48 protein-coding genes, 1 tRNA gene and 1 riboswitch (2 of these 50 only partly in view) are annotated in these 57,671 nt (G+C 66.0%); of the genes, 24 read left to right on the top strand and 25 right to left on the bottom strand.

The window, feature by feature from the left end; genetic code table 11:
• Positions 1–1,027, top strand: the 3' portion of a protein-coding gene (locus DWA33_RS05205; RefSeq protein WP_114357024.1) for an acyl-CoA dehydrogenase family protein. 239 nt of this gene lie to the left of the window's left edge; only the last 1,027 of its 1,266 coding nucleotides appear in the window; its start codon lies beyond the left edge, outside the window; its stop codon occupies positions 1,025–1,027.
• Here DWA33_RS05205 and DWA33_RS05200 read toward each other — a convergent pair whose 3' ends face one another.
• On the bottom strand, positions 1,028–1,222 hold the full coding sequence (locus tag DWA33_RS05200; RefSeq protein WP_114357023.1) for a hypothetical protein: 195 nt from the start codon (positions 1,220–1,222) through the stop codon (positions 1,028–1,030). It abuts the gene before it with no gap.
• Positions 1,223–1,655: 433 nt separating this feature from the next.
• On the opposite strand from DWA33_RS05200, the gene DWA33_RS05195 reads away from it, so the two are divergent.
• The 3 genes from DWA33_RS05195 to DWA33_RS05185 all read left to right on the top strand — a co-directional run bounded on the left by DWA33_RS05195 (position 1,656) and on the right by DWA33_RS05185 (position 6,699).
• On the top strand, positions 1,656–2,057 hold the full coding sequence (locus DWA33_RS05195) for a hypothetical protein (RefSeq protein WP_114357022.1): 402 nt from the start codon (positions 1,656–1,658) through the stop codon (positions 2,055–2,057).
• Positions 2,058–2,276: 219 nt separating this feature from the next.
• The gene (locus DWA33_RS05190) at positions 2,277–4,991 is read left to right on the top strand and encodes a bifunctional diguanylate cyclase/phosphodiesterase (protein WP_114357021.1); all 2,715 of its coding nucleotides are present in this window, start codon (positions 2,277–2,279) and stop codon (positions 4,989–4,991) included.
• Positions 4,992–5,106: 115 nt separating this feature from the next.
• The gene (locus DWA33_RS05185) at positions 5,107–6,699 is read left to right on the top strand and encodes a gamma-glutamyltransferase family protein (protein WP_114357020.1); all 1,593 of its coding nucleotides are present in this window, start codon (positions 5,107–5,109) and stop codon (positions 6,697–6,699) included.
• A gap of 34 nt (positions 6,700–6,733) precedes the next feature.
• Here the strand turns inward: DWA33_RS05185 and DWA33_RS05180 are convergent, their stop codons facing one another.
• The gene (locus DWA33_RS05180) at positions 6,734–7,054 is read right to left on the bottom strand and encodes a hypothetical protein (protein WP_244601202.1); all 321 of its coding nucleotides are present in this window, start codon (positions 7,052–7,054) and stop codon (positions 6,734–6,736) included.
• 289 nt (positions 7,055–7,343) lie between these two features.
• Between DWA33_RS05180 and DWA33_RS05175 the strand changes: the two genes are divergently transcribed.
• Both DWA33_RS05175 and DWA33_RS05170 read left to right on the top strand, forming a co-directional pair.
• Positions 7,344–7,769 carry a YccF domain-containing protein gene (locus tag DWA33_RS05175; RefSeq protein WP_114357019.1) on the top strand — a complete coding sequence of 142 codons (426 nt, stop codon included), beginning with the start codon at positions 7,344–7,346 and terminating at the stop codon, positions 7,767–7,769.
• Between the two features lie 180 nt (positions 7,770–7,949).
• Positions 7,950–8,026, top strand: a tRNA-Arg gene (locus DWA33_RS05170).
• Positions 8,027–8,132: 106 nt separating this feature from the next.
• Here the strand turns inward: DWA33_RS05170 and DWA33_RS05165 are convergent.
• The 5 genes from DWA33_RS05165 to DWA33_RS24880 form a co-directional block, all read right to left on the bottom strand.
• The gene (locus DWA33_RS05165; RefSeq protein WP_181909285.1) at positions 8,133–10,037 is read right to left on the bottom strand and encodes a caspase family protein; all 1,905 of its coding nucleotides are present in this window, start codon (positions 10,035–10,037) and stop codon (positions 8,133–8,135) included.
• Positions 10,031–10,663 carry a hypothetical protein gene (locus DWA33_RS05160; RefSeq protein WP_114357017.1) on the bottom strand — a complete coding sequence of 211 codons (633 nt, stop codon included), beginning with the start codon at positions 10,661–10,663 and terminating at the stop codon, positions 10,031–10,033. The genes DWA33_RS05165 and DWA33_RS05160 overlap by 7 nt, the downstream gene beginning before the upstream one ends.
• 335 nt (positions 10,664–10,998) lie before the next feature.
• Positions 10,999–11,940, bottom strand: a complete 942-nt coding sequence (locus DWA33_RS05155; RefSeq protein ID WP_114357016.1) for a sensor domain-containing diguanylate cyclase — start codon at positions 11,938–11,940, stop codon at positions 10,999–11,001.
• A gap of 261 nt (positions 11,941–12,201) precedes the next feature.
• Positions 12,202–12,906 (bottom strand): Crp/Fnr family transcriptional regulator, encoded by a 705-nt coding sequence (locus tag DWA33_RS05150; protein ID WP_114357015.1) that lies wholly within the window; start codon positions 12,904–12,906, stop codon positions 12,202–12,204.
• Between the two features lie 91 nt (positions 12,907–12,997).
• A complete protein-coding gene (locus tag DWA33_RS24880) occupies positions 12,998–13,282 on the bottom strand; it encodes a hypothetical protein (protein WP_147270221.1) in 285 nt (94 codons plus the stop codon).
• Between the two features lie 20 nt (positions 13,283–13,302).
• Between DWA33_RS24880 and DWA33_RS05145 the strand changes: the two genes are divergently transcribed.
• The gene (locus tag DWA33_RS05145; RefSeq protein WP_114357014.1) at positions 13,303–15,666 is read left to right on the top strand and encodes a TonB-dependent receptor family protein; all 2,364 of its coding nucleotides are present in this window, start codon (positions 13,303–13,305) and stop codon (positions 15,664–15,666) included.
• 20 nt (positions 15,667–15,686) lie between these two features.
• Entirely contained in the window at positions 15,687–16,121 is a 435-nt protein-coding gene (locus DWA33_RS05140) for an EF-hand domain-containing protein (RefSeq protein ID WP_114357013.1), read from the top strand.
• A 202-nt stretch (positions 16,122–16,323) separates the two neighbouring features.
• Here the strand turns inward: DWA33_RS05140 and DWA33_RS05135 are convergent, their stop codons facing one another.
• The gene (locus DWA33_RS05135; RefSeq protein ID WP_114357012.1) at positions 16,324–17,925 is read right to left on the bottom strand and encodes an ABC transporter substrate-binding protein; all 1,602 of its coding nucleotides are present in this window, start codon (positions 17,923–17,925) and stop codon (positions 16,324–16,326) included.
• Positions 17,926–18,124: 199 nt separating this feature from the next.
• On the opposite strand from DWA33_RS05135, the gene DWA33_RS05130 reads away from it, so the two are divergent.
• From DWA33_RS05130 to DWA33_RS05095, 8 genes are all read left to right on the top strand, one after another.
• Complete coding sequence (locus DWA33_RS05130) at positions 18,125–19,786, top strand: ABC transporter substrate-binding protein (protein WP_114357011.1); 1,662 nt, start codon at positions 18,125–18,127, stop codon at positions 19,784–19,786.
• 161 nt (positions 19,787–19,947) lie between these two features.
• Positions 19,948–20,901, top strand: coding sequence for an ABC transporter permease (locus DWA33_RS05125; protein ID WP_114357010.1), 954 nt, complete (start codon positions 19,948–19,950; stop codon positions 20,899–20,901).
• Between the two features lie 19 nt (positions 20,902–20,920).
• The gene (locus tag DWA33_RS05120) at positions 20,921–21,811 is read left to right on the top strand and encodes an ABC transporter permease (protein ID WP_114357009.1); all 891 of its coding nucleotides are present in this window, start codon (positions 20,921–20,923) and stop codon (positions 21,809–21,811) included.
• 4 nt (positions 21,812–21,815) lie between these two features.
• Entirely contained in the window at positions 21,816–22,874 is a 1,059-nt protein-coding gene (locus tag DWA33_RS05115; protein ID WP_114357008.1) for an ABC transporter ATP-binding protein, read from the top strand.
• 13 nt (positions 22,875–22,887) lie between these two features.
• The gene (locus DWA33_RS05110; RefSeq protein WP_114357007.1) at positions 22,888–23,082 is read left to right on the top strand and encodes a hypothetical protein; all 195 of its coding nucleotides are present in this window, start codon (positions 22,888–22,890) and stop codon (positions 23,080–23,082) included.
• Positions 23,079–24,491, top strand: a complete 1,413-nt coding sequence (locus tag DWA33_RS05105; protein WP_114357006.1) for an amidase — start codon at positions 23,079–23,081, stop codon at positions 24,489–24,491. Before DWA33_RS05110 ends, DWA33_RS05105 begins: the two co-directional genes overlap by 4 nt.
• A complete protein-coding gene (locus tag DWA33_RS05100) occupies positions 24,492–25,469 on the top strand; it encodes an ABC transporter ATP-binding protein (protein WP_114357005.1) in 978 nt (325 codons plus the stop codon).
• A gap of 127 nt (positions 25,470–25,596) precedes the next feature.
• The gene (locus tag DWA33_RS05095; RefSeq protein WP_114357004.1) at positions 25,597–26,970 is read left to right on the top strand and encodes a PAS domain S-box protein; all 1,374 of its coding nucleotides are present in this window, start codon (positions 25,597–25,599) and stop codon (positions 26,968–26,970) included.
• Positions 26,971–26,976: 6 nt separating this feature from the next.
• Here DWA33_RS05095 and cysC read toward each other — a convergent pair whose 3' ends face one another.
• Both cysC and cysD read right to left on the bottom strand, forming a co-directional pair.
• Positions 26,977–28,887, bottom strand: coding sequence for an adenylyl-sulfate kinase (gene cysC / locus DWA33_RS05090; protein WP_114357003.1), 1,911 nt, complete (start codon positions 28,885–28,887; stop codon positions 26,977–26,979).
• Between the two features lie 21 nt (positions 28,888–28,908).
• Complete coding sequence (cysD, locus tag DWA33_RS05085; RefSeq protein WP_114357002.1) at positions 28,909–29,703, bottom strand: sulfate adenylyltransferase subunit CysD; 795 nt, start codon at positions 29,701–29,703, stop codon at positions 28,909–28,911.
• 373 nt (positions 29,704–30,076) lie between these two features.
• Between cysD and DWA33_RS05075 the strand changes: the two genes are divergently transcribed.
• The 5 genes from DWA33_RS05075 (at position 30,077) to DWA33_RS05055 (ending at position 35,021) form a co-directional block, all read left to right on the top strand.
• Positions 30,077–30,820, top strand: coding sequence for a phosphoadenylyl-sulfate reductase (locus tag DWA33_RS05075; RefSeq protein ID WP_114357000.1), 744 nt, complete (start codon positions 30,077–30,079; stop codon positions 30,818–30,820).
• Between the two features lie 121 nt (positions 30,821–30,941).
• A complete protein-coding gene (locus DWA33_RS05070; protein ID WP_114356999.1) occupies positions 30,942–31,931 on the top strand; it encodes a sulfate ABC transporter substrate-binding protein in 990 nt (329 codons plus the stop codon).
• A gap of 292 nt (positions 31,932–32,223) precedes the next feature.
• A complete protein-coding gene (gene cysT, locus DWA33_RS05065) occupies positions 32,224–33,060 on the top strand; it encodes a sulfate ABC transporter permease subunit CysT (RefSeq protein WP_114356998.1) in 837 nt (278 codons plus the stop codon).
• A 4-nt stretch (positions 33,061–33,064) separates the two neighbouring features.
• Positions 33,065–33,985: a sulfate ABC transporter permease subunit CysW gene (cysW, locus tag DWA33_RS05060; RefSeq protein ID WP_114356997.1), complete on the top strand. Its 921-nt coding sequence runs from the start codon at positions 33,065–33,067 to the stop codon at positions 33,983–33,985.
• Positions 33,975–35,021, top strand: a complete 1,047-nt coding sequence (locus tag DWA33_RS05055) for a sulfate/molybdate ABC transporter ATP-binding protein (RefSeq protein ID WP_114356996.1) — start codon at positions 33,975–33,977, stop codon at positions 35,019–35,021. The genes cysW and DWA33_RS05055 overlap by 11 nt, the downstream gene beginning before the upstream one ends.
• 16 nt (positions 35,022–35,037) lie before the next feature.
• Here DWA33_RS05055 and DWA33_RS05050 read toward each other — a convergent pair whose 3' ends face one another.
• The 15 genes from DWA33_RS05050 to DWA33_RS04980 form a co-directional block, all read right to left on the bottom strand.
• Entirely contained in the window at positions 35,038–36,564 is a 1,527-nt protein-coding gene (locus DWA33_RS05050) for an acyl-CoA synthetase (protein WP_114356995.1), read from the bottom strand.
• 174 nt (positions 36,565–36,738) lie between these two features.
• Positions 36,739–38,130, bottom strand: coding sequence for a vWA domain-containing protein (locus tag DWA33_RS05045; protein ID WP_114356994.1), 1,392 nt, complete (start codon positions 38,128–38,130; stop codon positions 36,739–36,741).
• Positions 38,130–39,077: an AAA family ATPase gene (locus DWA33_RS05040; protein ID WP_114356993.1), complete on the bottom strand. Its 948-nt coding sequence runs from the start codon at positions 39,075–39,077 to the stop codon at positions 38,130–38,132. Before DWA33_RS05040 ends, DWA33_RS05045 begins: the two co-directional genes overlap by 1 nt.
• Entirely contained in the window at positions 39,074–40,195 is a 1,122-nt protein-coding gene (locus DWA33_RS05035) for an acyl-CoA dehydrogenase family protein (RefSeq protein ID WP_114356992.1), read from the bottom strand. Before DWA33_RS05035 ends, DWA33_RS05040 begins: the two co-directional genes overlap by 4 nt.
• A 152-nt stretch (positions 40,196–40,347) precedes the next feature.
• Positions 40,348–42,444: a catalase gene (katE, locus tag DWA33_RS05030; protein ID WP_114357074.1), complete on the bottom strand. Its 2,097-nt coding sequence runs from the start codon at positions 42,442–42,444 to the stop codon at positions 40,348–40,350.
• Between the two features lie 338 nt (positions 42,445–42,782).
• The gene (locus DWA33_RS05025; protein ID WP_114356991.1) at positions 42,783–43,367 is read right to left on the bottom strand and encodes a c-type cytochrome; all 585 of its coding nucleotides are present in this window, start codon (positions 43,365–43,367) and stop codon (positions 42,783–42,785) included.
• 233 nt (positions 43,368–43,600) lie between these two features.
• Positions 43,601–44,854, bottom strand: a complete 1,254-nt coding sequence (locus tag DWA33_RS05020; RefSeq protein WP_114357073.1) for a PQQ-dependent sugar dehydrogenase — start codon at positions 44,852–44,854, stop codon at positions 43,601–43,603.
• Positions 44,855–45,208: 354 nt separating this feature from the next.
• Positions 45,209–46,858 carry an OFA family MFS transporter gene (locus DWA33_RS05015; protein ID WP_114356990.1) on the bottom strand — a complete coding sequence of 550 codons (1,650 nt, stop codon included), beginning with the start codon at positions 46,856–46,858 and terminating at the stop codon, positions 45,209–45,211.
• Positions 46,859–46,921: 63 nt separating this feature from the next.
• Positions 46,922–47,137 carry a formate dehydrogenase subunit delta gene (locus tag DWA33_RS05010; protein WP_167443122.1) on the bottom strand — a complete coding sequence of 72 codons (216 nt, stop codon included), beginning with the start codon at positions 47,135–47,137 and terminating at the stop codon, positions 46,922–46,924.
• On the bottom strand, positions 47,127–47,957 hold the full coding sequence (gene fdhD, locus DWA33_RS05005; RefSeq protein WP_114356988.1) for a formate dehydrogenase accessory sulfurtransferase FdhD: 831 nt from the start codon (positions 47,955–47,957) through the stop codon (positions 47,127–47,129). The genes DWA33_RS05010 and fdhD overlap by 11 nt, the downstream gene beginning before the upstream one ends.
• Positions 47,957–50,803 carry a formate dehydrogenase subunit alpha gene (gene fdhF / locus DWA33_RS05000; RefSeq protein WP_114356987.1) on the bottom strand — a complete coding sequence of 949 codons (2,847 nt, stop codon included), beginning with the start codon at positions 50,801–50,803 and terminating at the stop codon, positions 47,957–47,959. Before fdhF ends, fdhD begins: the two co-directional genes overlap by 1 nt.
• Before the next feature lie 12 nt (positions 50,804–50,815).
• Positions 50,816–52,372: a formate dehydrogenase beta subunit gene (locus DWA33_RS04995; protein WP_114356986.1), complete on the bottom strand. Its 1,557-nt coding sequence runs from the start codon at positions 52,370–52,372 to the stop codon at positions 50,816–50,818.
• Positions 52,369–52,839: a formate dehydrogenase subunit gamma gene (locus DWA33_RS04990; protein WP_114356985.1), complete on the bottom strand. Its 471-nt coding sequence runs from the start codon at positions 52,837–52,839 to the stop codon at positions 52,369–52,371. The genes DWA33_RS04995 and DWA33_RS04990 overlap by 4 nt, the downstream gene beginning before the upstream one ends.
• Positions 52,840–53,131: 292 nt before the next feature.
• Complete coding sequence (locus DWA33_RS04985; protein WP_114356984.1) at positions 53,132–54,025, bottom strand: LysR family transcriptional regulator; 894 nt, start codon at positions 54,023–54,025, stop codon at positions 53,132–53,134.
• A gap of 287 nt (positions 54,026–54,312) precedes the next feature.
• Complete coding sequence (locus tag DWA33_RS04980; protein ID WP_114356983.1) at positions 54,313–55,536, bottom strand: BtaA family protein; 1,224 nt, start codon at positions 55,534–55,536, stop codon at positions 54,313–54,315.
• A gap of 152 nt (positions 55,537–55,688) precedes the next feature.
• On the opposite strand from DWA33_RS04980, the gene DWA33_RS04975 reads away from it, so the two are divergent.
• The 3 genes from DWA33_RS04975 to DWA33_RS04965 all read left to right on the top strand — a co-directional run.
• Positions 55,689–56,426 carry a class I SAM-dependent methyltransferase gene (locus DWA33_RS04975; protein WP_114356982.1) on the top strand — a complete coding sequence of 246 codons (738 nt, stop codon included), beginning with the start codon at positions 55,689–55,691 and terminating at the stop codon, positions 56,424–56,426.
• Positions 56,423–56,746, top strand: a complete 324-nt coding sequence (locus DWA33_RS04970; protein WP_114356981.1) for a DMT family transporter — start codon at positions 56,423–56,425, stop codon at positions 56,744–56,746. Before DWA33_RS04975 ends, DWA33_RS04970 begins: the two co-directional genes overlap by 4 nt.
• Positions 56,747–56,797: 51 nt before the next feature.
• Positions 56,798–57,013, top strand: a riboswitch (cobalamin riboswitch).
• A gap of 73 nt (positions 57,014–57,086) precedes the next feature.
• Positions 57,087–57,671: the 5' portion of a HoxN/HupN/NixA family nickel/cobalt transporter gene (locus tag DWA33_RS04965; protein ID WP_114356980.1), read on the top strand. 474 nt of this gene lie beyond the right edge of the window; only the first 585 of its 1,059 coding nucleotides appear in the window; it begins with the start codon at positions 57,087–57,089; the stop codon falls past the right edge of the window.

Below are 57,671 nucleotides of genomic sequence, written 5' to 3'. Positions count from 1 at the left end.
GCCGCTCGCCGAAATCATGGGCCGGGTGCATTGGGCCCCGGAAGTGTTCAACTGCAATGCGCCGGATACCGGCAACATGGAACTGCTGCACCTCGCGGCGACGCCGGCGCAGCGCAGCCAATGGCTCGATCCGCTGCTGATCGGCGAGATCAGGTCCTGCTTCGCGATGAGCGAGCCCGACGCGGCCTCGTCCGACGCCCGCAACATTCGCACCACGATCACCCGCGACGGCGACGACTACGTGGTCAATGGCCGCAAATGGTTCATCACCGGCCCGGCGCATCCGAACTGCAGGCTGGCGATCGTGATGGGCGTCACCGGCGAGCATCTGCCGGCGACGTCGACCGAACGGCACTCGATGCTGCTGGTGCCGATGAATTCGCCCGGGCTGACGATCGCGCGTAACATCCCGGTGATGCATTATCACGCACCGGAGGGCCATTGCGAACTGGTGTTCCGCAACGTCCGGGTCCCGGTCGCGAACCTGCTCGGCGAGGAAGGCAAGGGCTTCCGGCTGGCGCAGGACCGGCTCGGACCCGGCCGGGTGCATCATTGCATGCGCACCATTGGCCAATGCGAAGTCGCGCTGGAACTGATGGCGGAACGGGCATTGGAGCGCGAGGCGTTCGGCAGACATCTGGCCGATTTCGCCAACGTCCAGGACTGGATCGCGGAATCGCGGCTGGAGATCGATCAGGCCCGCCTGCTCGTGATGCAGGCCGCCCACCGCATGGACCGCGCTGGCAATGCGGCGGCTCGAATCGACGTCTCGGCCATCAAAGTGGTGGCGGCACGGCTGCAGACGCGGATCGTCGATCGCGCCATGCAGGTGTTCGGGGCGATGGGGCTGACGCCCGACACGCCGCTGTCGTACTTATGGACCTGGGGACGGGCGATGCGGTTCCTGGACGGTCCCGACGAAGTGCATCTGCGGGTGGTGGCGCGCGCCGAACTGGCAAAAGCGAAAGCTCAGGCGGGGCGCAATGCCTGCCACTTCGTTCCGCCGTCGCAACTGCTGCAGGAGTGATCAGCGCCGGGCCGGCTGCGCCAGCACGGTGACGATCCACCGCGGCTTCTCGCCGGTCTTGTCTTCCTTCACGGCGCGAACGATGCCGGTCACCGAGGAACCGCCGACCTTGAGGGTCGCGGCGCGGCCGCTGAACTGCGCGATGCGCGATCTTCGCGCTTCTTTCAAATCCGTCGTCTCAAGCGTCTGCAGCATGGGTATTCTCCCCTCGGGTCCGACTATTCGGCGGACGTCGTTACGCAGTGATTAAATCGACCGCTGGTAAGAATACCGGTCCGGGCTGCGACCAAAGACGAAGACGCGCGACCGGGCGCAGCGCAATACCTGCGCGCCGCGCGCGCGGCGGCAACCGGCCGAGCGTCCGCCACGCCATGCCAGCCGTGATCGAACGATCGCTGTCAGCAATTCGCCTGACTGGCGGGCGTTTCTCGTTTGTCCTATTTCAACAAGGCTGGGAATCGGCGCGTGCCGGTTGTTTCGCGCAGGCGATCGTAGATGCAATCGAGGACGACGACCTCCGCAGCAGCGTGCGCGTGCCTGGCCGTCCTTCCACCCCACCCGCGGCGATGCGCGGCGTGGACGAACCTGAAAGGGCACCCGCGACCGCCGGGTGACAATGGGTAAATCAATGCAATACTGGATCGGTGCTTTCGCAGTCGCCCTCGTGGTCGTCATCGGCTACGCAGGCGGCCCCCTCGCCGCCGTCGTCACCATCGCCGCATTTCTGGTCGCGCTGTTCCTGCTGTGGGCACGCGAGCTCGGATTCAAGGGCGCCTGGGAGAAGTTCGGCCTGCAGACCCTCGAGCTGCCGCCGAAGATGGAGAACTGGGATCGCCTCAAGCTGATCTTCGCAGACGAAAACAAGATGGTGAAGGCGTGCACCGTCGCGGTGGCGATGATCGCGCTGGCGATGATCCTGCCCCGCAATCTGGTGGCGCTGGTGTACCTCGCCGCCGTGGCCTGGGGCGTCTTCGAAGTGTACCGCGCCAACAGCGCGGCGGCGCCGCGGCCCGGAACTCCGATCAATTGATCGTCCGCGATGGGCGCGCAGCGCCCGACCCGCGATGCACAGGCCGACGGAGCGATCCGCCGGCCTTTTTGCTGATGCGGAGTCGTGCCCGGCAGTGAGCAAAAACGAACACGCCGGCAGCCCAGACGCGCCCGCCGCAGCGACCGCCGCGCAGGATTCAAGTTTCGCTTACCCTGATTGCTAACCTGCCTTCCATTTGTGGCTGGTAATCGTCCTGGGATGCAGAGTATTCGCGCCCGAGACTCGGCCGACGGCCCCCAATCGGATGTCAGCGAGCGGCTATCGCTCGCCGGGGCGCTGCGTCATCGGCCGATCCTCTGGCTGATCTTGAGCGGCGCGCTCCTGATTGCGGGCATCGCGATCACCACGACGCTGACGGTCAACAACTTTCGCGAACGAGCGCTGCGCAACGGCGAGCGCGAACTGTCCAACACCGCGCTGCTGCTGGCGCTGCATTACGACCGCGAGATCGAGAATTTCCTGGCGATCCAGAACGACGTCGTCGGCATCGTGCGACAGTCGCAGCACTCCTCGGCCGAGGCGTTCAGCGGCCATATGTCGACGCTGACGATGCACGAAACGCTGCGGTCCCGTGCCCGGGGCGCCACCGAAATCACCGCGCTGCGGGTCTTCGGCGCCGACGGCCGGCTGATCAACGCCTCCGACGTCTGGCCGGTCCCCGAGATTTCGATCGCCGACCGGCAGTATTTCGCCGAGCACAAATCCGGGACGGCGCCACGGATCACCGTCGCGCTCGAGCACAACACGCTGGCCGGCGGCTGGACCACCGTGCTGGCGCAGCGGCTCAGCAACCCGCGCGGTGAATTTCTCGGGGTCGTCACCCGCGCGATCACCCCGGCGCATTTCGAGCACTTCCTGTCGCAGGTGTCGTTGATCGGCGATTCCGCGATCGCGGTGCACCACAGCGACGGCACCCTGCTGACCCGGCATCCCCACGTCGAGGGCATGATCGGCCGCAATTTCCGCGACGGGCCGACGCTGCAGCAGGCGGTGTTCGACAGCGACACCACCGCGCGGCTGACCAGTCCGGTGGACGGCCAGCAACGCCTGGTCGCCTCGCACGCGCTGAGCGAGCTTCCGATCGTGATGGTCGCCACCATGACGGCCGAAGACGCTCTGGCGAGCTGGCACAGTCAGACCAGGCTGCTGGTGTCGGTGGCGGTGGTGTCGGCGCTGGTCGTGACGGTGATCCTGCTCCTGATCATCCATCAGATCTTCAAGCACTATCGGACCACGCAACAGAAGCTGCGGCTGGACAAGCAGCGCCTGGATACGGCGATCAACAACATGTCGCAGGGCCTCCTGCTGTTCGACGCGCAGGCGCGGCTGGTAGTGTGCAACCAGCGCTATCTCGACATGTATGGACTGTCGTCCGCCATCGTGAAGCCGGGCTGCTGCCTGCGCGACGTCCTCGAGCACCGCAAGGCCACCGGCTCGCTTCACGGCAACGTCGACAAGATCGCCACCGACCTGATCGACAGGCTGTCCAGCCAAAGGGTCTCCGAAGTCCACAATATTCACGACCGGTCGATCGAGTTCTCCAGCGTGCCGGTGCCCGGCGGCGGCTGGGTCATCACCCACGAGGACGTCACCGAGCGCACGCGCTACGACGAGAAGATTTCCTATCTGGCGCATTTCGACAGCCTCACCGATCTGCCGAACCGCAGCATGTTCCGGCAGCGGCTGGAGAGCGAACTGCAGCGCGCTCTTCGCGGCCTGCCATTCGCCCTGCTGTACATCGACATCGACGAGTTCAAGAGTATCAACGACACCCTCGGCCATCCGGTCGGCGACGAACTTCTGAAGCAGGTCGCGGTGCGGCTGCGCCACTGCGTGCGCGATACCGATTTCGTCGCCCGCCTCGGCGGGGACGAATTCGCCGTCATCCAGATCGCAGCCAGCGGCGCCGAGGACGTCACCGCGCTGATCGATCGGATCTACGAGGCGATCCGCATGCCGTATCAATGTCTCGGCCATCATTTGTCCACCGACGCCTCGATCGGGATCGCGGTCGCGCCGCGCGACGGCGTCGATCTCGATCAACTGGTGAAGAACGCCGATCTGGCGATGTACAGCGCCAAGGCCGAGGGCCGCCGCACCTTCCGGTTCTTCGAGCCAGAGATGGATGCCGTCGCCAAGGCCCGGCGCCAGCTCGAATTCGACCTGCGCAGCGCGGTCGCCGACCACGCCTTCGAGATCCACTACCAGCCGCTGGTCGATCTCGGCAGCGGCGCGATCACCGGCTGCGAAGCGCTGCTTCGCTGGCGGCATCCGACCCGCGGCATGATCTCGCCGGCCGAGTTCATTCCGATCGCCGAGGATACCGGCCTGATCAACGAGATCGGCGCCTGGACGCTGGCGACCGCCTGCTCCGAGGCGGCCACCTGGGACGCCGACATCACGCTCGCCGTCAACATCTCGCCGGTGCAGTTCCGGCAACCGTCGCTGGCGCTGCTGGTCGCCTCGGTGCTCGGCGCTTCGCGCCTGCCGGCGAACCGGCTCGAGCTCGAAATCACCGAGGCGGTGCTGATCCACGACGACGACGCGGCGTTGTCGACTCTCACGCAGCTTCGCGCGCTCGGGGTGCGAATCTCGCTCGACGATTTCGGCACCGGCTATTCGTCGCTGAGCTATCTGCAGCGCTTCCCGTTCGACAAGATCAAGATCGACCGCAGCTTCGTCGGCGACATCGGCACCGCGGAAGGCTCCAGCGCGATCGTGCAGGCGGTGGTCAACATCGCGGCGGCGCGGCGCATGACCACCACCGCCGAGGGCGTCGAGACCGACCAGCAGCGCCAGATTCTGAGCTCGCTCGGCTGCACCCAGATGCAGGGATGGCTGTTCAGCCCGGCGATCCCCGCCGCCGCCTTCCGCAAGTTGCTGGCCTCGCATTCCGCCACCTGCGCAGCCTGAACAGCATGGCTGCTTCTGCGTCGTAGCAGCCGCTCGCAGCACGCCCTACACTGTGCGGCACCGGCGCGTCCCGCCGGCCCCGCCGCGTGTTGCCCCTTGCAAACGAAAGCCCCGCATGACCGACCAGTTCAGCCATCTGCAGCAATTCCGGAAACCGGCGATCACCGCCACGGGCGGCATCGTGGCGGCGCAGTCGCGCCGGGCCGCCGAGATCGGCGCCGACGTGCTGGCGGCAGGCGGCGACTGCATCGATGCGGTGATCGCCACCACCTTTGCGCTCGGCGTGCTGGAGCCGTGGATGAGCGGCATCGGCGGCGGCGGCGCGATGGTGCTGTATCGCGCCAAGGAAGACCGCACCGAGGTGATCGATTACGGCATGCGGGCGCCGCAGAGCCTGCGGGTCGAGGACTATCCGCTGACCGGCGCCGGCGCGGCCTCCGATCTGTTTCCGTGGCCGCGGGTCAAGGACGACCGCAACATTCACGGCCCGGCCGCGGTCGCGGTGCCGGGCGTCGTCGCCGGCATGGAGGAGGCGCACCGCCGCTACGCGAGGCTGCCGTGGCGCGATCTGGTGGCGCCGAGCGTCGCGCTCGCCGGCGAGGGCCTGGCGATCGACTGGTGGACCACGCTGATGATCGGCAGCGTCGCGGCGGATCTGCGGCGTTACCAGGCCAGCGCCGCGTCTTATCTGATCGACGGGCTGCCGCCGCACGCGCCGTGGGGCATCAAGTCGAACGTCGTCCTGCCGCAGGACCGGCTGCAGGCGACGCTGGCGCAGCTCGCCGAACAGGGGCCGCGCGATTTCTACGAGGGCGACCTGGCGCGCAGCCTCGCGGCCGAGATCCAGGCCAGCGGCGGCACGCTGTCGGCCGAGGATCTGGCCGGCTTCCGGGCGCATCTGCGGCAGCCGCTGACGATCCCGTATCGCGGCGGAAGCGTCTTCGCGACGCCGGAGCTGACCGCCGGGCCGACGCTGGCGCACACCTTGCGGGTGCTCGGCGACAGCCTGAATCCGAGCAGCAACGAACCGAGCCCCGATGCCTACGCTGCCTATGCGCGCGCGCTGCAATCGGCCTATGCGGAGCGGCTGCGCGACATGGGCGATTCCGACGGCCGCCGCGCCCTCGGCGCCGAGCATCTGGCGCCGGCCTGCACCACGCACTTCTCGGTGGTCGACCGCGACGGCAACATGGCGGCGGTGACGCAGACGCTGCTGTCGACCTTCGGCTCGAAATTCGAAACGCCGCACACCGGCATCATGATGAACAACGGCATCATGTGGTTCGATCCGGAGCCGGATCGGCCGAACTCGCTGGCGCCGGGCAAGCGCTGCCTGACCAACTACACGCCGGTGCTGGCGCAGGCGCCCGACGGCCGCAGGCTGGCGCTCGGCGCCTCCGGCGGCCGCCGCATCCTGCCGGCGGTGGCGCAGATCCTGTCGTTCGTGATCGACTACGGCATGGACCTCGACGCCGCGATCCACCAGCCGCGGATCGACGCCAGCGAAGGCGAGGTGGTGATCGGCGACGTGCGGCTGCCCGCCGCGACGCGCGACGCGCTCCGCAATCAATTCGATTACGAAGAAGCTCGGGTGCAGACCTTCCCGATGAAATTCGCCTGCCCGAGCGTGGTGCTGCGGCACGGCACCGTCAACAGCGGCGCGACCGAAATCGCCCAGCCGTGGGGCGATGCAGTGGCGGAAAGCTGAGGCGCGCTGCGGGGCAGCTTCGCCGGCGGCCGGCTCAGGCCGGCGCCGCCTCCCGGGCCGACCGGCCGCGCGAGGACGGCGCGGCCCGATCGCCGAATTTCAGTGCCGCCCCGGGCATCAGCCTGGGTCCGATCAGATCGTCGTCGAGGGCGGCCTCTGCCGCATCCAGCGCGCGATACGCCGCCACATGGGCATCGAGCTGCGCCGGACCGAGGCTGCGGCCGCCGTCGTCGGCGACCACCACCTCCCAGCCTTCGCTCTCCCAGATCCGCGCCTTGGCCAGCGCGATCAGCGCGCTGTCGCGCTGGCAGCGCATCTTCTCGTCTCGTCGAACGGCGGTGATGGTGTAGGGCAAGCGTCGATTCCTCGTGAACGAGGACTGCCGATAGCCCGCCGCTTTGACCGCAATTCGCCGCCAAGATGGCGATTTCGGGCTGCGGGAACCGGATGTGGACATCTCTCCCGTTCGACGCGAACGATCGTCGTCGCGATGCACGATCGGCCGGCGCGCATCTTTCAGTCGAACGACGCAGAGGTCCGATGCGGCTTTTCTCCAGCGCCGCCCCCCTCTAAATTCGCCCCTGACTTCGAGCGGCTGAAGCGACGATTTCCGAGTACGCATCCTGAAGTCCAAGGAGTTCACAATGTCTCCCGTCTCGCTCCTGCTCAATATCCTCTGGATCGCACTCGGCGGCTTCTGGATGGCGGTCGGCTGGGCGGTCGCCGCGGTGATCATGGCGATCACCATCATCGGATTGCCGTGGGCGCGCGCGGCCTTCAGCATCGGCGTCTACACGCTGTTTCCGTTCGGCCAGACCGCGGTGCCCCGGGAAGCCGTCACCGGGCGCGAAGACATCGGCACCGGGCCGCTCGGTGTGATCGGCAACGTGATCTGGCTGGTGTTCGCCGGCTGGTGGCTCGCGATCGGGCACGTCGTCACCGCCGTGCTGCTCGCGGTGACGATCATCGGCATTCCGTTCGCCTGGGCTCACCTGAAGCTGGCCGGCATCGCGCTGTGGCCGATCGGCAAGGTCATCGTTCCGATCGACGACCTCGGCCACAGAAGGTGACGCGGGCGTCGCCGCCGTCACACCCGTGGCACACCGCCACCGCCTCGACCTCTCCCCGCGCCCGCCTCCGCCACACGATTCGATGCCTGACGCCGCGACGTCAGGCTTACCCCTTTGAGAGAATTTCGCTTTTCTCCCCCGTTGCCGATCCGACTGCGATCGGCTACAGGAACGGGGCACGCACCCGTAGCTCAGCTGGATAGAGCGTTGCCCTCCGAAGGCAAAGGTCACACGTTCGAATCGTGTCGGGTGCGCCAAAGAGCTCATAAATCAAACGGTGCGCTAGGCGAATTAGTGGGCGCGCTCAGGTGGACCTGGGAGCCCGGGTCTTGCAGTTTCCCGCGATAGAATGACCGTGACCGATCAGGACGTCTTGGCGGATTGTCCGGCGACGAGAAACCATGCGACGCGATCCGGACGAAGCAGGGAAGCGAGCACACTGGAAATCCGGACCGCGGGAGATGCCAGTATCGCGTCGGCGCTCAGATGCTCTTCGATTTTCGACCATTCGGCCACGAGATCACTGACGCTGAACACGGTGTGGCCTATGTTTAGCGAGAAGTTCGTCCCCTCCTCGATAAGGCTTGCTCCGAATGTGCTGAAGTCGTTGGGGACGAAGATATTGATGTTCGTGTGGTCGAAGCCCTTCATCGCACCGTCGGCGATATCAGCGAGTCCGCTTCGGTCCATGACCAAAAGCACTGCTGGCAAGAGGCTCGTCGGATTGGCCAGAATGTTCCGGAAGTCATCACAACGTCCCTCGGTCACGGCAGTCAAAAACCGTAGCGCGTCCTCACCACTCAGCCCCGGCTCGGCGATCCACCCACCCTGTTGATGAAGAATCCTGAGCAGTAGGCCAGAAATCGACTCTAGCTCCTCCTCGCAGCCCAGGACATTGGCGGCAGCCGCGAATGACACGTAGAACGGGGTCATCTCGTCAGACACCGGCACGACCGAATTGCTGTAATGCGCCATTATCAGGCGCACGAGGTCGGCCGCCTTGGGAGCGATCATCGCTGTGCTTTCGCCGGAGATGGTCTGGATGTGGACCGCAGCACCGAGCCAACCCAGGATGCTCATCAGCCGCAGCGGGAGGAAATAGAAGTCGGCGATGCCGCCGTCCTTCGAGAGCAACGCATAGGTGTCTTCGGTAAAGTCAGCCAAAAGCTGATCGGTCCCCTCGTCGATCCACGCGACACCCTCTTTCGATAATTGCATGATGGCATCGGCGCAGTGCGTGCTGGATGCCGCCATTGGCAGAAGCGCGACCGCGCATGCAGACTGGAGTCTAGCAACGTTGAAATAATCGCCCGTTGCGGCAATGCGGGGGCCAAAGGTCGCGGCCAGCCCCTTTATGAAGGCGGCAGCGACCGCTGGCTCTCCCTCCAGGTTTGCGCAGACTGGCTGGATGACGTCCAGAAACCGCTCGGCGTCAAACTCTCTGGTGAGCGAGAGATACTGCTCCCAGATTGCATCCGAAGCCGCGCGGATATGCTCGTTGCCTACGCCGTCCGGTGCCAGACCCGGGAACGTCTCGCTGATGTGTCCACCACCTCCTGAGAAGCGCGGATTTTTCGCAAGTTGAGAAATGCCAAAGAGATTGATGCCCCAGCAGACCGGGGACTGGCCTGTGCCCTGCATCACCCTTGACACAACTTGTCCGACCTCAACTAGATCAAGCGACGGTCGGGTTGTCTGAACGGATGTTTCTCCTTTCAGGCATGACATAAGCGCGCTCGTGCAGTGCCCGGCTCCATTCGTCTCTCCTGCATATTCGTCGGAACCCGCCGCCGCCAGGATCGAGATGGCCAATGATCCGACCTTTCCAATGACATTGGGGTTGAGGAGGACACCGATGTCATGGACGACGCCGCCTGCGTGGCAGGCGTCGACAATCAGGTTGGTGTGACGGATCTTCGCCTCGGTTATCCAGCCGAAGAGCTGCGTCATCGACAGGGCGTTCAGCGACATCCGGTCGACGTCGGAATCCCTCAGGCATAGAAAGTAGCTGTTGTCCTTCACGCCGCCGTGTCCGGCAAAGAAGAACGTCAGTTCCTCGATGGGCGTCCCGGAGAAGAGTGCGGCATCGACGGTCGATCGCAACATCGCCATCGTCGGCGAACGCAACAGCTTCGACTGCGTTTGATCGTACCCACCCCAGTTCTTCGCCACGAGGTGCTCGAAGATTGTCGCGGCGTCGTTTTCCGCGCCCGCAAGAGGCTGGAGGGGCGGATTGTCATAGGCGTCGCACCCGATGGCGATCAGCACTCGCAAAGCGAGTCTCCCTCCCAGGCCGGTGGGAATTTCGCGAGTCGCTCGCTTTCCCGCTGTCTTGCGAGTTTGGACTTCTCGGCCTTCACCTGTTCGACGCGCTCACTAAACTCCGGTCCTTGCGCTTCGAGATTGGCGATGAGCTTCTTGATGCCTACTCGTCCCATGTGAAATTGCGGCAGACTAACCTCGCCATACTCATCAACGCCAAATTCGATCATCTCAAGGGCGGCCAGGAAAGCCTCGGCAGGAGACTGCCCCGGGCCGACGACAACTGTATTTCCCGATTTCTCGGTGGACTGGCTGATCGTCTGGTAGAGGGTAGCTTGGAACTGCGCCATCAACCCCTCGACCAAACATTTTCTAGCCTCAACGAACTTGGCAAGGTCGTGGTTGAGGACATCGTCGAAGCGGGACAAGACCTCGAAGGAATGCGCCTGCATTTCGGCAGTGTCGTCGCCATGCCCCGTAGGCTTTGTCATCCACCTTCGGCCATGCGAGAATTTCTGCGCATTCCGGGGGGAGATGAGTTCGTCGCACCGCTTCTGCAGCTCGGCCGCAACTTGTTTGGCGAACGCCTCGCTGAATTCCTTGGTGCGGCTGCGGTATCTGAATGGCGTCACTTAGCCGACTCGTGGTTGCGGTGGTGTTCTAAGCGATATAATTGTGGAGCTATCTTCGCACAACGCTGCGGACTTGACGGTCTTAGGGTGGTCAGCACACCTATCGCATGTTGACCACGACCTCTTCGAGAGGCACTGCAAGCCGCGTTTCTTTCAAGAAGAGCGTTTAAAGCGCTATGGAGTACACAAGATTGTCTTCTTCACCCGGTGCGGTCGTCAGCTTCTGCAAATTGAAAAGTTTGATGCTCCGGCTGAGCTTCTGACCAACGCTGCTGCAGGTTTGGTCGCGCGGGCTTCGGATCAGAACCATCCGGCTTGTACGTCCCACTCCCCGCCTAAGCCGCCCGGCTCTGCGCCTGATGCCCGATCAGGTGCACGCGATTCCGTCCCGCAGCCTTGGCCTGATACAGCGCGAGGTCGGCTTCTTCGAACAGGTCGGCGATCCGCCTGCGATGCGGGCGGCCGATCAGGGCGGCGCCGATCGAGGCGCTGATTTCGATGCGTCGGCCGTTCCAGAACAGCGCGCGGTTCAGCATCACGATGGTCCGCTGCAGCACCTCTTCGATCCGCGCCGGATCGGTCGGCGCCCGCAGGATGATGGCGAATTCGTCGCCGCCGAGCCGGCTGATCAGGCCCGCACGGTGGAACGCCCGCCGCAGCCGCTGCCCGACCTCGCACAGGCAGGCGTCACCGGCCAGATGGCCGAGCGTATCGTTGAGTTCCTTGAAGCCGTCGAGATCGATCAGCACCAGCGCCGACGCGAAACCATGATTGAGGCTGTCGCCCACCACCTCGCGATAGCGCGCCTGAAACATCGCGCGATTGGCAAGGCCGGTGAGCGGATCGGTTTCCGCCTGCCGCCGGAGTTGTTCGATCGACAGCCGGTCGGCGGTGACGTCCTGCTTGCAGCCGAAAATGCGCACCGGCCGGTCGTCCTCCCGCAAGACGTCGATCGACAGCCGCATCCAGCGGCTTTCGCCGTGCCAGGTTCGGATCTCGGTATCGAGCGTGACCGAACGACCGCTGCGGATCACTTCGGCGCGGGCGAGTTCCATGTGCCGCCTCGATTCGTCGACGTAGAGATCGAGGATGTCGGCGCGCCGCAGCGGGTTGCCCGCCGGATAACCGAAGATCGCGTAGACGCCCGACGTCCAGCTCAAGCGCTCGGTCGCGAGATCGCACTCCCAGACGCCGATCCGCGCCGCCTTCAGCGCGCGATCATAGAGGCGCGGGCGAGCCGCGTCCGACAGAATCGAAGCAGCAGGGTTGTCCCTCATCGGTGATCCGGCAGCATCCCGCGACGTCATCCAGCGACTTTAGGACTAGGGCTGCCGCGTTAACGAACTCTCTACCGGGGCCTCCTCGTCGAACTCCTCTCCGGTCGCTTCCGCACGCTCTCCTCCTCGATGCCGCGTGAGCCGAACTGGCTGAAGGACGTAACAAAAGCACCCGCGGCCTCTCGGCCGCACCAGCCGCGGCATCCCCAGCGAAGTTGCGCGGATATCAACCGTGTTCAGAAGATCGACGCGGTGCCTGGCTCACCCGCGGGCCGGCCGCGGCTCGGCAATCTCGGAGATCCGCGCCATGTCCAGGATCGTCAGACGGTGGCGGCCGCTTCTGACCAGGCCCTGCTTCTGCCAGGCGCTGAGGGTGCGGCTGACCGTGAAATAGGTGAGGCCGGCCATCGAGGCGAGGTCGACCCGGGTCACCGGGGATTCGATATGGATACCGTCCGCGGTCGCGGTGCCGGCCTGGGCCGACAGCCGCAGCAGCGAGGCGGCGATCCGCTGTGCGATGCACTTGCCGGTCATCTCGGTCGCCCGCTGCAGCATCTCGCGGGTGCGATCGCCGGCGATGCAGACGACGTTGTCGGCGATCGCCGGGCTCTGCTGGGTGAGCGCCACGAACGAACCGACGCGCCATGCCAGCACCGTGGTGTCCTCGATCGCGGTCGCGGTCGCCGGATAGCTCGGCTGGCGGAACGCCGCCACGCAGCACAGATCGCCAGGCCGCATGATCCGCAGCGTGATCTGCTCGCCTTCGCTGTTGATCTGGGTGATGCGGACCAGGCCGGCGACGATCTGATACAGATATTCCGACGTGTCGCCCTGATGAAACAACACCTGGCCCGGCTGAAACTGACGCGGCATCGACGCCGCCAGCAGCCGCGACGTCTCGGTCGCCGGCAATTGCGAGAACAGCGCACTCCGCATCGCGGCTGCGCTTAGGACACCCTTTTCCATCGTCGACCCGTGAATGTGCGGCGTTTGTCGTCGGGCGTTTCCTACGCCGCCTTTCCTATCAGCACGCGGACCGGCTGTGTTTTGAAGGCCTCTAATCAGCGCGTGAATAAATGTCACAGTTGCGAGGATTTCCAATCCGGCAGCGCGCATCGTCAGGCGTTGTTTGCTCGAAAGCAAACAGCACCGCCGACGTGCTCGATATGGTCGGCACCGATCGAGAAAGCCGGATCGCCATCGAGATCACATCCGAAGGACCGTGATCGTCGTCGCCCCGCAGCAGCCGTCGCCGGTGGAGGGGGCCGCGGCGGCTGGTCTTTCGCACGCGACAAAGGGCGGACAGATCGCCGCCGCGCGCGTCGACAAGACGGGCGATCATCGAATGGACGGGGCTTGGGAATGAGAACGGATGCACATCGTCACTTGCAGCGGACGACCGCCGAGGTCGAAACGGCGCCGCGCCGCCGATCGGTGTGGACGATCACCGTGGCGGCGCTGCTGACGTCGAGCAGCCAGATGTGCTTCGCGCAATCGGCGACGCCGGGCGCCACCATCACGCTCGACACCATCGTGGTCGAACAGCGGCGCGAACCGGCACGGGCTCCGGCGCGGCCCCGCTCCGTGGTGCGCCGCGCCGCGCCGGCAGCGACGCCGAGCGCTGCGCCGGCCGCCTCGGCGACGCGCACGGTGGATCTGGTGCGCGAGCGTTTCAACGTGCTGGCAGGCGGCGTCGCGCTGGTGTCGCAGCAGGACATGCCGGCCGCCGGCAATCCGACGCTGGCCAATACGCTGTCCGGGGTGCCCGGGCTGATCATCCAGAATTTCCTCGGCGCCAACGACCAGCCGCGGATCCAGATGCGCGGCTCGGCGCAGCAGAACCCGGCCGAGCGCGGCGTGCTGGTGCTGTACAACGGCCTGCCGATCAATCGCGCCGACGGCTCCTACATCGTCGGCTTCGCCAATCCGCGGCAGGCCGAAGCGATCGAAGTATATCGCGGCTACATGGCCAACCGGCTCGGCGCCACGGTGCTGAGCGGCGCGATCAACTTCATCTCGCCGACCGGATCGAGCCAGCCCGGCGTGCAGATGTCGGTGAGCGGCGGCAGCTTCGGCCAAATCAACAGCAGCGCGCAGATCGGCACCAAGAAAGACAATGTCGACGCGTTCCTGCAGTTCGACACCACCCGACGCGACGGCTTCCGCGATTACAATGCGTCGGACCGCACCAGCCTCAACGCCAATGTCGGCATCGCGCTGTCGGAAAACGTCAAGACCCGGTTCTTCCTCGGTTATACCGACCTCGGCTTCGACGTCGCCGGCCCGATCAACAAGGACGCGCTGTTCGCCAATCCGCGGCAGACCGCGACCGGCCCGACCGTGGTCAATGGTGTCGCGATCAATCCGGGGCCGAACGCGGTGCGCGACAAGCCGCGGCGCGACGCCAACCAGTTCATGATCGGCAACCGCACCACCGCGACGTTCGATGCGCATCTGATCGATATCGCGCTCGGCTACACTTCCACCGACGACACCTTCCGGTTTCCGATTTCTTCGGGTGTGCGCGCCACCAAAGGCGGCGACTTCACCGGCCTCGTCCGCTACGCCTACAATCCGGCGGACGCGCTGCTGCCGCTGTTCGAAACCACCGCGCAATACAGCGTCGGCTCGGCGGATCGTGACTACTATCTCAACCAGAGCGGCATGACCGGCGCGCAATTCGGCAGCAACCGGCTGGAGGCACAGACGCTGTCGCTGTACGCCGGCGCCAACGTGCCGGTGTGGCAGCAATGGACGGTGTCGCCGGCGATCTCTTACGCCTATGCGACGCGGGACAACGACGATCGCTACACCGCCGCGACGCGGCCGACCATCGCGTACAATCCGTCCAGGCCGAACGTGCTGCTGCCGAACGGAGCGGTGCCGACCCAGAACAACAGTTACGCGCGATCGTACTCGGGCTGGAATCCGAGTCTGGCGCTGTCGTATCGCCCCGACGCGACTCAGACCTTCTTCATCGCCGGCAGCCACAGCTTCGAGCCGCCGACCCATGACGACTTGATCGCCACCATCAACGGCACGCCGAATTCGAGCCCCGGCCGCCCGACGCCCCCGAGCCCCACTCTGGCGGCCGCGGCGTTCGCGACGCCGAACCTGTCGGCGCAGACCGCGGTGACGGTGGAAGGCGGCTGGCGCGGCCGCGCCGATCGGTTCTCGTGGGACGTCGTCACCTACTACTCGTGGATCGACAACGAACTGCTCAATTTGCGCGACGTCACCGGCGCCTCGCTCGGCGCGATCAATGCCGACCGCACCACGCATTTCGGCATCGAGCTCGGCGCCGGTATGAAGTTCACCGATCGGCTGTCGGGGCGACTCGCCTACACCTATCAGGACTTCCGCTTCGTCGACGATCCGCTGCGCGGCAACAACAAGCTCGGCGGCGCGGTGCCGCATCTGATCTACGCGCAGCTGCAGCTGCAGGCGACCGACGCCTGGATGGTGCAAGGCGCGGTGCGCTGGAGCCCGGCCGAGGTGCCGGTCGACAACATGAATACGCTCTATGCCGATCCCTACGCGGTGGTCGATCTGCGCAGCGAGTACCGAATCAACAAGACGTTCCGGGTGTTCGGCGAGATCACCAACCTGTTCAACAAGACCTATGCGGCGACCACGCTGGTGGTGGATCAGGCGCGGCCCGATCAGGCTGCCTTCCTGCCTGGCGACGGCCGCGGCTTCTACGCCGGCATCAAGGCGTCGTTCTGATCAACCAGCAAGGATACGATATGACCAAACGCCTTCTTCTGGCGGCCATCGCGGCCGCCAGCCTTGTCGCGCCGGCGATCGCCGCGGACTCTGTCAGTCTGTCGCACTTCCTGGAGCAATGGGACGGCAACAATGACGGCGTCGTCACGCTGGCCGAGATCAAGCAGGGACGCGAGCAGCGGTTCTACGCCTTCGACGCCAATGCCGACGGCTATCTCGACCGCGACGAATATGCGCGCTTCGACAAGGTGCGCGATGCCGGCATCGCGCGGTTCTCGCCTGAGGAGCAGACCAAGATCCGGCAGATCGCCGACGGTCTGACGCTGCCGCGTAACGACACTGACGGCGACGGCCGGGTGTCGCGCGCCGAATTCATCGACGGCAGCGCCGCGTGGATGAAGGCGATCGACAAGGACGGCGACGGGCAGCTGACGTCGCGCGACTTCCCGGAGTAACGCTTCGCCGAGTCCGCGCGACCGAATTCGAGATCAAGCCGCGCCGACATTAGGCAGACGCTGCCGCAATGTTGGGCGGGCATCCGGAAGCGATAAGGCCGGCTTTGCACAAGCGATAAGCATCAATATCCAGCGATAAGATAAGGGCTGCGCACCACCATGCGCAGCCCTTATCGTCGTCGAAAGCTTACGGACCGCCGGACTACTGCAGGCCGATCGTGGTCAGGTCCTGGAACCAGTGCTGCGCCTGGACGAAGCTCTTCACCTTCGGCGACAGCGCATGCGGATTGGTGTCGTGCACCACCCACACCAGCGCCGCATCATCGACGATCAGCGAATGCGCCTGCGCCAGCAGCTCATCCTGCTTCTTGGGATCGAATGTAGTCTTGGCCTCGTCGATCAGCGCGTCGACCTTGGGATTCTTGTAGCCGCCCCAATTGACGCCGACCGGCGCCACCTGGCCGGAATGGAAGAACCGCACGATCGCATACAGCGGATCGGAGGTGACGTAGGCGATGTTGTTGGCGGTGATGCCGGCGTTGGATTCGTCGGCCGCGCCCTTGCGCCACGCGGTGTACAACACCTCGAGTTCGACCACCTTGAACTCGACGTCGATGCCGATTTCCTTGAAGCTCTGCTGCAGGAACTCGTTCATCGGCAGCGACAACATCTGGCCGGTGCCGCCGTTGGCGATGATGAAGGTGGTCTTCAGCGGCTTTTCCGGCGAATAGCCGGCTTCCTTCACCAGCTTCTTGGCTTCGGCCAGATCGTATTTGATTTTGAACGACGGATGACCGAACCACGGGCTCGACGGGTCAACCTGACCGACCGCCGGCTTGGCGAGGCCGTTCATCAGCCCGACCACCGCGTCGCGGTCGATCGCGAGATTCAGCGCCTCGCGTAGCCGGACATCCGTCCACGGCGAACCGGGCAGCACGCTGAGATGATAGTTCCAGACGTGCGGCGTGACGTTGTCGACGATTCGCATGCCGGCCGCCTTGAGCTGCGGCACGGCGTCGGGCGCGGGCGTTTCGATCAGATCGACCTGCCCGGCCAGCAGCGCATTAGTGCGGGTTAGCGCCTCCGGCATCGGCACCAGCACCAGCTTGTCGGTCTTCGGCAGCCGCGACTTGTCCCAGTAATCGTTGTTCTTCGTCAGCTCGGCGAGTTCGCGCGGCACCAGCTTGGTGAGCCGGAACGGTCCGGTCCCTGACGGATTAGCGGCGAACTTGTCCCAATCCTTGCCGACCTTCTCGTACTGCGCCGGGCTCGACACCAGGAACCACAGCATCTGATACGGGAAGAACGAATCGACCGTCTTGGTGGTGATCTCGACGGTGGAATCGTCGATCTTCGCCCAGCTCTTCACCGAGGGCAGCCGGGTCTTGACCTGCGCGCTCTGCCGCTTGTCGAATTGCGGCGCCTTGTCGTTGAGAACCTTGTCGAGATTCCAGATCACCGCGTCGGCGTTCAAGTCGCTGCCGTCGTGAAACTTGACGCCCTTCCGCAACGTGAAGCGCCACTTGGTCTTGTCGGTTTCGTCGACCTTCCACTCGGTCGCCAGCCCCGGCACCAGCTTGCCGGGCCGATCACCGACATTCATCTCCCACGCCACCAGCGGATCGTAGATGGTGTAGCCGGTGAACTGATAAGCGCCGGCGCCGCGATCGGGCTGCCCGGTGGTCAGCGGAATGTCCGCCATCGAGATCCCGTAACGCACCACTGTTTCCGCGCGCGCCGCTCCGATCGCGCTCGCCGCGGCAAACAACACGCCCAGCACCCATGAACTCCTAAGCCGCACCATCGCAACTGATCTCCTGATGACGATGGGCGACCCACTTGCAACAGCCGCGCCACGCCGAGCCGGCAGTTTTGCATCGCGGGTCTGCGCGGACCGCCAAGTGCCGGGTTTGTTGCACACGACGGCAGCCTGCCGCTTTGGCTGGCACATGCATTGCATCGACCAGCCTGCCAATTAGTCACTGCAAAGGGACTCTCGTCGAATGCGTAATTCTCGTTTCAACAACCGCCGCGCTGCGCTGCTCGCTCTGTCGATGGCAAGCGTCTTCATGATGCCGTCGCTGGCGTCCGCCGAATCCGTGCTGCGCATCGGCATGACGGCCGCGGACATTCCGCGCACGCTGGGCCAGCCCGATCAGGGCTTCGAAGGTAACCGCTTCACCGGGCTGACGATGTACGACGGCCTGACGATGTGGGACCTGTCGTCGGCAACCAAAGCGAGCGTGGTGATCCCCGGCCTCGCCACCGAGTGGAAGGTCGAAGACGCCGATCACACCAAGTGGATCTTCAAACTGCGGCCGGGCGTGAAGTTTCACGACGGCAGCGACTTCAACGCCGACGCCGTGGTGTGGAACGTCGATAAGGTGCTCAACAAAGAAGCACCGCAGTACGACCCCAGCCAGATCGGCGTGACCGCATCGCGGATGCCGACGCTGGTATCGGCCAAGAAGATCGACGACCTGACGGTCGCGCTGACCACCAAGGAGCCCGACAGCTTCCTGCCGATCAACCTCACCAACCTGTTCATGGCGAGCCCGGCCAAATGGCAGGCGCTGTACGACAAGGCCGAAGGCGCCGACGCCAAGGCGAAGTCGACCGCCGCGTGGGCCGCGTTCGCCAAGGACGCCTCCGGCACCGGCCCGTGGAAGATGGCCAAGTTCACCCCGCGCGAGCGGCTCGAACTGGTCAAGAACGACGGCTACTGGGACAAGAAGCGCGTCCCGCACGTCGACCGCATGGTGCTGCTGCCGATGCCGGAAGCCAACGCCCGCACCGCGGCGCTGCTGTCCGGCCAGGTCGACTGGGTCGAAGCGCCGGCACCGGACGCGGTGAAGGAAATCGAGGCCCGCGGCTTCAAGATCGAGAAGAACGAGCAGCCGCACGTCTGGCCGTGGCAGTTCTCGCGGATCGAAGGCTCGCCCTGGAACGACATTCGCGTTCGCCGCGCCGCCAATCTGTGCATCGATCGTGAAGGCATGCGCGACGGGCTGCTTGCCGGCCTGATGGTGCCGGCCACCGGCACGTTCGAGCCCGGCCACCCGTGGCGCGGCAAACCTTCGTTCCAGATCAAGTACGATCTGCCCGCGGCGCAGAAGCTGATGAAGGAAGCCGGCTACGGCCCGAACAAGAAGCTCACCGTCAAGGTGCAGACCTCGGCGTCGGGCTCCGGCCAGATGCTGCCGCTGCCGATGAACGAATATCTGCAGCAGGCGCTGGCGGAGTGCTACTTCGACGTCAAGCTCGACGTAATCGAATGGAACACGCTGTTCACCAACTGGCGGCGCGGCGTCAAGGATCCGTCGGCGAACGGCTCCGACGCGATCAACGTCACCTACGCGGCGATGGATCCGTTCTTCGCGCTGGTGCGGTTCCTGCAGTCGTCGATGGCGCCCCCGGTGTCGAACAACTGGGGCTACATCAACAACCCGAAGTTCGACGAGCTGGTGAAGAAGGCGCGTACCACCTTCACCGACAAGGAGCGTGACGACGTGCTGGCGGAGCTCAACGCAGCCTCGATCGACGACGCCGCGTTCCTCTACGTCGCCCACGACGTCGGCCCGCGCGCGCTCAGCCCGAAGATCAAGGGCTTCGTGCAGCCGAAGAGCTGGTTCGTCGACTTCTCGCCGGTGTCGATCGCGCCGTAAGAGGCATTCGACACACGGCGGTCGTGCTCGGCACGGCCGCTCCCCAACCGGGACGTCATGGCCGGGCTCGACCCGGCCATCCACGGCAACAAGTGGTTTCGCTGCCGGTCGTGGATGCCCGGGTCAAGCCCGGGCATGACGACAACTCATGAAGGTGCACTGTGCTCGCCTATATCGCCCGCCGCATCGTCTATGTCGTTCCGATCGTCCTCAGCGTCGCGCTGGTGTGTTTCCTGCTGGTGCACATCACGCCCGGCGATCCGCTGGTCGCCGTGCTGCCGGCGGACGCGTCGCAGGAACTCGCGGCGCAGCTCCGCGCCGCCTACGGCTTCGACCGGCCGTTGCCGGTGCAGTTCGGGCTGTGGCTGTGGAAGGCGGTGCACGGCGATCTCGGCACCTCGATCGCCACCGGTCGGCCGGTGCTGGCCGAGGTGATGCGCGCCGTCAGCAACACCGTAATGCTGGCTATCGCCGCGGCGATCATCGGATTCTCGTTCGGCCTGCTGTTCGGCCTGATCGCCGGTTACTTCCGTGACACCTGGATCGACAAGCTCGCCACCGGCATCGCCATCGCCGGCGTCTCGGTGCCGCATTACTGGCTCGGCATGGTGCTGGTGATCGTGTTCTCGGTGCAGCTCAACTGGCTGCCCGCGGTCGGTGCCGGCCCCGGCGGCTCCGGACAATGGGCCTGGGACTGGGCGCATATACGTTTCCTGATCCTGCCGGCGATCACCACCTCGGTCATTCCAATGGGCATCGTCACCCGCACGGTGCGGGCGCTCACCGGCGATATCCTGTCGCAGGATTTCGTCGAGGCACTGCGCGCCAAGGGCCTGCGCGAGACCGGCGTGTTCGGCCACGTCATCAAGAACGCGGCGCCGACCGCGCTCGCCGTGATGGGCCTGCAGCTCGGCTACATGCTCGGCGGCTCGATCCTGGTCGAGACCGTGTTCTCCTGGCCGGGCTCCGGCCTCTTGCTCAACTCGGCGATCTTCCAGCGCGACTTGCCGCTGCTGCAGGGCACGATCCTGGTGCTGGCGCTGTTCTTCGTGCTGCTCAATCTCTCGGTCGACATCGCCCAGGCGCTGATCGACCCGCGGATCAAGCGGGCCTGACGTCATGGGAGCACCGACGATGAGTTTGACCGCTGCCGACGCCGCGCCGCAGACCGCCCCCGCCGGAAAAGCCCGCGGCTATTGGGCCAATGTCGGCCGCCGCCTGATTCGCGACAAGATCGCGATGACCTGCGGCGTCATCCTGCTGCTGATCGTGTTGGCCGCCGTGTTCGCACCTTGGCTGCACCTCGCCGACCCGTATCAGGGCTCGATGATCCGGCGGCTGAAGCCGATCGGCACCGCCAACTATCCGCTCGGAACCGACGAGCTCGGCCGCGACATGCTGGCGCGGCTGATCTATGGCGGCCGGCTGTCGCTGTTCATCGGCGTGCTGCCGGTGATCTTCGCCTTCGTGATCGGCACTTCGCTCGGGCTGGTCGCCGGCTATGTCGGCGGCAAGGTCAACACCGCGATCATGCGCACCATCGATGTGTTCTACGCGTTCCCGTCGGTGCTGCTGGCGATCGCGATCTCCGGCGCGCTCGGCGCCGGCATCACCAACTCGATCGTATCGCTCACCGTGGTGTTCGTGCCGCAGATCACCCGCGTCGCCGAGAGCGTCACCACCAGCGTCCGCAATATGGATTTCGTCGAAGCCGCACGCGCCTCCGGTGCCGGCGCCTTCACCATCATGCGGGTGCACATGCTCGGCAACGTGCTCGGCCCGATCTTCGTCTACGCCACCGGCCTGATCTCGGTGTCGATGATCCTCGCCGCCGGCCTGTCGTTCCTCGGCCTCGGCACCAAGCCGCCGGAGCCGGAATGGGGCCTGATGCTGAACACGCTGCGCACCGCGATCTACGTCAATCCCTGGGTGGCGGCGCTGCCCGGCGTGATGATCTTCGCGGTGTCGATCTGCTTCAACCTGCTGAGCGACTCGATGCGCAGCGCCATGGACATCAGGAACTGAGGCGATGAGCAAAGCCGTTTCCGCGATCGCAGAGGTCGAGAAGTTCGAGCCGATCGAAGACATCGGCGGCGCCGCCCAGCCGCTGCTGCAGGTCAATGGGCTCACCAAGCACTTCCCGGTGCGCGGCACCGGGCTGTTTGGCGGCGCCAAGACGGTGCGGGCGGTCGACGACGTCAGCTTTTCGATCGCCAAGGGCGAGACGCTCGGCATCGTCGGCGAATCCGGCTGCGGCAAGTCGACCACCGCGCGGCTGCTGATGCACCTGATGCCGGTGACGGCCGGCGAGATCATCTTCGACGCCCGCCAGGTCGGGCGCGAGCTCAGCTTGCGCGAACTGCGCCGCGGCATGCAGATGGTGTTTCAGGACAGCTACGCGTCGCTCAACCCGCGGCTGACGATCGAGGACTCGATCGCGTTCGGCCCGAAGGTCCACGGCATGAGCGACGCCAGCGCCCGTGCGCTGGCGCGCGAACTGCTCGGCAAGGTCGGGCTGCGGCCCGAGAACTTCGCGCATCGCTATCCGCACGAGGTGTCCGGCGGCCAGCGCCAGCGCGTCAACATCGCGCGTGCCCTGGCGCTGTCGCCGCGCTTGGTGATTCTGGACGAGTCGGTCTCCGCGCTCGACAAATCGGTCGAGGCGCAGGTGCTGAATCTGCTCGCCGACCTGAAGCGCGAATTCGGCCTGACCTATCTGTTCATCAGCCACGATCTCAACGTGGTGCGCTACATTTCCGACCGCGTGCTGGTGATGTATCTCGGCGAAGTCGTCGAGCTCGGTCCGGTCGATGACGTGTGGGATCAGCCGGCGCATCCCTATACGCGGGCACTGCTCGCAGCGATGCCGTCGTCCGATCCCGACCGCCGCACCGAGGTTCCGCCGATCACCGGCGATCCGCCGAATCCGATCGATCCGCCGGCCGGCTGTCGTTTTCATCCGCGCTGTCCGTTCGCCGAGGCGCTATGCTCGCAGGCCAAGCCGAAGCTGTCGCCGATCGGCGACAGCGGCCATCAGGCCGCTTGCTTCATGTCGATTCCCGGCTCGGGCCACAGCCGCGCCCCATAAGGAGAAATCAGCAATGATCAAACCCGACCCCGCCACGATCAAAGCGATGGCGGCAATCGCGGGACTTCCGGTCGACGACGAGGTGGCGGCGCGGATCGCCAATTCGATCGGCCCGGCGTTCGACGGCTTCGCACCGGTCGCCGGCACGCTGCCGTTCGATCTCGAACCGTCGACCTATGTGATCGCGCAGAACGAGGGCGCGAGATGAGCGCGAGCAATCCGGCGCTGCTGACGCTGACGGAAGTCGCCGAGGCGATCGCGGCCAAGAAACTGTCGTCGCGCGAAGTCACCCAGGCCTGCCTCGATCGCATCGCGCAGGCGCAGCCGAAGCTCAACGCCTTCATGGCGATCGAACCGGAGAGCGCGCTCGCCGCAGCGGATGCCGCCGACGCTGCGCTGGCAAAGCGGGGCGTCAAGGGACCGCTGCACGGCGTGCCGCTGGCGCACAAGGACATGTACTACGAGACCGGCTTCGTGGTGACCTGCGGCTCGAAGATCCGCCGCGACTTCGTCGCGACCACCACCTCGACCGCGCTGCAGCGGCTGAAGGATGCCGGTCAGGTCCGGCTCGGCAGCCTGCAGATGTCGGAGTTCGCCTACGGCCCGACCGGCCACAACGCGCATTACGGCGCCGTGCGCAATCCATGGGGCCTCGACCACATCACCGGCGGCTCGTCGTCGGGCTCCGGCTCGGCAGTCGCGGCGCGGCTGAGCTTCGCGGCGCTCGGCTCCGACACCGGCGGATCGATCCGGATGCCGGCGCATTTCTGCGGCGTCACCGGGCTGAAGACAACCGTCGGCCTGGTCAGCCGCGCCGGCGCGATGCCGCTGTCGCATTCGCTCGACACCGTCGGGCCGCTGGCCCGCACCGCCGAAGACTGCGCCTTGCTCACCGGCTTGATGGCCGGTGCCGATCCGGCCGATCCGACCGCCTCTCACCGCCCGGTGCCGGACTATCTGGCCGCCACCAGGCAATCGCTGCACGGCATCAGCATCGGCATTCCGAAATCGTTCTATGTCGACGATCTCGATCCAGAGGTGGCGCGCGTGCTCGACGACACCAAGTCGGCACTGACGCGCGAAGGCGCCCGCGTCGTCGAGGTCGAGCTGCCGGATCAGCGCCAGCTCAGCGCCGCCGCACAGCTCGTGCTCGCGGTCGAAGCCGCCGGCTTCCACGGCGGGTGGATGCGCGAGCGTCCGCAGGATTACGGCCCGCAGGTGCTGATGCGGCTGCAGAACGCCCTCGCGATCCCGGCCGTTACTTATCTGGAAGCGATGCGCTGGCGCGGCGTCGCGCTCGCCGAATTCGTCGCGGCGGTGGCCGGCGTCGACGCGGTGCTGGCGCCGGTGTCGCCGGTGCCTGCGCCGACGATCGCCGAGAGCGACGTCGGCAACAGCCTGAACGCCGAGGCAGTGATCCAGCGGCTGACCCGCTTCACCCGCCCGATCAACTATCTCGGTCTGCCGTCGCTGGCGCTGCCCTGCGGCTTCTCGAAAGCCGGCCTGCCGATCGGGCTGCAACTGATCGGCCGCCCGTTCGACGAGGCGGTGCTGCTGCGGATCGGCGCAGGCTGGCAGCGCGCCACCGATTTCCATCGGCAATGCCCGGAGCTGTAGATGAGCAATCTGGTCGACATCCGCGATCTCAACGTCCGCTTCACCGGCGAGCGGACGGTCTACGCCATCAATGATCTCAACCTGTCGCTTGGCCAGGGCGAGGTACTCGGCCTGCTCGGCGAATCCGGCTCGGGCAAGAGCGTGACGCTGCGTGCCCTGATGCGGCTGCTGCCGAAGAAACGCACCGCGATCACCGGCAGCATCCGAGTCGCCGGACAGGACGTGCTGGCGCTCGATGACGAGGCGCTGTCGACCTTCCGCGGCCAGACCGTGTCGATGATCTTCCAGGAGCCGGCGCTGGCGCTCGATCCGGTCTACACCGTCGGCCATCAGATCGCCGAGTCGGTGATGCGCCACGAAGGCAAGAGCAAGCGCGAGGCGATGGCCCGCGCGCTCGAAATGCTCGAGGTGGTTCGCATCCCGTCGGCGAAACGCCGGCTCGACGCCTATCCGCACGAGATGAGCGGCGGCATGCGGCAGCGCGCGATGATCGCGCTGGCGCTGGCCTGCAAGCCGAAGATCCTGCTCGCCGACGAGCCGACCACCGCGCTCGACGCCACCGTGCAGATCCAGATCCTGCTGCTGCTACGTGAGTTGCAGCGCGAGTTCGGGATGTCGGTGATCTTCGTCACCCACGACATCGGCGTGGCGATCGAGATCTGCGACCGCGTCGCCGTGATGTATGCCGGCCAGACCATCGAGCAGGGCTCCTTGCGCGATATCGTCCGCGAGCCGCAGCATCCTTACGCGCAGGGCCTGCTCGCCTCGACAGTGCACGGCGCCAAGCGCGGCGCGCGGCTGGAAACCATTCCGGGTGCGCCACCGTCGCTCGACGCCAAGCCGGTCGCCTGTTCGTTCGCACCGCGTTGCGCCCATGCGCAGCCGCGCTGCTCCGCCGGCCTACCGCCCGAAGTCGCGCTCGGCCCGGGCCGGATGGCGCGCTGCGTGCTGGTCGAGCCGGCCGCGGTGGTCGGCTAGTCCGGGAACAAGCGAGGCGAGTTACAAATGAGGTAGCGGGAGACCGCCAACTGGTGTTCATTGCGCGAGGTCCGATTGGCGATTCTAAGCGCCGACCGACTGCGTCAGATGGAACTCCACACCGAGAATGAACCGACCATCCAAGCCTCTCTCGATCGCGCATCGCGACCATCACTTCGCGACCATCGTGCAGCATTCGTTCGACGCGATCGTTTCCAAGGACGTCGATGGAACCGTGCAGAGCTGGAACCCGGCGGCCGAGCGCATCTTCGGCTGGACCGCCGCCGAGATGATCGGGCGATCGATCCGCGTCCTGATTCCCCCGGACCGTCAGCACGAAGAGGACGATATCCTGCGGCGGATCCGCGCCGGCGAGATGGTACCGAAGTTCGAGACCGAGCGACTGCACAAGAGCGGCCGGCGGATTCATGTCGCGGTGACGGTGTCGCCACTACGCGACACCGATGGCCGCATCGTCGGCGCCTCGAAGATCGCGCACGACATCACCGACACCATGGAGATCCGCCGCCGGCTGATCGCCAGCGAGCATCAGTTCCGCACCCTTGCCAATTCGATTCCGCAGCTCGCCTGGATCGCCGACAGCGACGGCACCGTGTTCTGGTACAATGACCGCTGGTTCGACTACACCGGCACGACGCTCGAACAGATGCAGGGCGAGGGCTGGACCAAGGTGCATCATCCCGATCACTTTGAACGTGTCAGCAGCCGCCTGAAGCACAGCTGGGACACCGGCGAAGAGTGGGAAGACACTTTCCCGCTGCGCGGCAAGGACGGCGAGTATCGCTGGTTCCTGTCGCGTGCGATGCCGCTGCGCGACCACACCGGCCAGGTGTGGCGCTGGTTCGGGACCAACACCGACATCACGGTGCAGCGCCAGCACGAGCAGCAAATCCAGATGCTGATGGGCGAGGTCAACCACCGCGCCAAGAACATGCTGGCGGTGGTGCAGGCGATGGTGATGCGCACCGCCGACCGCAGCTTCGCCGAGAGCCTCGGCGCGCGGCTGCAGGCGCTCAGCCGCAACCAGGACCTGCTGATCAAGCGCAACTGGTCCGGAACGCCGATCGGTGAACTGATCGAATCGCAGCTCGCCGCCGTGAACGACCTGATCGGCACCCGCGTGCTGATCGAGGGCGACCGCGGGTTGCTGCTGTCGCCGGTCGCCTCCGAAACGATCGGGCTGGCGATCCACGAGCTGACCACCAACGCGACCAAATATGGCGCGCTTTCGAACGCCGACGGCACCGTGCAGATCGCTTGCAACCTCCGCGAGGCGGTGGATGGCCGCAAGCTCGACCTGGTTTGGCGAGAGCAAGGCGGCCCGCCGGTCGGCGAGCCGAACCGTGCCGGCTTCGGCACTGTGATGATCGACCGCAATCCCCGCGCTACGCTCGGCGCCGACGTCGAAATCAGCTACCCCGAATCCGGGCTGCGCTGGCGTCTGACCGCTCCGCTCGACCGGCTGGTCGCGGAGCCGTAGCCCGCCTCAGATATGCGCCGCGAGGTCGGCGAGGTCTTCGATCAGCACGCCGGTTTGCGCCAGCATGGTTTCGACCTGCGCAACCGCTTCGCCGACAGACAGACCGGCGGTGTCGAGCACCAATTCGCTGGCGGTCGGCGGCTGATAGTCGTTACCGATGCCGGTGAAGTTCGGCAGGCCGCCGGCGCGCGCCTTGGCGTAGTGCCCCTTGGGGTCGCGCTGTTCGCAGACATCCGCCGAGGTCGCGACGTGAATCTCGCGAAAGCGATCACCGGCGATGCGCCGCGCCGCGGCGCGGTCGGCGAGCGCGGGCGATACTGCCGCCACGATCGCAACGTGGCCGTTGGCGGCCAGATGCGCCGCGATCTCGGCGAGGCGGCGGATGTTCTCCGCCCGGTCCGCCGGCGAAAAGCCGAGGTCGCTGTTCAGCCCGGCGCGCAGCGTGTCGCCGTCGAGCAGGATCGGCGAGCCGCCGCGATCGAACAGCCGCCGCTCCAGCGCGCGTGCGATCGTGGTCTTGCCGGAGCCCGGCAGCCCGGTGAACCACAGCACCGCGCCGTTGTGGCGATAGCGCGCGGCGCGTTCGCCCGGCAGCAGCGCGGACTCCACCGGAACGATGTCGGCATTGGCGGCGCGCTGGCCGCTGTCGACGCTGAGCACCAGACCGCCACCGGCGATCCGTCCGCCGATCTCGATCACCAGCCGTCCGGTGCGCGGATTGTCGTTCGTCGGATCGGCCGCGACCGGCTGCGACAGCGACAGGTCGATCTCGCCGACATGATTGCGCCGGATCTCGGTCGTGGCCTCGCTGGCGAGGTCACCCGGATCGACCGCCTTCTCGATCGCCACCACGTTGGCGCGGGTCTCGCGGGTGCCGAGCCGCACCAGCACCGAAGCGCCGGCGGTGAGCGGCTGATCGTGCAGCCAGAAAATCCGGGCGCGCAGCCGGCGGGTATCGCGCGGCGCGGTGCCGGCGTGGCCGATCACGTCGCCGCGTTCGACGAACAGTTCGCGGTCGAGGGTGATGCCGACCGAACGGCCGGCACCGAACGAACCTGCGAGCGGCGTCACCGGCCAGCCTTCGACAGTCTTGACCTTGGCGATCTTGCCGGCCGGCATGATGACGATGTCGTCACCCGCCCGCAAATGCCCGGACTCGATGCGGCCGGCGACGATACGGCGATCGTCGAATTTGTAGATCGCCTGCACGGCGAGCCGCAGCGGCAACGCGTCGAGCGGCTGCGCCGGCGTCAGGCCGTCGAGCGCCTCGACCACGGTCGGGCCGCCATACCAGGCGATGTTGTCGGTGCGGGCGGCGACACCGTCGCCGTCGCGCGCCGAGATCGGAATCACCGCGGTCGGCGTCACGTCGAGCGAGGTCAGATGCGCGGTGATCTCGTCGCTGATGTCGCCGAACCGCGCCGCCGAGAACTCGACGCGGTCCATCTTGTTGACCACCACGGCGACCTGCTTGATGCCGAGCAGTTGCAGCAGATAGCCGTGCCGCCGGGTCTGATCGCGGACGCCTTCGAGTGCGTCGATGATCAGCACCGCGCCATCGGCCTGCGCGGCGCCGGTAATCATGTTGCGCAGGAATTCGGCGTGGCCGGGCGCATCGATCAGCACCACGTCGCGCGACGGCGTGCGGAAGCGGATCTGGGTGGTGTCGATGGTGATGCCCTGGTCGCGCTCGGTCTGCAGCGCGTCGAGCAGGAACGACCATTCGAACGGCATGCCGCGCCGGGCGCTGACCGCCTTCAGCATCTCCAGCTTGCCGTCAGGCAGCGATCCGGTTTCGTGCAGCAGGCGGCCGACCAGGGTCGACTTGCCGTGGTCGACATGGCCGACGATGACGATGCGCACCAGAGGGCGGGCAGCATCGGCGACGACCGAGGTAGGCTGAACGGCGATGGTCATGGCGTCACTCATCGGTGCTGATCACAGATAGCCAGCGACACGAAGCCGCTCGAACGCGTCTTCGGTCTCGTGGTCGAGCGCGCGGCCGGCGCGTTCGGGTACCCGGGTGGTCGCGAGCTCGATCAGGATGTCGTCGATCGACGCGGCGTTCGATGATACCGGGAAGGTGATGTCCTGATCGCCGAGCGAGCGGTAGCGCTTGCCGTCCTGCGCCAGATACAGCGGAATGATCGGGATACCTTCGCGCTTGGTGTAGGCCCAGATGTCGCCCTCGGTCCAATGCAGGATCGGATGAATGCGCAAATGCGCGCCGGGCGGCGGCGAGGCGTTGAACTGATCCCAGAATTCCGCTGGCTGATCACGCACATCCCATCCGCCCTCCAAGCCCCGCGGCGAGAACACCCGCTCCTTAGCCCGCGTCGCTTCCTCATCGCGGCGAATGCCGGCGATCAGTCCGTCGAAGCCGTATTTGGCGAGCGCGAGCTTGAGGCCTTCGGTCTTGCGTGCCGCCGAGCGCGCCGCCGGCGGCAGCGTCGGATCGATGGTCTCGATCGGCGGGCATGGATCGACTCGCAGATCGAGGTCCCACTCTGTCGCGTAGTGTTCGCGGAAGGCGTACATCTCGGGGAACTTCTTGCCGGTGTCGACGTGGAGCGCCGGGAACGGGACCCGGCCGAAGAACGCTTTGCGCGCCAGCCAGATCATTACGTTGGAGTCTTTGCCGAGCGACCACAGCAGCGCCAGCTTCTTCAGCCGCGCGAACGCCTCGCGCAGAATGTAGATGCTCTGCGCCTCCAAGGCGTCGAGGTGATCCATCGCGCGAAGCTGATCGGCGAGCGGTGGCTCAGGGACTGGCGCCCGCTCAGGGACCGAAGCCAGGGAGGCGATTTCTCGCGCAGCGAGCGTCATGACAAGCTCCTGAATGGGCGGCCGATCAGCATCGGACCGGTCGTGGCTGCGCGTTCGAGACTCTCGATGATCGACCAGAGAACCAGCATCTATGGAACGCGCGATTGAGAGGTGGAATTTCCAAGCTGAACGCTATGTCTAGAAAGAATAATTTTCTATCAATAGCGCTTGTCAGATACATAGATAGAAAATATTTCTAGTCAATCCTTCTTCGTCGATCAGCATGATGCTGGCGCCGAGGCGGGTGCGATCGTTACTGTTCAGCAGGACGCGGTGATCGATGACTGGGCTGGCGCAATCTCCCCCCTCTTCCGCTCCCGATCCCGTCGGGGTGGAGCAGCGCGCGCAGACGCTCGATGCCGCGCTACGCACCGCGTCGCCGGCCGAAGTGATCGCGGCGGCGCTGCGCGAGATCGGCCGCGACAAGCTCGCGCTGGTATCGTCGTTCGGCACCGAGTCCGCCGCGCTGTTGAAGGTCATGGCCGACGTCGACCCGGCGATCCCGGTGGTGTTTCTCGATACCGGGTGGCTGTTCGACGAAACCCTCCGCTACCGCGATTCGCTCACCGAACTGCTCGGGCTGAGCGACGTCCGCTCGATCAAGCCGCTCGACGCCGATCTCGACCGCGACGATGCGGCGCGCGAATTGTGGTTCTCTGATCCGGATAGATGCTGCCTGATCCGCAAGGTCGAGCCGCTGAAGCGTGCGCTGGCACCGTTCGACGGCTGGATCAACGGCCGCAAGCGCTTTCAGGGCGGCGCGCGCGCAGACATTCCGGTGGTCGAAGCCGATGGCAAGCGGCTTAAGTTCAATCCGTTCGCCAATGTGACGCCGAACGACATTGCGGCAATCTACGCGACCGCGAAACTTCCGCCGCATCCGCTGCTCGCCGCGGGCTTTCTGTCGGTCGGCTGCATGCCGTGTACCAGTCGCGCCGAGGCCGGTGAAGACGACGCGCGCGCCGGCCGCTGGCGCGGACGCGGTAAAACGGAATGCGGCATTCACACGATCAAGACTTCATAGGAAATTGCGGTCGTAACTAAGCGAACATTGAAATGTCGTTTCGTTGACTCGAACCGTTTTGTTCGTGACCCTTCCTCCACGCCGACGACCCATCATCGCCGCGCACCCTGGAGACCATCCAATGATTCGCCGTGTACTCCCTGTTCTCGCCGGCGTGCTGCTGGCGACCACCGCCCACGCCGCCGACGTATCGCTGCTGAACGTGTCGTACGATCCGACGCGCGAGCTGTATGCCGATTTCAACAAATCGTTCGCCGCCGCCTATCAGAAAGATTCCGGCAGCCGCGTCGCCATCAAGCAGTCGCACGGCGGCTCGGGCGCCCAGGCCCGTTCGGTGATCGACGGACTGCAGGCCGATGTCGTCACCCTGGCGCTCGCCTACGACATCGACGCCATCGCCAGCAGGGGACTGCTCGCCAAGGACTGGCAGAAGCGACTGCCGCAGAACTCGTCGCCCTATACCTCGACCATCGTGTTTCTGGTGCGCAAGGGCAATCCGAAGGCGATCAAAGACTGGGACGATCTGCTCAAGCCCGGCGTCAGCGTGATCACGCCGAATCCGAAGACGTCGGGCGGCGCGCGCTGGAACTACCTCGCAGCGTGGGGCTTTGCGCTGAAGAAGTCCGGCTCGGCCGAGGCGGCCCGCGACTTCGTCGCCAAGCTGTACAAGCAGGTCCCGGTGCTCGACACCGGCGCGCGCGGCTCGACCGTCACCTTCGTCGAGCGCGGCGTCGGCGACGTCCTGCTCGCATGGGAGAACGAGGCGTATCTGGCGGTGAAGGAATTCGGCGCCGACAAGTTCGAGATCGTCGCGCCCTCGGTGTCGATCCTCGCCGAGCCGCCGGTTGCCGTGGTGGATACCGTCGTCGACAAAAAGGGCACCCGCCCGGCCGCCGAAGCCTATCTGAAATACCTCTACTCCAGACAGGGCCAGGAAATCGCCGCACGGCACTTCTATCGTCCGCGCGATCCTGAAGTCGCTAAAGCCCACGCAAGCGACTTCGCCAAAGTCGAACTGTTCTCGATCGACGACGTGTTCGGCGGCTGGACCAAGGCGCAGTCCGAACACTTCGCCGACGGCGGCGTGTTCGATAAGATCTACAAGAACTGAGCGGCGCGAGCGTCGCAGCGCGACCGCTCATTGGGGGTGATATGCTTCACGGCAACGGCAGCGCGCTCCCTCTCCCCGCTCGCGGTGAGAGGGGTGGGGTGAGGGGGCGCTTCACCGAGTCTAAGCCTGCGTGCGCGATCTTCAGTGCTTCTGCCCGTCATTGCGAGCCGAAGGCGAAGCAATCCAGCTCCGTGCAAGATGCTGGATTGCTTCGTCGCTTCGCTCCTCGCAATGACGGCGACGGTGTGTCGACCCGTGTTTATCCACCGGGAAACTTCGCACAGGTGTCGCCATGACCACCGCTGCACGTCGCCGCTCCTTGCCCGGCTTCGGGCTCACCATGGGGCTGACGATCACCTGGCTGTCGCTGCTGATCCTGATTCCGCTCGCCGGCCTGTTCGTCAAAACCGCCGAGCTCAGCCTCGCCGAGTTCTGGGCAATCGTCACGGCGCCGCGGACCCTGCATGCGCTGAAGATCTCGTTCGGCCTCGCCTTCGCGGCGGCCTGCGTCAACCTGGTCGCGGGCCTGCTGATCGTGTGGGCGCTGGTGCGCTACCGTTTTCCCGGCCGTAGGATCTTCGACGCGATCGTCGACATTCCGTTCGCGCTGCCGACCGCGGTCGCCGGCATCGCGCTGACCACCCTGTTTGCGCAGAAGGGCTGGCTCGGCGCGCCGCTCGCCGCGCTCGGCATCAAGGTGGCGTTCACGCCGCTCGGCATCTTCCTGGCGATGATCTTCATAGGTATCCCGTTCGTGGTGCGGACGGTGCAGCCGGTGCTGCTCGATCTCGACGTCGAGATCGAGGAAGCCGCCGAGTCGCTCGGCGCCTCGCGCTGGCAGACGATCCGCCGCGTCATCCTGCCGAGTCTGGTGCCGGCGGCGCTGACCGGATTCGCCCTCGCCTTCGCCCGCGCCGTCGGCGAATACGGCTCGGTGATCTTCATCGCCGGCAATCTGCCCAACGTTTCGGAGATCGCACCGCTGCTGATCGTGATCCGGCTGTCCGAGTTCCGCTACGCCGATGCCACCGCGATCGCGGTGGTGATGCTGATCGCGGCGTTCCTGATCATCTTCGCGCTGAACCGCCTGCAAAATTGGGCCCAGACGCGGTCGCTGGCTCCGGTGTAGACTGATGACGATGGTGGCGACGACACAATTCCGGCGTTCCGCGCGCGAGGCTGCGCTGGCAGCCGCCCCGGCGAGCGCCGGCGCACGGCGGCGGCCCGCCCACACCGAGCCGCTGGCGGTGCGGCTGGCGATCATCGGGTTCGCGGTCTCATTCCTGAGCGTGTTCGTCGTGCTGCCGCTGATTCTGGTGTTCTCCGAGGCGCTGTCGAAGGGTGTTGGTTTCTACCTCTCCGCCCTGGCCGACGACGAGGCGCTGGCGGCGATCCGGCTAACGCTGACGGCCGCCGCAATCTCGGTCGGCCTCAACCTGGTGTTCGGCGTCGCCGCCGCCTGGGCGATCGCCAAGTTCGAGTTTCCCGGCAAGACACTGCTGATCACGCTGATCGACCTGCCGTTCTCGGTCTCCCCGGTGATCTCCGGCCTCGTGTTCGTGCTGCTGTTCGGCGCGCAAGGGTTCTTGGGCCCCTGGCTGCAGACCCATGGCATCCAGATTCTGTTCGCGGTGCCGGCGATTGTCCTGGCGACGACCTTCGTCACCTTCCCGTTCGTGGCGCGCGAACTGATCCCGCTGATGCAGGAGCAGGGCCAGCAGGAGGAAGAAGCCGCGATTTCGCTCGGTGCCGGCGGCTGGACCACGTTCTGGCGCGTGACGCTGCCCAACATAAAATGGGGCCTGCTGTACGGCGTCCTGCTGTGCAACGCCCGCGCAATGGGCGAATTCGGCGCGGTGTCGGTGGTATCCGGTCACATCCGCGGCGAGACCAATACGATGCCGCTGCTGGTCGAAATTCTCTACAACGAGTACCAGATGGTCGCAGCCTTCGCGATCGCCTCGCTGCTGGCGTTGCTGGCGCTGGTGACGCTGATCGTCAAGACCGTGCTGGAAGGCCGCATCGAACAGGGGCTGCATCCCGATGACCATTGAAGTCCGTAGCATCGTCAAGGAATTCGGCAGCTTCCGCGCGCTCGACAATGTCGACCTGCGGGTCGAGACCGGCGAGCTGATGGCGCTGCTCGGCCCATCCGGCTCCGGCAAGACCACGCTGCTGCGGATCATCGCCGGCTTGGAATGGCCGGATTCCGGCGAGGTCACGATCGACGGCGAAGACGCGTTGGCGCGCGGCGCCGCGGAGCGCCATGTCGGATTCGTATTCCAGCACTATGCGCTGTTTCGGCACATGAACGTGTTCGAGAATGTCGCGTTCGGGCTGCGGGTGCAGCCGCGCAAGATCCGCAAGCGGGAGGCCGAAATCAAGAAGCGGGTCGGCGACCTGCTCGATCTGGTGCAGCTCGGCTGGCTCGCCGACCGCTACCCGAACCAGCTCTCCGGCGGCCAGCGCCAGCGCATCGCGCTCGCCCGAGCGCTGGCGATCGAGCCGCGGATCCTGCTGCTCGACGAGCCGTTCGGCGCGCTCGACGCCAAGGTGCGCAAAGAGCTGCGGGCCTGGCTGCGCAATCTGCACGAGGAGATTCACGTCACCTCGATCTTCGTTACCCACGACCAGGAGGAGGCGCTCGAGGTCGCCAATCGCGTGGTGGTGATGGACAAGGGCCGGATCGAGCAGATCGGTTCGCCCGGCGACGTCTATGAGCGACCCGCATCCGCCTTTGTGCACGGCTTCATCGGCGAATCGATCGTGCTGCCGGTCGAGGTCCAGGATGGCCGCGTCCGGCTCGGCGACCGCGTGCTCGATATCGCCGCACACGACGCCGCGGCCGGTCCGTCGAGACTATTCGTCCGGCGTCACGACGTGACGGTCGGTCCGAGCGGAAGCGGTGTATTCGAAGGCGCGGTGAAGGCGGTGCGCGCGTTCGGCCCGATGCAACGCGCCGATATCGTGCTGAACGACGTCGGCGGCGAGACGCTGATCGAGATCGACGCTCCGCGCGACCACTCGCTGAAGGTCGGCGACCGCATCGGTCTGCAGCCGCAGCGCTACCGGATCTTCGCCGATCGGTGAGGTGTCCGTCGTCCGATCACGCTTCGGCCGCCTCCCGCACCAGGATGCGTTCGCGCAAAGTCGGCTTGTGCACCTTGCCGGTGGCGTTGCGCGGCAGGGCTTCGACGAAGCTGACGCGCTGCGGGCATTTGAACCGCGCCAGCCGCTCGCGGCAATGCGCCAGCAGCTTCGCCTCGCTCAGCTCTTGGCCGGGTTTGAGCGCGACCACCGCAACACCGGTTTCGCCCCATTGTGGATCGGGCGCGCCGATCACCGCGGCCTCGGCGATCTCCGGCAGTTGATACAACACGTCCTCGACCTCGGCCGGATAGACGTTCTCGCCGCCCGAGATGTACATGTCCTTGGTGCGGTCGACGATGTAGTAGAAGCCCTCGTCGTCGACCCGCGCCGCGTCGCCGGTGTGCAGCCAGCCGTCGGTGAACGAGGTGCGGTTGGCGTCCGGCCTGTTCCAATAGCCGGGGGTGATGTTCGGGCCCTTCACCCAGAGTTCGCCCATCTCGCCCGGTTTCACCGGCTCGCCGTCCGGACCGACGATCTTCAGGTCTGCGTGCAGCACCGGCTTGCCGGCCGAGCCGGCCTTGCGCGCGGCATCGTCGGCATCAAGCATCAACACTGCAGGGCTGGTCTCGGTCATGCCGTAGCCCTGGACCAGGGCGCAGCCACGCTCCTGCCAGATCTTCAGAAGCGGCACCGGCATCGGGGCGCCGCCGACGCCGGCGATCTGAAGCCGCGACAGATCGGTCGCCGCGAACGCCGGATGCTGGCACATGAACTGATAGATCGACGGCACGCCGAAGAAATGCGTCAGCCCGACCGACGGATCTCCGATGATCGACAGCGCTGCGCCCGGATCGAACGCGCGCATCAGCAGCGTGGTGCCGCCGGCGTGCAGCACCGGATTGGTGTAGCAATTCAGTCCGCCGGTGTGGAACAGCGGCAGCACGCAAAGAAACACCGTGCGCTGCGAAATGAACGCCGGAATGCCGAGATTGACCGCGTTGATGAAGGTCATGCCATGGGTGATCATGGCGCCCTTCGGCTTTCCGGTGGTGCCTGAGGTGTACATGATGGTCGAGACGTCATCGAGCGTCACCGGCTCGGCGGCGCCGAGCCGCGGCGAGCTCGCCAGCGCGGTCTCATAGGCCGGACCGAACGCCAGCAGATGCGGCACGCCGCACGCAGCCTTCAACTCCGCCGCCATCGGCGCCAGCTCGTCGTCATGCGCCAGCACCCGTGGCGCGGCATCGCCGACGATGTAGGACAGTTCGTGCACGGTGAGGCGGACGTTGAGCGGCACGAAGATCGCGCCGAGCCGGAAGCAGGCGAACTGCACCTCCAGCGTCTCGACCGTATTCAGCGCCAGCACCGCGACGCGGTCGCCGCGGCCGACGCCGAGCGTTGCGAGATGCGCCGCCAGCCGGTCGACCCGCTCGTCCATGGCGCGGTAGCTGATGTTGCGGCTGCTGGCGAGATCGACCACCGCGATCCGCTCCGGGCGGACCTCGGCGTGATGGGCGATCCAGTCGAAGTAAGCGAAGCTCATCGGTTTCTCCCTCGGAAAGCCGGCGGCTCTTAACGGCCGTCTCGACCGGGGGAGTGAAGGCGCGGCCCGGCGCGAAGTCAATCGCCGCTTCTTGTGCGGCGCAACTAACTGCGCCGAAATCGCGCCGGGGGCACAGCCGCTCGGCGCAAGACAGCGCGCCGGGCCGCCCAGCGGTTACTGATAAGCCGCGACGATGTCCGAGACCGCGCGTTCGAGCTGTTTGGCGCTCGAGCATTGCCGGACCAAATTGCAGAACGGCGCATAGCGGAACATTTCCGAGTCGCCCCAGCCCCAACCCATCCGTCCTTCGGGATTGAGCCAGACCACGCGCTTGGCGCGCTCCGAGATGGTGCGCAGGATGTCGGTGCGCGGATCGAGATTGTTGCTGCGGGCATCGCCGAGCACGATCACCGTGGTCTTCGGCGTCACGCTGCGCAGCCAGCGCTTCTCGAAATCCGCCAGCGAGGCGCCGTAGTCGGACGAGCCGAACCCGACCTTGGACATGATCTCGCGCATCGCCGCTTCCGGCTCCTGCTTGGCGAGAATGTCGCTGACCTCGATCAGGTGGCCGGAGAACGCGAACGAGCGGACGTCGTCGACCACCTCGTGCAGGCTGTGGATCAGCAGCAGGAAGAAATCCGACACCTGCGCCACCGAGCCGGAGACGTCGCACAGCGCCACGATCTGCGGCCGGTCGCGATGCCGCCGCTTCCAGGCGGTGAGGAACGGAATGTTGCCCCAGGCGGCGTTGCGGCGGATGGTACGGCGGACGTCGAGATGGCCGCGGCGCTGCCGCTTGCGCGGCTTGCTGTAGCGCTCGCGCAGCCGCCGCGCGATGGCGCGGATCAGCTCCTTCATCTGCTCGACCTGGCGCCGATCCAGCCGCATCATCGGCGCGTTGCGCAGCACCTCCTGGCGCAGATTCTCCGCCTCCTCGCGGCCGTACAGCAGCAGTGCCTGCGCCACCATTTCGCGCACGCTGTCGCGCAGGCCGTCGAGCGCGGCGGCGAGCCGCTCGGCCTGCGCCGGATCATCGGCCTTGAGCCGGTCGAGATCGTCGCGCAACTGGCCGATGCCGATCGCTTCCATCATCCGGCTCTGAAACAACCCGCGCTGGGTGAAAAACCGAATGTTGGACAGTGACGCTTCATTGGCCGCGCCAGCCAGCGCCGCCGCGACCGCGCTGCGATCCTGCGCCAATAGCATCTGGGCCAACTCGCCGAGCTCCGGCGGTGCCGAGCCTTCGCCGCCACCCTGCCCCGGCGCGCTGCTGCCGCTCGGCTGCAACGACGGAGATCCGCTGTCCGCCTGCTGATCCGCTTCGTCGGCCGCTTCCGTGTTGGTCTTCGGCTCAGGCCGGCTGAAAAACAGATCGAAGCACTGCGCCAGCGCTTGCTTCTCGTCCTGGGTCTTGGCCAGCGTCACCAGCAGGGTATCGCGGAGCAGGCCGCGATCGGCGAAGCCCACCTCCGACACCGCCCGCATCGCGTCGATGCTCTCGGCCGGCGATACCCGCACGCCGGCGCCGCGCGCCGCCCGGAAGAAGCGGTGCAGCTCCTCGCGCATCAGCCGAACACGCCCTCGCGACCAGACTTGGCGACGAAGCCGGCGACCTGCGGCAGCGCCGTCTCGATGTCGGCCTCGTATTTCAACAGAACGTTGAGGGTGTCCTTCACGGTCTGGTGGTCGAGCTCGCTCGCCTGCAGCAGCACCAGCACCCGCGCCCAGTCGATCGTCTCGCTGACCGACGGCAGCTTCTTCAGATCGAGCGCACGAATCTGGTTGATGAAGCCGACCATCTGCTTGCGCAGCGTCTCGCCGGCGCCCGGCACGCGGCTTTCGACGATGCGCTCTTCCAGCCTCTGTTCGGGGAAGCCGATGTGCAGATGCAGGCAGCGCCGCTTCAGCGCGTCCGACAGATCGCGTTCGCCGTTCGAGGTCAGCAGCACCAGCGGCTTCACCGTGGCGCTGATGGTGCCGAGTTCGGGGATCGTCACCTGATAGTCGGATAGGATCTCGAGTAGCAGCGACTCGAACTCGGCGTCCGACTTGTCGATTTCGTCGACCAACAGCACGCAGCCCTGCGGCTGCTCCAGCGCCTTGAGCAGAGGTCGCGGCTCGACGAATTCCTTGGAGAAGAATACGTCGCCGAAATCGTGCAGCCGGCCGAGCGCATCGGACAGCGTCTGCGCGCCGCCCAGCACTTCGCCGAGCTTGTCCTTGAGGATCTGGGTGTAGAGAAGCTGCTTGGCGTACTTCCACTCGTACAGCGCCTTGGCCTCGTCGAGTCCCTCGTAGCACTGCATCCGGATCATCTGCAGGCCGCGCCAGCTCGCCAGCGCTTTCGCCAGTTCGGTCTTGCCGACGCCGGCGGGGCCTTCGACCAGGATCGGCTTCTCGATCTTCTCGGCCAGATACACCGCGGTGGCGATCTGGCGGCTGGCGATGTAGCCGACCGACGCCAGCCCAGCGGTAACGGCCTCGATGGATTGCATCGGCAGATTCGCAGTCATTGCTGTTGATTGCTCCAGAGAGATTGGCCGAGGGCGATCTGCCGCTGCTTGCGCGGCTCGCGCGCCACATTGGCCAGCACGTCGAACGCCGCCAGCGATCGGGTGAGTTGGTCGTCTAGGTGATCCGGCGGCAGCAGCGCGCGCAGTTCGTCGACGAGGACGCGCGCCAAGCTGCGGACGCCGATCACGCGCGCGCCATTCGGCGGCGCACCGCTGTCCAGCGCCTGCACCGCGGCGGCGCTTGCCGCCTGGGCCAGCGACAGCAGGCCGGCGAGGCGGCCGAGCGTGAGCGCGTGATCCTCGCTGCGTTCGACCCGCGCCGCGACGGTGTGCAGCAGCCAGTCGAGAAATCCGACAGTGTTTGCGGTCGCGACCGTGTCCTCGAGATCGCGGAACGGCAGCGCCATCGCCGGATAAGCGTCGGGCAGCGTGCCGATCCGCGCCGAGGCCGGCACGATGCAGTTCACAAAGCTCAGTTCGCAATGCGACGCCGGCTTCAGCACGTCGAGCGACGGCATCGGGGTCAGCGTCAATCCTTCGGTGTCGCGCGGCAGCAGGAACAGACCGTAGCGCTTGCGCCCCTGCTCGACGCCGGTGATCGCCAGCACCAGAAATAGATCGGCGACCGGACCGTTGGTGATCCACGCCTTGCGGCCGTTGATGACGTAGCCGTCGGCCCCCTGTTCGGCGGTTGTCTGGAGATGTTTCGGGTGTGCACCGGCACCGGGCTCGGAGATCGCCACCGCGGCCCAGCCCCGTCCCGCGGCGATCCGCGGCACCAGTTCGCCGCGCTGCGCGGCATCGGCGAAGCCGGCGATGAAGAACCGCGCGATCAGTTGCCGCCCGGCGAACGCGGTGGCGAGGCCGAGCTCGCCGGTCGCCGCCGCAATCGCCTGCTCGGCCTGCGCGATTGCCCCATAGCTGTCGAGCGCCGCGTCGCCGCCGGGAAGCCCGATCTCGAACAGGCCGGCCTCGGCCATCGGCGCGAACGGATCGCCGCCGGATTGATCAGCGGCCAGCGCCCGCCAGCGCGCGATGCGTTCGGCGACCGCCGCCGCTGCCGCCTCTGTCTTCCCCTGGGTCGCGCCCGACGCGCCCGGTGTTCGAAGCTCACTCATGGCTCCGTGTGTAGAACAAGCCCGCGGCGGCGGCGAGTGTTTGTTGTATTCCGGCAAATGGAATGCGGCGCGCGGCGAAGCCAACCTCGCCGCGCGCCACCTATCATCGAGACCAGACCCGCACTGAAGGCCGATCGCCCTATCCCGCGTAGTTAAACCGCGTGGACCTTCGGCTCGCGCTCCCAGAATCGTAATTGCGCGCAAAGCTCCAGAAAGCGCTCGGCATCCTTCGGTCCGCCGAGACTCATCACACCGCCGTCGGGTTCGACGCCAGCCTTCTCCAGCAGCGGCGCGGCTTCCTTGGTGGTGGCGATGAACTTGGCGTGCGCGAAGGCGTCGGCGACGAAGTCACGCGCGGTCGCCTCCTGCTGCAGTTGAAGTGTCCCCTCCTGCGAGAGCAGCACCGCGACGGCATCATACAGGACCGACGGACCACCATTGACCTTCTGCTTGGCCGGCCGCTGCTTGCCGTCGGACGCGGTGAAGCCGCCGACCTTCGGGGCGATCAGTTCGACCATCGCGCCCTGCTGTGCGGCAGCGGCCTCCAGAGCCGCCAGCAGCTTGGCGTCGGCGCCGTCGCTGACCAGAATGCCGAGCTTGCGGCCCTTAAAGCTGCCCGGCGCATTGTTGACGATGCTGAGCGCCGGCGACGGCGGCAGATCGGTGATCACCTCGCGGGCCGGCTCGGCGGCCGCCGGCAGCTTGATGCCGAGGCCGTCAGCGACCATCTGGGCCAGCGTCTTGTCGACATTGACCAGATGCGACACTACACGAGCGCGGATCGCCGGCGTCTCCACCTTGCTGAGTTCGAACACGAATGCGTCCTTGATGTGGGTCTGTTCGATCTCGCTCTGGCTGACGTAGAATTGCCGCGCCTGGCTGTAGTGATCGGCGAACAGTTCGCCGCGGGCGCGGCGCTTCTCGCCGGCATCTTCAGCCGCGAAGCTGCGGAAGCCTTTCGGCGTCTCGCGCGGTCCGGTGCCCCAACTGTTCGGCTCGTAGTTGACGCGGCCGCGCGGATTGTTGAACGCCATGTGGCCATCCTGCGTGAAGCTGTGGAACGGACATTTCGGCGCGTTGATCGGCAGGTCGGTGAAGTTGGTGGTGCCGAGGCGCTTCAACTGGGTGTCGAGATACGAGAAGTTGCGCCCCTGCAGCAGCGGGTCGTTGGTGAAATCGACGCCAGGCACGATGTTGGCGGTATGGAACGCCACCTGCTCGGTCTCGGCAAAGAAATTATCGACGGTGCGATCGAGCACCAGCCGGCCGACGCGGCGGATCGGCACGCGCTCTTCCGGGATAATTTTGGTGGCGTCGAGAATGTCGAATTCGAATTCGTCCGCGAACGCATCGTCGAACAGTTGCAGGCCGAGCTCCCATTCCGGATAGTCGCCGGCCTGGATCGCATCCCACAGGTCGCGGCGGTGGAAATCAGGATCGGCACCGTTGAGCTTGACCGCTTCGTTCCACACCACCGATTGCATGCCGAGCTTCGGCTTCCAGTGAAACTTGACGTAGGTCGATTTGCCGTCGGCATTGATCAGCCGGAAGGTGTGCACGCCGAAGCCTTCCATGAACCGGAACGAGCGCGGGATGGTGCGATCGGACATGATCCACAGCGCCATGTTGATCGATTCCGGCATCAGCGAGATGAAGTCCCAGAAATTGTCGTGCGCGGTCTGGGCCTGCGGGAAGCCGCGATCCGGCTCCTGCTTGGCGGCGTGGATCAGGTCTGGAAACTTGATCGCGTCCTGGATGAAGAACACCGGAATGTTGTTGCCGACGATGTCCCAGTTGCCCTCCTTGGTATAGAGCTTGACGGCGAAGCCGCGGACGTCTCGCGCCAGATCCGACGAGCCCTTGTTGCCCGCGACCGTGGAGAACCGCACGAAGGCCGGCGTGCGTTCGCCGGCGCGCTGGAAGACGTCGGCGGCTGTGATGTCGGCGAGCGACTCGTAGGTTTCGAAGAAGCCGTGCGCGCCGAAGCCGCGCGCATGAACGACCCGCTCCGGAATACGTTCGTGGTCGAAGTGGAAGATCTTCTCGCGGAACAGAAAATCTTCCATCAGCGTCGGACCGCGCCGGCCGGTCTTCAGGCTGTTCTGGTTGTCGCTGATCGGGATGCCCTGCCGGCTGGTGAGCGCCGGCATATCGTCGCTGGCAACCTGATGGGTCTCGCCGCCAGGCCCGCGATGGATCGATGCGTCGGCCAGCTCGGCGGATTTCAGTTCGGGATGCTTGTCGGCCATGGAACCTCGCGCGCAGTAGGACAGAGTGACGAGCGGCGCGGCTCTCGCGGCGATCGAAGCCATCGCTGCCGTGTCGTTCCAACTGATGCGAGAGAGCCGTCCGCCGGCGTGTCTACGGCGAGGATGCGGTTTGGTTCCTGGACCTGGCCGAAGATCGGTCAGGTCGATCCAATATCCGTCTCTCCCCGTCGTGCCCGGGCTCGTCCCGGGCATCCACGCCTTGAGGCGTTCGTGGAAACAAAAGGCGTGGATGGCCGGGACAAGCCCGGCCATGACGGATGTGGGGCGCTTGCCGACTAACGAAGCGATGGTGTCTGCTCGGCAATGGCGCAGCGCTGCTAATTCAAATGCGCAAGATAGTGCGCCAGTGCATAGATTTCCTCTTCGCTGAGCTGATAGGCGACGTCGGTCATCGCCGCCATCGCGCCGCCGGAGCGTTGGCCGGATTTGTATTCGTTGAGCGCCTTGATCAGGTATTCCTCGCGCTGACCGGCGAGGCGAGCGGTGGCCTTGGTGCCGGCGAAATTGTCGGTGTGGCACGAAGCGCAGCGCCGCCCCACGGCGGCCTCGGCGCCCTTGCGCGACAGCTCCGGCTTTTCGTCCGGCTTCGGATTTTTCATCGGCGGCAGCGAGGCGTAGTAGGCGCCGAGGTTGCGGATGTCCTCGTTGGTCAGTTCTTCGACGATGGTTTTCATATTGGCGTTCTCCCGGGTTCCGGCACGGAAGAACACCAGCTGCCATTGGATGTAGAGGTCGGGCTGGCCGGCGAGCGACGGCGTGTACTCCATTTTCGAGACGCCGTCGGCGCCGTGGCAGAACGAGCAGACGCCGGCCCTGGCCTTGCCGGCCTGAATGTCGCCGGCGACAAGTGGAGACGCAAACAGACTGAAACAGAACGACAGCGCAGCAAGCAGGCGAGTCATGCAAGGGGCCTCTGTTGGCTCAGAGTTATAGTTGGAGTTCGTCATTCCTGGATTCGTCGCGGTCGGCGCAGCCGGCCGCGACGAAGGCCCGAAATCCATCACCACTGTGCTCGCGGTGAATCGCCAAGACGGTGGTCGTGCCTGACAACGGGCCCCGGGAGTATGGATTCCGGGCTCGCCGCTGCGCGGCGCCCCGGAATGACGAACGTGGAGTGTGTGAGCTCAGCACAGGCTCACTTGCTGTAGCTGATGCGATAGATCGCGCCGGCCCAATCGTCGGCCACCAGCATCGAACCATCCTTGGCGAGGACGATGTCGGCCGGACGGCCGAGATAGCCCTGGTCGCCTTCGATCCAGCCGGTGGCGAAATCCTCCTGCTTGGCGTTCTTGCCGTCCGGATCAGCGATCACCCGCTTGATCAGTCCGCCCTGATATTTGTGCCGGTTCCACGAGCCGTGTTCGGCAATAAAGATATTGTTCTTGTATTCGGCCGGAAACTGGTCGCCGGTGTAGAACTTCATGCCGAGCGGCGCGACGTGGGCGCCGAGATTCAGCACCGGCGGCGTGAACTCCGAGCACTTGTGGCCCATCGCGAATTTCGGATCCGGCATGTCGCCCTGATGGCAATACGGATAGCCGAAATGCTCGCCGAGCCTCGAGATCATGTTGAGCTTGTCGCTCGGCAAGTCGTCGCTGACCCAGTCGCGGGCGTTCTCGGTGAACCAGTATTTGCCGGTACGCGGATCGACGTCGCCGCCGACCGAGTTGCGGACGCCCAGCGCGACCAGCTCGGCATTGCCGGTCTTGGGATCGACGCGGCGGATCTGCGACAGCGAGGTCGGCGGAATGCCGATATTGAAGGGCGGGCCGAACGGCACGTAGAACCAGCCGTCCTTGTCGGCGGCGAGATACTTCCAGCCGTGCGCCACGTAGGGCGGCATGTCGTCGTACACGACCTTGCCCGAGCCGAGATTGTCGAGATTGGCCTCGGCATTGTCGTAGCGGATCAGCTTGTCGATATCGATCACATACAGCGCGCCATCGCGGAACGCGACCCCGGTCGGCATCTTCAGGCCCTTCAGGATGGTCTTGACCTGCTTCTTGCCGTCCTTCTCGGTGATCGCGTAGACGCTGCCGACCCCAAACGAGCCGACGAACAGCGTGCCGTTGTCGCCCCAGGCCATCTGCCGCGCGGACAGCACGCCCGAGGCATAGACCTCGATCTTGAAGCCCGGCGGCAGCTTGATCTTCTTGATCGTCGCGGCCAGCTCGGCGTCCGAGGAGCCGGTCGGCGGACCCGCCGGCGGCGCCAGTCCTTTCTGCGCCTCGGTCTCGTCGCCGAGGAACCAGTCGGGCGGCGGGTTGGTCCAGAATTCCTTGGTGCCGGATTCGTATTTCTTCAGCCCCTGCGCACCGGCAGGTGGCAACGTCCCGATCGCCAGGACGGCCGCGCACGCAACAACGGCTCGTGTGAAGACCGACTTCATCGCGTCCACTCCCTCGCCACGGCCGTCAACGCAGCCGCTATTTTGTTATGCGACGTCTGATGCGTCGTCAGCGGCGTTCGTGCGCCAGCAGCCGAAGGCTAACACAATCGCGGCAGGAGAGAAGATGATTGATGATGAATCGCAACAGAGGCGAAGCGATCAGTTCGCTGCGCTGCAATCGATGCGGCGCAATGCAGTCAAGCCATGTACTTCTGTGATGGCCGGGCTTGTCCCGGCCATCAGCGCCTTACTCGTGGTGAGTCAGAGGACGTGGATGCCCGGACAAGCCCGGGCATGACGTGGAGCGACCTGTGTTTCCTGTCGATCGACAGCGCCCCGCCAACTCCGCGAAGCTCAGAAGATCTTCACGGCGTTCTGCAGCGTGATCCACACGCCCCAGGCCAGCGGAATGCCGACGAACAGCCAGAACGCCGCGGCGCGGGCGTCGAGGCCGCCCTTGCCGATGCCATAGGAGCCACCGCCGGCATTGGCGGCGGCGCCCTTGGCCTGCAGCGCCGCGACCTCCTCCGGCTTCATGAACCATTTGTCGGCGAGCGGCTTCACCAGCGCGTTGCAGACCAGGCCGATCACCAGCATCCCGGCGAGGATGTACATGGTGAAGTCGTAGACCTGCGCCCGCTCGACGCCGGCCGCGATCTGCGCCTCGCGGATGTAGTTGACCACCACCGGGCCGATGATGCCGGCGGTCGCCCAGGCGGTCAGCAGCCGGCCGTGGATCGCGCCGACGAACTGGGTGCCGAAGATGTCGGCCAGATACGCCGGCACCGTGGCGAAGCCGCCGCCGTACATCGACAGGATGATGCCGAAGGCGAGCACGAACAGCGCCTTGCTGCCCATCGCCGCCAGCGTCGGCACCAGCGCATACAGCACGATGCCGAGCAGGAAGAACACGTAGTAGGTGTTCTTCCTGCCGATGTGATCCGACAGCGACGCCCAGAAGAACCGCCCGGCGATGTTGAACAGCGACAGCAGCCCGGCGAAGCCGGCAGCGATGCCAGCGATCACGGTCTTCTGCTCGCCGGATAGCTGATTGAAGCTGAGTTCGGGAAGACCGATCAGCTTGCCGCCGAAAATCTCCTGCAACATCGGCGACGCCATTCCGATCACGCCGATGCCGGCCGAGACGTTGAGGCACAGCACCGCCCAGATCAGCCAGAATTGCCTGGTCTTGTGCGCGTCCTTCAGATGCACCTGATGCGCGGTGATGTAGGCGTTGTTCTTTTCCGGCGGAGTCCAGCCGTCCGGCCGCCAGTTCGGCGGCGCCAGCCGATAGGAGAACGCGCCGATCGTCATGAACACGAAGTAGATCAGCCCCATCGCCAGGAAGGTCTGCCAAACGCCGACGTCGGTCGGGGTACGGAAGTAGTTCATCAGCATGTTGGCGAGCGGGGCGCCGATCATCGCGCCGCCGCCGAAGCCCATGATCGCCATGCCGGTCGCCATGCCGCGGCGATCCGGGAACCACTTCACCAGCGTCGACACCGGCGAGATGTAGCCGAGGCCGAGACCGATGCCGCCGATCACGCCGGAGCCGAGCCACAGCAGCCAGAGCTGGTGTAGATAAATGCCGAGCGCACCGAGCACGAGGCCGCCGGCCCAGCACAGCGCGGCGACGAAGCCGGCCTTGCGCGGACCGACCCGCTCCAGCCAGCCGCCCCACACTGCGGCCGAAGCGCCGAGCAGCACGAAGAACAGCGTGTACATCCACCCCATCGAGGCGACGCGCCAGTCGCAGGTGGTGGTGAACAGCTCCTGCACGATGGTCATGTCGGCGCAGACCTTCGGTGTCGACAGTCCGACCGCGCGCGACAGCGGCAGCCAGAATACGCTGAAGCCGTAAGCCATGCCGATGCAGAGGTGGATGCACAGTGCGGCCGGCGGCACCAGCCAGCGATTGAAGCCGGCTTTGGCGACGATCCGTTCGCGATCGAAAATACCCGGCCGTGCGCCGGACAGCCGTCCGGCCCCTTCCAATGTGGTCATGTGGTTTCCTTCCCCAGTTTGCGACCGTCCGTTTTCGGACTGGCCGTCGTCACCTGCGCCTTGCTACGTCGCCGCTTTCAAAGCCTCCACCGCCGCCCGCACTTCGGGCGCGAGCCCGTCGCCGCCCGCATCGAGATGCGCGATGATCGCCCGTCGCATCCGCGGCTCCCAGAATTTCTTCAGGTGCTCGGCAATCCCCGGCACCGCCTTGTCCGGCCCCTGACTGCGGAAGAACGCACCGATCTGATTGGCCATGTACACCAGCCGGTCAGGCGACATCGGCAGCTCCCTTGTGATCGATCTCGACGATGCGCTGCGGATGGCTGAACAGTTCGAAGCCGTCCGAGCGGGCGATCGCCGCCAGGGTGATGCCGGCGGCTTCCGCCATCCGCACCGCCAGGGCGGTTGGCACCGAGACGGCGACCAGCACGGGTGCGCCGATCGCCGCGGTCTTCTGCACCATTTCCACCGACACCCGGCTGGTCAGCAGCACGATGCCATCCGTGGCATCGATGCCGCCCCTCGCCAGCGCGCCGGCAAGCTTGTCGAGCGCATTGTGGCGGCCGACGTCCTCGCGCAAATCCACGATGCCGCTCTCCGGCGTGAAGAAAGCCGCAGCGTGCACCGCGCGGGTCTCGACATTCAGGGTCTGCAGCGGCGGCATCGCCTCGATCGCGGCGATGATCTGCTGCGGCGAGAAGCTGCGCCCCGTGCCGACGGTCGCGACCGGGCGCACCGCCTCGGCGATCGAATCGACGCCGCACAGCCCGCAGCCGGTCGGGCCGGCGATGGCGCGGCGACGCTGCGCCAGCCGCTCGGCGACGTCGCCGCCGATCCACATCCGCAGCTCGACGCCGTCGTCGTGCGGCACGATCTCGAAGCTCTCGATCTGCGCAGGCCGTTCGATCACGCCTTCGCTCAGGCTGAAGCCGACCGCGAAGTCTTCCAGATCGGCCGGCGTCGCCATCATCACCGCCTGGGTCGATCCGTTGTAGCTGAGCGCGATCGGCGTCTCTTCGGGGATCGCGCGCGTGCCAGGCTGCATCCGGCCGTGACGCCAGACCTTGGTCTTGCCGGTGTGAACGGTGGAGCGCGTCATCACTCCGCCGCCTCCGCCGGCACCGCGATCCGCCGCGCGGCCGCCGCCTGCTGCTCGTAGGAGCGCTGCCACTCCGACGGGCCATTCGACGGCGCCACCTGCACCGCCGTCACCTTGTATTCGGGGCAATTGGTGGCCCAGTCGGAGTATTCGGTGGTGACGACGTTGGCCTGCGTGTCCGGGTGGTGGAACGTGGTGTAGACCACGCCCGGTGCGACGCGGTCAGTAATCAGTGCGCGCAGCGTGGTTTCGCCGGCGCGGCTGGCGAGACGCACCCAGTCGCCATCACGGACTCCGCGCTGCTCGGCGTCGTGCGGATGGATCTCGAGCCGGTCCTCGTCGTGCCACACCGTGTTGGCGGTCCGCCGCGTCTGCGCCCCAACATTGTATTGCGACAGGATGCGGCCCGTCGTGAGCAGCAGCGGGAAGCGCGGTCCGGTGCGTTCGTCGGTCGCGACATATTCGGTGATGACGAACTTGCCCTTGCCGCGGACGAAGTGATCGACATGCATCACCGGCGTGCCTTCCGGCGCGTTGGCGTTGCACGGCCACTGGATCGAGCCGAGTTCTTCCAGCCTGTCGTAGGACACGCCCGCGAAAGTCGGCGTCAGCGCCGCAATCTCGTCGATGATCTGCGATGGATGCGTGTAGTTCATGGTGTAGCCGACTGCCTCGGCCAGCTTCAGCGTGACTTCCCAGTCTTCAAGACCGTTCTTCGGTGACATCACCTTGCGAACGCGCTGGATGCGGCGCTCGGCATTGGTGAAAGTGCCGTTCTTCTCCAGGAAGGTCGAGCCCGGCAGGAAGACGTGGGCGTAGTTGGCGGTCTCGTTCAGGAACAGGTCGTGGACGATGACGCATTCCATCGCCTTGAGCCCGGCGGCGACATGCTTGGTGTTGGGGTCGGACTGCAGGATGTCCTCGCCCTGCACGTACAGCGCCTTGAACGAGCCCTCGACCGCGGCGTCCAGCATGTTGGGAATCCGCAGGCCGGGCTCGTTGTCGAGCTTGACGTTCCACAACGCCTCGAAGCTCTCGCGCACCGCATCGGTCGAGATGTGGCGATAGCCCGGCAGCTCGTGCGGGAACGAGCCCATGTCGCAACTGCCCTGCACATTGTTCTGGCCGCGCAGCGGATTCACGCCGACGCCCGGCCGGCCGAGATTGCCTGTTGCCATCGCCAGATTGGCGATCGCCATCACGGTGGTCGAGCCCTGGCTGTGTTCTGTGACACCGAGGCCGTAATAGATCGCGCCGTTGCCGCCGGTGGCGTACAGCCGGGCCGCTTCGCGCAGGCTTTGCGGATCGACGCCGGTGAAGGCGGCGGTGGCCTCCGGGCTGTTGCGCTCGTCGGACACGAACGCCGCCCAGTGCTCGTATTCGCTCCAGTCGCAGCGTTCGCGCACGAACGCCTCGTTGGCGAGGCCCTCGGTGACGATGACGTGCGCCAGCGCGGTCAGCACCGCGACGTTGGTGCCGGGCTTCAGCGGCAGGTGTTGCGCGGCCTCGATGTGCGCGGAACGAACGAGGTCGATCCGGCGCGGATCGACCACGATCAGTCTGGCGCCGGCGCGCAGCCGCTTCTTCAGGCGAGAGGCGAATACCGGGTGGCCGTCGGTCGGGTTGGCGCCGATGATCATCACCACGTCGGCGTGCTCGACCGAGTCGAAATCCTGGGTACCGGCGGAGGTGCCGAACGCGGTCGACAGGCCGTAGCCGGTCGGCGAGTGGCAGACCCGGGCGCAGGTGTCGACATTGTTGTTGCCGAAGCCGGCGCGGATCAGTTTCTGCACCAGGAAAGTCTCTTCATTGGTGCAGCGCGACGAGGTAATGCCGCCGACCGAGTCGCGGCCGTATTTGGCCTGGATGCGCTTCAGCTCGGACGCCGCATAGGCGAACGCCTCGTCCCAGCTGACTTCGCGCCACGGCTCGGTGATCTTGCCGCGGATCATCGGCTTGAGGATTCGCTCCTTGTGGTTGGCGTAGCCCCAGGCGAACCGGCCCTTGACGCAGGAATGACCGCGATTGGCCTTGCCATCCTTGTAGGGCACCATGCGCACCAGCTCTTCACCGCGCATCTCGGCCTTGAAGGTGCAGCCGACGCCGCAATACGCGCAGGTGGTCACCACCGAGCGCTCCGGCGTGCCGATCTCGATCACGCTCTTCTCGTTCAGCGTCGCGGTCGGGCAGGCCTGTACGCAGGCTCCGCACGACACACATTCGGAGCCGAGGAAGCTCTCCTGCATGCCGGGCGACACGACGGAGTCGAAGCCGCGGCCCGCGATGGTCAGCGCGAAGGTGCCTTGCACTTCCTCACAGGCCCGGACGCAGCGCGAGCAGACGATGCACTTCGAAGCGTCGTAGGTGAAGTACGGATTGGACTCGTCGAGTCCAGGATTGGGATGCTTCTCGCCGGAGTAACCGTAACGGACGTCGCGCAGGCCGACCGCGCCGGCCATGTCCTGCAGTTCGCAATCGCCATTGGCCGAGCAGGTCAGGCAGTCGAGCGGGTGATCGGAGATGTACAGCTCCATCACACCCTTGCGGATCTGCTTCAGCCGTTCGGTCTGGGTGTGGACGACGAGGCCGTCGGCAACCGGCGTGGTGCACGACGCCGGCGTGCCGGACCGGCCGTCGATCTCGACCAGGCACAGCCGGCACGAGCCGAACGCGTCGACCATGTCGGTGGCGCAGAGCTTCGGGATCGCAGTGCCGATCTCCATCGCGGCGCGCATGATCGAGGTGCCCTCGGGCACCGAGACGCTGCGGCCGTCGATCGTCAGCGTCACAATCGTGTCGGAGGGCGAGCGCGGCGTGCCGAAATCGGTTTCGTGGACCAGAGCCATATCGATCGTCCTTTATTCCGCGGCCTGCAGGCGGCGCGGCGCGAGGCCGAAATCTTCCGGAAAGTGAGTCAGTGCGCTCAGCACCGGGATCGGCGTCAGGCCGCCCAGCGCGCACAGCGAGCCGAACTTCATGGTGTTGCAGAGGTCTTCGAGCACGGCGATGTTTGCCGCGGGCCGGTCGCCGGCGATGATCTTGTCGACCGTCTCGGCGCCGCGGGTCGAACCGATCCGGCACGGCGTGCACTTGCCGCAGGATTCATGGGCGCAGAATTCCATCGCAAACCGCGCCTGCTTGGCCATGTCGACGGTGTCGTCGAACACCACGACGCCGCCATGCCCGACCATGCCGCTCCGCGCGGCGAACGCCTCGTAGTCGAACGGCGTATCGAACAGCGCGCGCGGGAAGTAAGCCCCGAGCGGGCCGCCGACCTGGACCGCGCGCACCGGCCGGCCGCTCAGCGTGCCGCCGCCTATCTCGTCGACCAGTTCGCCGAGCGTGATACCGAATGCCACCTCGAACAGCCCGCCGTGCTTGATGTTGCCGCCGAGCTGGATCGGCTTGGTGCCGCGCGACTTGCCCATGCCGCAATCCGCATAAGCCTGAGCGCCGCCGTCGAGGATGTAGGGCACCGCCGAGAAGGTCAGCACGTTGTTGATCACCGTCGGCCGGCCGAACAGGCCCTTGTGGGCCGGCAGCGGCGGTTTGGCCCGCACAGTGCCGCGCTTGCCTTCGAGGCTCTCCAGCATCGAGGTTTCTTCGCCGCAGATATAGGCGCCGGCACCGACCCGGACTTCGATGTCGAACGAATCCGTCGAATGGCAGATGTGCTCGCCGAGATAGCCGGTGCGCCGCGCCGCCTCGATCGCGGCGCTCATCGCCTCGACCGCATGCGGATATTCCGAGCGGATGTAGATGTAGCCCTTCGTGGCGCCGACGGCGATGCCGGCGATCGTCATCCCCTCGATGATCATGAAGGGATCGCCCTCCATCAGCATCCGGTCTGCGAAGGTGCCGCTGTCGCCCTCGTCGGCGTTGCAGCAGATGTATTTCTGGCCACGCCCGGCCTGCGCCACGGTGCGCCACTTGGTGCCGGTCGGAAAGCCTGCGCCACCGCGGCCGCGCAGGCCGGACTTGACGACGTCGTCGATGATCGCATCCGAGCTCATCTTCAGCGCGCGTTCGAGCCCGCGATAGCCGCCATGAGCGCGATAATCGTCGATCGAGCGCGGATCGACGATGCCGCAGCGCGCAAAGGTCAGCCGGGTCTGCCGCTTCAGCCACGGGATCTCCTCCGTGAGCCCCTGCCGCAGCGGATGCGGCCCGCCTGACACGATCGCATCGAGCAGCGTCGGCACGTCGGCCGACGTCACCGGCCCATAGGCGATGCGGCCCTCGGGCGTGTCCACCTCCAGCATCGGTTCGAGCCAGTACAGCCCGCGCGAGCCGGGGCGAACCAGATCGATCGGCAGCTGGCGCGCATGCGCCTGATCGAGCAGCGTGGCCGCGACCTCTTCGGCGCCGACCGCCAGCGCACCGGAATCGCGCGGAATGAACATGCGCAAACTCATCGCTGCGCCTCCGCCAACAGAGCGTCGAGCTTGCCGGCATCGAGCCGGCCGACCACGCGCTCGTTGATCATCGCCGATGGCGCGGTGGCGCACAGGCCGAGGCAATAGGCCGGCTCCAGCGTCACCGCGCCGTCTGCGGTGGTGGCGCCGAAGGTGACGCCGAGCCGGGTCTCGACATGCGCCGCCAGCGCGTCGCCGCCAGCGGCCTGGCAGGCCTCGGCGCGGCACAGCTTCAGCACGTGACGGCCCGGCGGCTCACGGCGGAAATCCGGATAGAAGGTGAGGACGCCATGGATTTCGGCGCGCGACAAATTCAGCGCCTGCGCGATCATCGGCTCGGCGTCCTGCGGCACATAGCCGAACGCCTTCTGCAACGCCTGCAGCATCAGCAGCGTCGCGCCGTCCTTGTGCGTCAGCCCGGCGATGATCTCGCTGGCGCGGGCGGTTTCCCATGGTTCGTATTGCATCGGCGCTCTTCGTCGTCGTGGATCGCCGGATGAGAATGAGAATCGTTCAAAAGATCAATAAAGCAGTCCAATGCTGCGATAGGGAATCCGCAACGACGGGGGCCAGCCATAACGACAAGGGGCAGCCATCGCCCTCTCCGTCATTCCGGGGCGCCGCGCAGCGGCGAACCCGGAATCCAGAGGTTATTTGCGCCAGGAGATTCCGGGTTCGCTCACTTCGTGAGCGCCCCGGAATGACGCGTGGCGACGGCCTACGCGCCACACCAGTTCCGTCAGCACCAAACCGCCCCGATCAGCTCTGCAGCGTCGGCGCGACCTCGCGGGCCACCTGCATCAGGGCGGCGACCAGCGGCGTATAGGGTTCGCGCGGCGGCACCACGAGGCCGATGCTGTAGGCCACTTTCGGCTCGACGATCGGGATGGTGCGAACGCCGTCGCCGAGTCCGAGCGTCTCTGCGAGCTTGGCCGGCATCACGCTGGCCCAGCGTCCGGTCTTGACGTGGGTATACAGCACGATGATCGAATTCGAGGTCAGCGTCGGCTGCGCACTGGTGCCGGCGGCGCGCAGCGCCCGGTCGATGATGCGGCGGTTCTGCATGTTCGGCGTCAGCAGGCACAGCGGCACCTGGCCGACCTCACGCCAGGTCACCTGATCGCGATCGCCGAACATGCCGTCGGGCGAGGTGATCAACCGGTAGCTTTCCTGATACAGCGGCACGCTGCGGACTTTGCCGACCGGCTCGTTCTCGGTGTAGGTCAGTCCGGCGTCGACTTCGAGGTTTTCGAGCAGGCCCAGCACTTCCGACGAGGTGCAGGACAGGATGCTGAAGCGGACATTCGGATGCTTGGCGCGGAACGGCGTGGTGAGCTGCGCTACCATGCCGAGCACGGTCGGAATCGCGGCGATCCGCAACTCTCCGGACAGCTCGGCCTTCAGCGCGCCGATATCCTGGCGCATCGCGCGGCTGTCGGCGACGATCCGGCGCGCCCATTCCAGCGCCCGCTCGCCCTCCGGCGTGAAGCCGAGAAACCGCGAGCCGCGCTGCACCAGCATCACGCCCAAGATCTCTTCGAGCTGCTTGATGCCAGTCGACATGGTCGGCTGGGTCACGCCGCAGGCTTCCGCGGCTCGGCCGAAATGTCGTTCCTTGGCGAGCGCCAGCAGCAGCTCGAGCTTGTCGATCAAACCGGCCTCTTGGAAATTCAGGTGAATTTCGAGAGTCTTGCCCGATCAGGACGCAATCGGCAAGGCGGCCCGGCGGCCACGCCGTTGCGGGCGCACAGGCAACAATAACCCCGCCTCCCGGTTGCGCATCGGGAGCGCGGGGCCAGTCTGGGGAGAGACGCTGCCGGCGCGGGAAGCACGACCCATCCGCACCACGCTTCGTCATCAGCACGCTAACTGATTGGCGGGGATGCGGATTGAGATGGATCAAGCTGAGCGAACCGGCGCGCGAACACACCGGCGGCGGTTCAGCCGACGCTGCCGCTCCGCCGCATGTAGCAGTGGAAGCCGCCGTAGATCCCCGAGCGGTCGCGGTCGAAGCCGATGGCGCTGCGTTCGGCGTCGCGCTGCCAGGTCTGTTGCAGCGGAGCCAGCGGCTCGGTTTCCAGCGGGGATTCGGCGCCGGCGGTTCGGAAGATCACCCGCACCTGCTCCTTGCCGGCGCGATCGATCGCGTCCCACAGCGCGCGGATTTCGTCCGGCGCCATCCAGTCCTGCGAATCGAGCAGCACCACGGCGTCGATCTGGCGGGCCGGCAGGCTCTCCAGGAACACCCGCAGGTTTTCGTGCACCGGAATCACCAGGCCGGCGCCGGCGCGCATCTGCTGATAGCGGCTCTCCTGCAGATACAGCGGCAGGCAGCGGTCGCCGGGGCCGGGATAGCTGCGACTCAGCGCCTGCCAGGCGAAGTAATTGGTCTCGTTCGGATAGACGTCGATCAGCCGGAGCAGGCGCTGATGCAGCACTTCGTTGAGCGGCTGGTCGCCGCCGAGCAGTTCGCGCTGCTGCGGCGGAATGCCGAGGCTGAACAGCAACGCCGGCGTCCCTGTGAGCATGCGGGCGAACCGCGAATGGAACAGCCGGTCGACGCGCTGCAGCGCCGCCTGCCGCTCCGGCGACTCCGGCGCGCCCTTCAGCAGCACGTCGAGATCGATCTTGGCGAGCCGCGCCAGCAGATGCGCAAAGCCGATGAAATGGCCGAGCGCGCCGTGGCGATAGAACCCGTTGGTGAAGTAGCGGTAGCGCGGCCGGCCGCGAAAGTCGCGCTCGTCCCAGAAGCTGCGGGCATCGAGATCGAGCGCCGGGCGCAGCCGCCGGCGATACAGATCGGCGTTATCAGCCGCAGCCCCCTCGCCGAAGAACCGCCAGAACGACGCGTAGTCCGGCAGCGCCCGCAGGCCGGCGAGCTTCAGCTTGAGCAGCGCCAGATGCGCCTCGTTGAGATCGACCGCGAACACCTGCGCCGGCTTGGCGGTGAGGTAGGACAACGCGTTGCAGCCGCCCGACGAGATCGTCACGATGGTCGAGCCGATCGGCAACTGCAGCGCCGCGAGGTCGGCCTCGGGATCTTCCCAGATCTGAGTATAGACCAGGCGGCGAAACCAGATTGAAAACAAAGCGTCCCACAGCGTCGACTCGCTGCGATCCTTGCTGTTGCGGACGGCATCCGCGATCAGTTGCTGCGTGTTCATCGAATCCTCGACTCGTCAATCGATCCAAATTAGCTGCGCAACGCTGCAGTTTTGCGACAACGCCGGCCTTATCAGCAGCGCCAGTCTTGTCATCACCCTGTCGCCTGAAAACGCGATGGAAGGCGGATGATGCCGAACCAGGGTGGCAGGCCATGACGACGCTCACTCGCACCGACCTTCCGCGTACCGAGCTGACGCACCCCGAGCTCGCCGTCGATCCGGCGTGGCCGGTCGACGCGACCTCGCGCATGAACCGGATGTACCGCTATCAGCGCCACATCTACGACCTGACCCGTCGGTACTATCTTCTCGGCCGTGATCAGTTGATCGCCGAGCTGCAGCCGAAGGCCGGCGAAACCGTGCTGGAAGTCGGCTGCGGCACCGGCCGCAACCTGATCCAGGCGGCGACCCGATACCGCGAGGCGAAATTCTACGGCCTCGACGTCTCGACCGAGATGCTGACCTCGGCGATCAGTTCGATCGAAGGCGCCGGGCTGATCTCCCGGGTGAAGGTCGCGCATGGCGACGCCACCGCGTTCACCGCGCATGCGGTGTTCGGTCACGCGGTCGCGTTCGACCACGTCATGATCTCCTACAGCCTGTCGATGATTCCGGACTGGACCGCGGTGATCGATCGCGCCGTCGCCAATCTGAAGCCGGGCGGCAAGCTGCACATCGTCGATTTCGGCGACCAGCGCGGCCTGCCCGGCCTGGCGCGCAACCTGCTGCGGCGCTGGCTGACGCTGTTCGACGTCACCCCGCGCGACAGCCTGGAGGCGGTGCTGATGCAGGTCGCGGCCCGCACCGGTGCCGGCCTGCGGTTCGAGCGGCCGTATCGCGGCTATGCGCAAGCCGCGGTGCTGACGCTGCCGCCGCGCAAAAAGCCATGACCGGCTGGCTCGCGCTGTTTGCCGCGGGCCTGATGGAGATCGTCTGGGCGCTGGGGCTGAAGCATTCCGAGGGCTTCACCCGGTTCTGGCCCGCGGTCGTAACCCTGGCCGCCATCCTGGCGAGCTTCTGGCTTATGAGCATCGCGCTGAAATCGCTGCCGTTCGGCACCGCCTACGCGGTGTGGACCGGAATCGGCGCCGCCGGCAGCATCGTGATCGGGATGACGCTGTACGGCGAGCCGGCCAGCGGGGTTCGGGTGCTGTGCCTGTCGATGATTGTGGCCGGCATGATCGGGCTGAAGCTGAGCACCCCCGCGTGAACCGTCGGCCGCCCGACCAAGGCGGCGATTGACAAAGCCCACCCGCTTCCATTTGATCGCGCCCGTTCAGGTGTGCCGGGAATCGTCCGGCACAGGGAAGCCGGTGCGGGCCCAAGCTTTACGGCCGCAGACCCAAATCCGGCGCTGCGCCCGCAACTGTGAGCGGCGAGCGTTCCTTCAATCGGCCACTGGGCAGCACTTGCCCGGGAAGGCGAAGGATCGCGACGACCCGTGAGCCAGGAGACCGGCCTGAGCACGTCATCTTCCACCGTGCGGCGCGCGCGGCTGGAGCGGTCCGCCGCACAGGTGACAGGATGCTGCTCACCGGCCGGAGACCGCCATGACCGATCTCGTTCTGCCCGCTTCTTCCGATGGATTCCGCGTCCGCCTGATCGCCGTGCTCGGCGGCCTGGTGCTCGCCAATATCGCCGCCTGGGCCTGGGCGCTGACCGCCTTCGCGGGCGAGCCGGTGCTGATCGGCACCGCGGTACTGGCCTACAGCCTCGGCCTGCGCCACGCGCTCGACGCCGACCACATCGCGGCGATCGACAACGTCACCCGCAAGCTGATGCAGGAGGGCAAGCGGCCGGTCGCGGTCGGGCTGTTCTTCGCGCTCGGCCATTCCACCGTGGTGCTGGTGGCGTCGCTGGCGATCGCGATCGCGGCCAATTCGCTGACCGAGCGGTTCTCCGGCTATCGCGAGATCGGCGGGGTGATCGGCACCTCGGCGTCGGCACTGTTTCTGTTTGCGATCGCGATCGCCAATCTGTCGGTGCTGAGCGGCGTGTATCGCGCATTCAAGAAGGCCAAGGCCGGCGAGATCGTGCACGACGACGACATCAACGAACTGCTGCAACAGCGCGGCTGGCTGGCGCGGCTGTTCCGGCCGCTGTTCCGCTTCGTCTCCAAGAGCTGGCAGCTGTTT

This window comes from Rhodopseudomonas pentothenatexigens (assembly GCF_900218015.1).
In the GTDB taxonomy this organism is placed as follows: Bacteria; Pseudomonadota; Alphaproteobacteria; order Rhizobiales; family Xanthobacteraceae; genus Rhodopseudomonas; species Rhodopseudomonas pentothenatexigens.
The sequence above is the reverse complement of the archived record's forward strand: the minus strand, read 5'-3'. Positions and strand labels throughout refer to the sequence as shown.

What these genes read in the sequence shown, in the direction of transcription:
- DWA33_RS05070 (WP_114356999.1), top strand. Translation starts at nt 30,942, where the DNA reads ATGATTCGCCGTGTACTCCCTGTTCTCGCCGGCGTGCTGCTGGCGACC.
- DWA33_RS05140 (WP_114357013.1), top strand. Translation starts at nt 15,687, where the DNA reads ATGACCAAACGCCTTCTTCTGGCGGCCATCGCGGCCGCCAGCCTTGTC.
- DWA33_RS05175 (WP_114357019.1), top strand. Translation starts at nt 7,344, where the DNA reads ATGTCTCCCGTCTCGCTCCTGCTCAATATCCTCTGGATCGCACTCGGC.
- DWA33_RS05105 (WP_114357006.1), top strand. Translation starts at nt 23,079, where the DNA reads ATGAGCGCGAGCAATCCGGCGCTGCTGACGCTGACGGAAGTCGCCGAG.
- cysT (WP_114356998.1), top strand. Translation starts at nt 32,224, where the DNA reads ATGACCACCGCTGCACGTCGCCGCTCCTTGCCCGGCTTCGGGCTCACC.
- DWA33_RS05035 (WP_114356992.1), bottom strand. Translation starts at nt 40,195, where the DNA reads ATGAGTGAGCTTCGAACACCGGGCGCGTCGGGCGCGACCCAGGGGAAG.
- DWA33_RS05055 (WP_114356996.1), top strand. Translation starts at nt 33,975, where the DNA reads ATGACCATTGAAGTCCGTAGCATCGTCAAGGAATTCGGCAGCTTCCGC.
- DWA33_RS04995 (WP_114356986.1), bottom strand. Translation starts at nt 52,372, where the DNA reads ATGAGTTTGCGCATGTTCATTCCGCGCGATTCCGGTGCGCTGGCGGTC.
- DWA33_RS05010 (WP_167443122.1), bottom strand. Translation starts at nt 47,137, where the DNA reads ATGTCGCCTGACCGGCTGGTGTACATGGCCAATCAGATCGGTGCGTTC.
- DWA33_RS05110 (WP_114357007.1), top strand. Translation starts at nt 22,888, where the DNA reads ATGATCAAACCCGACCCCGCCACGATCAAAGCGATGGCGGCAATCGCG.
- DWA33_RS05120 (WP_114357009.1), top strand. Translation starts at nt 20,921, where the DNA reads ATGAGTTTGACCGCTGCCGACGCCGCGCCGCAGACCGCCCCCGCCGGA.
- DWA33_RS05020 (WP_114357073.1), bottom strand. Translation starts at nt 44,854, where the DNA reads ATGAAGTCGGTCTTCACACGAGCCGTTGTTGCGTGCGCGGCCGTCCTG.
- DWA33_RS05015 (WP_114356990.1), bottom strand. Translation starts at nt 46,858, where the DNA reads ATGACCACATTGGAAGGGGCCGGACGGCTGTCCGGCGCACGGCCGGGT.
- DWA33_RS05045 (WP_114356994.1), bottom strand. Translation starts at nt 38,130, where the DNA reads ATGCGCGAGGAGCTGCACCGCTTCTTCCGGGCGGCGCGCGGCGCCGGC.
- fdhF (WP_114356987.1), bottom strand. Translation starts at nt 50,803, where the DNA reads ATGGCTCTGGTCCACGAAACCGATTTCGGCACGCCGCGCTCGCCCTCC.
- DWA33_RS04990 (WP_114356985.1), bottom strand. Translation starts at nt 52,839, where the DNA reads ATGCAATACGAACCATGGGAAACCGCCCGCGCCAGCGAGATCATCGCC.
- DWA33_RS05130 (WP_114357011.1), top strand. Translation starts at nt 18,125, where the DNA reads ATGCGTAATTCTCGTTTCAACAACCGCCGCGCTGCGCTGCTCGCTCTG.
- katE (WP_114357074.1), bottom strand. Translation starts at nt 42,444, where the DNA reads ATGGCCGACAAGCATCCCGAACTGAAATCCGCCGAGCTGGCCGACGCA.
- DWA33_RS24880 (WP_147270221.1), bottom strand. Translation starts at nt 13,282, where the DNA reads ATGATCGCCCGTCTTGTCGACGCGCGCGGCGGCGATCTGTCCGCCCTT.
- DWA33_RS05075 (WP_114357000.1), top strand. Translation starts at nt 30,077, where the DNA reads ATGACTGGGCTGGCGCAATCTCCCCCCTCTTCCGCTCCCGATCCCGTC.
- DWA33_RS05190 (WP_114357021.1), top strand. Translation starts at nt 2,277, where the DNA reads ATGCAGAGTATTCGCGCCCGAGACTCGGCCGACGGCCCCCAATCGGAT.
- fdhD (WP_114356988.1), bottom strand. Translation starts at nt 47,957, where the DNA reads ATGACGCGCTCCACCGTTCACACCGGCAAGACCAAGGTCTGGCGTCAC.
- DWA33_RS04980 (WP_114356983.1), bottom strand. Translation starts at nt 55,536, where the DNA reads ATGAACACGCAGCAACTGATCGCGGATGCCGTCCGCAACAGCAAGGAT.
- DWA33_RS05185 (WP_114357020.1), top strand. Translation starts at nt 5,107, where the DNA reads ATGACCGACCAGTTCAGCCATCTGCAGCAATTCCGGAAACCGGCGATC.
- DWA33_RS04975 (WP_114356982.1), top strand. Translation starts at nt 55,689, where the DNA reads ATGACGACGCTCACTCGCACCGACCTTCCGCGTACCGAGCTGACGCAC.
- DWA33_RS05050 (WP_114356995.1), bottom strand. Translation starts at nt 36,564, where the DNA reads ATGAGCTTCGCTTACTTCGACTGGATCGCCCATCACGCCGAGGTCCGC.
- DWA33_RS05115 (WP_114357008.1), top strand. Translation starts at nt 21,816, where the DNA reads ATGAGCAAAGCCGTTTCCGCGATCGCAGAGGTCGAGAAGTTCGAGCCG.
- cysW (WP_114356997.1), top strand. Translation starts at nt 33,065, where the DNA reads ATGACGATGGTGGCGACGACACAATTCCGGCGTTCCGCGCGCGAGGCT.
- DWA33_RS05025 (WP_114356991.1), bottom strand. Translation starts at nt 43,367, where the DNA reads ATGACTCGCCTGCTTGCTGCGCTGTCGTTCTGTTTCAGTCTGTTTGCG.
- DWA33_RS05195 (WP_114357022.1), top strand. Translation starts at nt 1,656, where the DNA reads ATGCAATACTGGATCGGTGCTTTCGCAGTCGCCCTCGTGGTCGTCATC.
- DWA33_RS05135 (WP_114357012.1), bottom strand. Translation starts at nt 17,925, where the DNA reads ATGGTGCGGCTTAGGAGTTCATGGGTGCTGGGCGTGTTGTTTGCCGCG.
- DWA33_RS05100 (WP_114357005.1), top strand. Translation starts at nt 24,492, where the DNA reads ATGAGCAATCTGGTCGACATCCGCGATCTCAACGTCCGCTTCACCGGC.
- DWA33_RS05040 (WP_114356993.1), bottom strand. Translation starts at nt 39,077, where the DNA reads ATGACTGCGAATCTGCCGATGCAATCCATCGAGGCCGTTACCGCTGGG.
- DWA33_RS05150 (WP_114357015.1), bottom strand. Translation starts at nt 12,906, where the DNA reads ATGGAAAAGGGTGTCCTAAGCGCAGCCGCGATGCGGAGTGCGCTGTTC.
- DWA33_RS04970 (WP_114356981.1), top strand. Translation starts at nt 56,423, where the DNA reads ATGACCGGCTGGCTCGCGCTGTTTGCCGCGGGCCTGATGGAGATCGTC.
- DWA33_RS05155 (WP_114357016.1), bottom strand. Translation starts at nt 11,940, where the DNA reads ATGAGGGACAACCCTGCTGCTTCGATTCTGTCGGACGCGGCTCGCCCG.
- DWA33_RS05200 (WP_114357023.1), bottom strand. Translation starts at nt 1,222, where the DNA reads ATGCTGCAGACGCTTGAGACGACGGATTTGAAAGAAGCGCGAAGATCG.
- cysC (WP_114357003.1), bottom strand. Translation starts at nt 28,887, where the DNA reads ATGACCATCGCCGTTCAGCCTACCTCGGTCGTCGCCGATGCTGCCCGC.
- cysD (WP_114357002.1), bottom strand. Translation starts at nt 29,703, where the DNA reads ATGGATCACCTCGACGCCTTGGAGGCGCAGAGCATCTACATTCTGCGC.
- DWA33_RS05145 (WP_114357014.1), top strand. Translation starts at nt 13,303, where the DNA reads ATGAGAACGGATGCACATCGTCACTTGCAGCGGACGACCGCCGAGGTC.
- DWA33_RS05095 (WP_114357004.1), top strand. Translation starts at nt 25,597, where the DNA reads ATGAACCGACCATCCAAGCCTCTCTCGATCGCGCATCGCGACCATCAC.